This is a genomic window from Brevundimonas intermedia, from assembly GCF_027922165.1.
GTDB lineage: Bacteria > Pseudomonadota > Alphaproteobacteria > Caulobacterales > Caulobacteraceae > Brevundimonas > Brevundimonas intermedia.
On the sequence record NZ_BSFD01000001.1, the window covers coordinates 130396 to 188066 of the forward strand.

At 64.3% G+C, this 57671-nt stretch carries 47 protein-coding genes, 2 tRNA genes and 1 other RNA gene (2 of these 50 only partly in view); 20 read left to right on the forward strand and 30 right to left on the reverse strand.

The genetic code is table 11. The features are described 5' to 3' along the window. The 4 genes from ftsL to PKE72_RS00645 all read right to left on the reverse strand — a co-directional run. Positions 1-291, reverse strand: partial view of a cell division protein FtsL gene (gene ftsL / locus PKE72_RS00630; protein WP_271163543.1) — the 5' portion only. It extends 165 nt beyond the left edge of the window; 291 of the gene's 456 nt are visible here — the first part of the coding sequence; the start codon lies at positions 289-291; the stop codon falls past the left edge of the window. After that, on the reverse strand, positions 288-1268 hold the full coding sequence (gene rsmH / locus PKE72_RS00635; RefSeq protein WP_271163544.1) for a 16S rRNA (cytosine(1402)-N(4))-methyltransferase RsmH: 981 nt from the start codon (positions 1266-1268) through the stop codon (positions 288-290). Before rsmH ends, ftsL begins: the two co-directional genes overlap by 4 nt. Further along, positions 1265-1741 carry a division/cell wall cluster transcriptional repressor MraZ gene (locus PKE72_RS17550; RefSeq protein WP_271163545.1) on the reverse strand — a complete coding sequence of 159 codons (477 nt, stop codon included), beginning with the start codon at positions 1739-1741 and terminating at the stop codon, positions 1265-1267. Before PKE72_RS17550 ends, rsmH begins: the two co-directional genes overlap by 4 nt. Before the next feature lie 322 nt (positions 1742-2063). Then, a tRNA-Ile gene (locus PKE72_RS00645) sits at positions 2064-2139 on the reverse strand. A gap of 225 nt (positions 2140-2364) precedes the next feature. Between PKE72_RS00645 and PKE72_RS00650 the strand changes: the two genes are divergently transcribed. Next, entirely contained in the window at positions 2365-3111 is a 747-nt protein-coding gene (locus PKE72_RS00650) for an SIMPL domain-containing protein (RefSeq protein WP_271163546.1), read from the forward strand. Here PKE72_RS00650 and PKE72_RS00655 read toward each other — a convergent pair whose 3' ends face one another. Next, a complete protein-coding gene (locus tag PKE72_RS00655) occupies positions 3112-3867 on the reverse strand; it encodes an SIMPL domain-containing protein (RefSeq protein ID WP_271163547.1) in 756 nt (251 codons plus the stop codon). It abuts the gene before it with no gap. Positions 3868-3929: 62 nt separating this feature from the next. After that, the gene (gene panD / locus PKE72_RS00660) at positions 3930-4286 is read right to left on the reverse strand and encodes an aspartate 1-decarboxylase (RefSeq protein ID WP_267515709.1); all 357 of its coding nucleotides are present in this window, start codon (positions 4284-4286) and stop codon (positions 3930-3932) included. Positions 4287-4507: 221 nt separating this feature from the next. Between panD and sppA the strand changes: the two genes are divergently transcribed. From sppA to PKE72_RS00675, 3 genes are all read left to right on the forward strand, one after another. Beyond that, positions 4508-6286 (forward strand): signal peptide peptidase SppA, encoded by a 1779-nt coding sequence (sppA, locus tag PKE72_RS00665; protein ID WP_271163548.1) that lies wholly within the window; start codon positions 4508-4510, stop codon positions 6284-6286. Positions 6287-6402: 116 nt separating this feature from the next. Next, complete coding sequence (locus PKE72_RS00670; protein ID WP_271163549.1) at positions 6403-6726, forward strand: hypothetical protein; 324 nt, start codon at positions 6403-6405, stop codon at positions 6724-6726. A 25-nt stretch (positions 6727-6751) separates the two neighbouring features. Continuing rightward, entirely contained in the window at positions 6752-7513 is a 762-nt protein-coding gene (locus tag PKE72_RS00675) for a peptidoglycan recognition protein family protein (RefSeq protein ID WP_271163550.1), read from the forward strand. A gap of 95 nt (positions 7514-7608) precedes the next feature. Here the strand turns inward: PKE72_RS00675 and PKE72_RS00680 are convergent, their stop codons facing one another. Further along, positions 7609-8226 (reverse strand): methyltransferase domain-containing protein, encoded by a 618-nt coding sequence (locus PKE72_RS00680; protein WP_271163551.1) that lies wholly within the window; start codon positions 8224-8226, stop codon positions 7609-7611. A gap of 199 nt (positions 8227-8425) precedes the next feature. Between PKE72_RS00680 and rnpB the strand changes: the two genes are divergently transcribed. Then, an RNA gene (gene rnpB / locus PKE72_RS00685) (RNase P RNA component class A) lies at positions 8426-8804 on the forward strand. 298 nt (positions 8805-9102) lie between these two features. Next, on the forward strand, positions 9103-11820 hold the full coding sequence (locus PKE72_RS00690; protein WP_271163552.1) for a TonB-dependent receptor: 2718 nt from the start codon (positions 9103-9105) through the stop codon (positions 11818-11820). A 118-nt stretch (positions 11821-11938) separates the two neighbouring features. Here PKE72_RS00690 and PKE72_RS00695 read toward each other — a convergent pair whose 3' ends face one another. Further along, complete coding sequence (locus PKE72_RS00695; RefSeq protein ID WP_271163553.1) at positions 11939-14875, reverse strand: TonB-dependent receptor; 2937 nt, start codon at positions 14873-14875, stop codon at positions 11939-11941. Between the two features lie 239 nt (positions 14876-15114). Here PKE72_RS00695 and PKE72_RS00700 point away from each other — a divergent pair, with 239 nt between their 5' ends. Together PKE72_RS00700 and PKE72_RS00705 are read left to right on the forward strand one after the other, a co-directional pair. After that, a complete protein-coding gene (locus PKE72_RS00700) occupies positions 15115-15678 on the forward strand; it encodes an RNA polymerase sigma factor (protein WP_271163554.1) in 564 nt (187 codons plus the stop codon). Then, positions 15663-16598, forward strand: coding sequence for a FecR family protein (locus PKE72_RS00705; RefSeq protein ID WP_271163555.1), 936 nt, complete (start codon positions 15663-15665; stop codon positions 16596-16598). The genes PKE72_RS00700 and PKE72_RS00705 overlap by 16 nt, the downstream gene beginning before the upstream one ends. Positions 16599-16647: 49 nt before the next feature. On the opposite strand, the gene PKE72_RS00710 is transcribed toward PKE72_RS00705, so the two are convergent. From PKE72_RS00710 to PKE72_RS00745, 8 genes are all read right to left on the reverse strand, one after another. Then, positions 16648-18147, reverse strand: coding sequence for a tryptophan halogenase family protein (locus PKE72_RS00710; RefSeq protein ID WP_271163556.1), 1500 nt, complete (start codon positions 18145-18147; stop codon positions 16648-16650). Positions 18148-18166: 19 nt separating this feature from the next. Next, positions 18167-20122 (reverse strand): glycoside hydrolase family 3 protein, encoded by a 1956-nt coding sequence (locus PKE72_RS00715; RefSeq protein WP_271163557.1) that lies wholly within the window; start codon positions 20120-20122, stop codon positions 18167-18169. Positions 20123-20214: 92 nt separating this feature from the next. After that, positions 20215-23106, reverse strand: a complete 2892-nt coding sequence (locus tag PKE72_RS00720) for a TonB-dependent receptor (RefSeq protein ID WP_271163558.1) — start codon at positions 23104-23106, stop codon at positions 20215-20217. Positions 23107-23227: 121 nt separating this feature from the next. Next, entirely contained in the window at positions 23228-24643 is a 1416-nt protein-coding gene (locus tag PKE72_RS00725) for a glycoside hydrolase family 30 protein (protein ID WP_271163559.1), read from the reverse strand. 93 nt (positions 24644-24736) lie between these two features. Beyond that, on the reverse strand, positions 24737-25777 hold the full coding sequence (locus PKE72_RS00730; RefSeq protein ID WP_271163560.1) for a LacI family DNA-binding transcriptional regulator: 1041 nt from the start codon (positions 25775-25777) through the stop codon (positions 24737-24739). A 298-nt stretch (positions 25778-26075) separates the two neighbouring features. Continuing rightward, positions 26076-26705 (reverse strand): helix-turn-helix domain-containing protein, encoded by a 630-nt coding sequence (locus PKE72_RS00735; RefSeq protein ID WP_309298329.1) that lies wholly within the window; start codon positions 26703-26705, stop codon positions 26076-26078. 15 nt (positions 26706-26720) lie between these two features. Continuing rightward, the gene (locus PKE72_RS00740; protein WP_271163562.1) at positions 26721-27320 is read right to left on the reverse strand and encodes an NADPH-dependent F420 reductase; all 600 of its coding nucleotides are present in this window, start codon (positions 27318-27320) and stop codon (positions 26721-26723) included. A gap of 51 nt (positions 27321-27371) precedes the next feature. Next, complete coding sequence (locus PKE72_RS00745) at positions 27372-28106, reverse strand: SDR family NAD(P)-dependent oxidoreductase (RefSeq protein WP_271163563.1); 735 nt, start codon at positions 28104-28106, stop codon at positions 27372-27374. Positions 28107-28298: 192 nt separating this feature from the next. On the opposite strand from PKE72_RS00745, the gene PKE72_RS00750 reads away from it, so the two are divergent. The 3 genes from PKE72_RS00750 to PKE72_RS00760 all read left to right on the forward strand — a co-directional run bounded on the left by PKE72_RS00750 (position 28299) and on the right by PKE72_RS00760 (position 31836). Further along, complete coding sequence (locus PKE72_RS00750; protein WP_271163564.1) at positions 28299-29198, forward strand: LysR family transcriptional regulator; 900 nt, start codon at positions 28299-28301, stop codon at positions 29196-29198. A 689-nt stretch (positions 29199-29887) separates the two neighbouring features. Then, positions 29888-30628, forward strand: a complete 741-nt coding sequence (locus PKE72_RS00755) for a helix-turn-helix domain-containing protein (protein ID WP_271163565.1) — start codon at positions 29888-29890, stop codon at positions 30626-30628. Between the two features lie 110 nt (positions 30629-30738). After that, entirely contained in the window at positions 30739-31836 is a 1098-nt protein-coding gene (locus PKE72_RS00760) for a Fic family protein (protein ID WP_271163566.1), read from the forward strand. Positions 31837-32018: 182 nt separating this feature from the next. Here PKE72_RS00760 and PKE72_RS00765 read toward each other — a convergent pair whose 3' ends face one another. From PKE72_RS00765 to PKE72_RS00810, 10 genes are all read right to left on the reverse strand, one after another. Continuing rightward, entirely contained in the window at positions 32019-33197 is a 1179-nt protein-coding gene (locus PKE72_RS00765) for a restriction endonuclease (RefSeq protein WP_271163567.1), read from the reverse strand. Positions 33198-33258: 61 nt separating this feature from the next. Further along, positions 33259-35379: an AIPR family protein gene (locus PKE72_RS00770; protein WP_271163568.1), complete on the reverse strand. Its 2121-nt coding sequence runs from the start codon at positions 35377-35379 to the stop codon at positions 33259-33261. Beyond that, positions 35376-36359 carry a PD-(D/E)XK motif protein gene (locus PKE72_RS00775; RefSeq protein WP_271163569.1) on the reverse strand — a complete coding sequence of 328 codons (984 nt, stop codon included), beginning with the start codon at positions 36357-36359 and terminating at the stop codon, positions 35376-35378. Before PKE72_RS00775 ends, PKE72_RS00770 begins: the two co-directional genes overlap by 4 nt. A 1-nt stretch (position 36360) precedes the next feature. Further along, complete coding sequence (locus tag PKE72_RS00780) at positions 36361-39042, reverse strand: Z1 domain-containing protein (RefSeq protein WP_271163570.1); 2682 nt, start codon at positions 39040-39042, stop codon at positions 36361-36363. Continuing rightward, positions 39035-40504, reverse strand: a complete 1470-nt coding sequence (locus PKE72_RS00785) for an ATP-binding protein (protein ID WP_271163571.1) — start codon at positions 40502-40504, stop codon at positions 39035-39037. Before PKE72_RS00785 ends, PKE72_RS00780 begins: the two co-directional genes overlap by 8 nt. Before the next feature lie 121 nt (positions 40505-40625). Then, positions 40626-42116 carry a DNA cytosine methyltransferase gene (locus PKE72_RS00790; protein WP_271163572.1) on the reverse strand — a complete coding sequence of 497 codons (1491 nt, stop codon included), beginning with the start codon at positions 42114-42116 and terminating at the stop codon, positions 40626-40628. 11 nt (positions 42117-42127) lie between these two features. Next, positions 42128-42532 (reverse strand): very short patch repair endonuclease, encoded by a 405-nt coding sequence (locus PKE72_RS00795; protein WP_271163573.1) that lies wholly within the window; start codon positions 42530-42532, stop codon positions 42128-42130. An 86-nt stretch (positions 42533-42618) separates the two neighbouring features. Beyond that, the gene (locus PKE72_RS00800; protein WP_271163574.1) at positions 42619-43890 is read right to left on the reverse strand and encodes a reverse transcriptase family protein; all 1272 of its coding nucleotides are present in this window, start codon (positions 43888-43890) and stop codon (positions 42619-42621) included. 185 nt (positions 43891-44075) lie between these two features. Then, positions 44076-45302: a phosphoribosyltransferase-like protein gene (locus PKE72_RS00805; RefSeq protein WP_271163575.1), complete on the reverse strand. Its 1227-nt coding sequence runs from the start codon at positions 45300-45302 to the stop codon at positions 44076-44078. Between the two features lie 304 nt (positions 45303-45606). Continuing rightward, positions 45607-45822 carry a helix-turn-helix domain-containing protein gene (locus tag PKE72_RS00810; protein ID WP_271163576.1) on the reverse strand — a complete coding sequence of 72 codons (216 nt, stop codon included), beginning with the start codon at positions 45820-45822 and terminating at the stop codon, positions 45607-45609. 68 nt (positions 45823-45890) lie between these two features. Between PKE72_RS00810 and PKE72_RS00815 the strand changes: the two genes are divergently transcribed. Next, positions 45891-46712, forward strand: coding sequence for a hypothetical protein (locus tag PKE72_RS00815; protein WP_271163577.1), 822 nt, complete (start codon positions 45891-45893; stop codon positions 46710-46712). Between the two features lie 371 nt (positions 46713-47083). Here PKE72_RS00815 and PKE72_RS00820 read toward each other — a convergent pair whose 3' ends face one another. From PKE72_RS00820 to PKE72_RS00830, 3 genes are all read right to left on the reverse strand, one after another. Further along, complete coding sequence (locus PKE72_RS00820; protein WP_271163578.1) at positions 47084-47260, reverse strand: hypothetical protein; 177 nt, start codon at positions 47258-47260, stop codon at positions 47084-47086. Between the two features lie 346 nt (positions 47261-47606). Then, the gene (locus tag PKE72_RS00825) at positions 47607-48371 is read right to left on the reverse strand and encodes a hypothetical protein (protein WP_271163579.1); all 765 of its coding nucleotides are present in this window, start codon (positions 48369-48371) and stop codon (positions 47607-47609) included. Between the two features lie 2 nt (positions 48372-48373). After that, complete coding sequence (locus tag PKE72_RS00830; protein ID WP_271163580.1) at positions 48374-48913, reverse strand: hypothetical protein; 540 nt, start codon at positions 48911-48913, stop codon at positions 48374-48376. A gap of 93 nt (positions 48914-49006) precedes the next feature. Here PKE72_RS00830 and PKE72_RS00835 point away from each other — a divergent pair, with 93 nt between their 5' ends. Genes PKE72_RS00835 through PKE72_RS00845 form a run of 3 tightly spaced genes read left to right on the forward strand, consistent with a single transcriptional unit; the run spans position 49007 to position 50852 of the window. Further along, on the forward strand, positions 49007-49597 hold the full coding sequence (locus tag PKE72_RS00835) for a hypothetical protein (protein ID WP_271163581.1): 591 nt from the start codon (positions 49007-49009) through the stop codon (positions 49595-49597). Beyond that, positions 49594-49842 (forward strand): helix-turn-helix transcriptional regulator, encoded by a 249-nt coding sequence (locus PKE72_RS00840; RefSeq protein ID WP_271163582.1) that lies wholly within the window; start codon positions 49594-49596, stop codon positions 49840-49842. The genes PKE72_RS00835 and PKE72_RS00840 overlap by 4 nt, the downstream gene beginning before the upstream one ends. Then, on the forward strand, positions 49839-50852 hold the full coding sequence (locus tag PKE72_RS00845) for a tyrosine-type recombinase/integrase (protein ID WP_271163583.1): 1014 nt from the start codon (positions 49839-49841) through the stop codon (positions 50850-50852). The genes PKE72_RS00840 and PKE72_RS00845 overlap by 4 nt, the downstream gene beginning before the upstream one ends. Before the next feature lie 96 nt (positions 50853-50948). On the opposite strand, the gene PKE72_RS00850 is transcribed toward PKE72_RS00845, so the two are convergent. Further along, positions 50949-51038 (reverse strand) — tRNA-Ser (locus PKE72_RS00850). Positions 51039-51177: 139 nt separating this feature from the next. Here PKE72_RS00850 and msrA point away from each other — a divergent pair. The 5 genes from msrA to PKE72_RS00875 all read left to right on the forward strand — a co-directional run. Further along, positions 51178-51828, forward strand: coding sequence for a peptide-methionine (S)-S-oxide reductase MsrA (msrA, locus tag PKE72_RS00855; RefSeq protein WP_271163584.1), 651 nt, complete (start codon positions 51178-51180; stop codon positions 51826-51828). 94 nt (positions 51829-51922) lie between these two features. Next, a complete protein-coding gene (locus PKE72_RS00860; protein WP_271163585.1) occupies positions 51923-53245 on the forward strand; it encodes a VOC family protein in 1323 nt (440 codons plus the stop codon). 60 nt (positions 53246-53305) lie between these two features. Then, the gene (locus tag PKE72_RS00865) at positions 53306-55153 is read left to right on the forward strand and encodes an acyltransferase family protein (RefSeq protein WP_271163586.1); all 1848 of its coding nucleotides are present in this window, start codon (positions 53306-53308) and stop codon (positions 55151-55153) included. A 151-nt stretch (positions 55154-55304) separates the two neighbouring features. After that, entirely contained in the window at positions 55305-57269 is a 1965-nt protein-coding gene (gene mdoH / locus PKE72_RS00870) for a glucans biosynthesis glucosyltransferase MdoH (protein ID WP_271163587.1), read from the forward strand. Positions 57270-57387: 118 nt separating this feature from the next. Further along, positions 57388-57671: the 5' portion of a hypothetical protein gene (locus PKE72_RS00875; protein WP_271163588.1), read on the forward strand. 34 nt of this gene lie beyond the right edge of the window; the window shows 284 of its 318 coding nt (coding positions 1-284); the start codon lies at positions 57388-57390; its stop codon lies beyond the right edge, outside the window.

Sequence of the window (57671 nt, forward strand, 5' to 3'; positions counted from 1 at the left end):
GGCCAGGCCGATCTGACGCGACAGGTTCTCCAGTCGCGCCGGCTGCTCCAGACGGGCGACCTCGGCGCGCAGCAGGCGGACCCGCTGGCCGTTTTCGCGAATGTCCTGTTCCAGCTGGGCGATGCGGCTGCTTTCGCGCGCCGCCGCCGCCTTGGCCGCATAGACCGAGACGATCATCACCGCGACCAGGGCCACGCCGATGATCTCGATCCAGCGGACGCCGCGGACCTTCCAGTCGAACAACCGCTGCAGGGCGTTGCGCGAATAGTCGAAGAAGGGCGCCGTGGTCATGCCGCAGCCCTCCCCGACGTCGAGGCCCAGGCCGGCGCCTCGGTGCGGACCGCGGCGCGCAGCTTGGCCGAGCGCGCGCGCGGATTGATCGACCGTTCATCGTCGCCCGCCTCGCGCGCGCCCTTGAACTGAAGGGTGAAACTGGGCTTGCGCGGATCGATCGCGATCGGGGCGTGGCGCGATCCGGCCGGAGCGTTGCCGGTCCGCTCGGTTAGGAAGTTCTTGACGATCCGGTCTTCCAGCGAATGGAAGGTGACGACCGCCAGACGGCCGCCCGGCGCCAGGCTCGCTTCGGCCGCCTCCAGCCCGCGCTCCAGCTCGCCCAGCTCGTCGTTCACCGCGATGCGCAGGGCCTGAAACACGCGTGTCGCCGGATGGATGGGCGCGCCGCGACGCCCGCCCAGCGCCTTTTCGACCACCTCGGCCAGATCCAGGGTGCGGGTGAACGGCCGTTCGACCCGGCGGCGCAGGATGGCGGTGGCGACGCGGCCCGACTGGCGTTCTTCGCCGTACAGTTTGAAGATGTGGGCCAGGGGACCGTGGTCCCAGCCGTTGACGAGATCGGCGGCTGTGTCGCCTTCATCAGACATCCGCATGTCCAGCGGCCCGTCGCGCATGAAGGAAAAGCCGCGCTCGGCCTGATCCAGTTGCATCGACGAAACGCCGATGTCGAAGACGGCGCCGTCCAGCTTGGCCTTGCCGCTTTCGGCGAAGGCGCCCGCCAGACCCGAGAAGGGCGTGCGGATCAGTTGGAACTGACGAGGGAAGTCCTTGGCGACCGCATCGGCGTGCGGCTGAACCGTCGGATCGCGATCCAGGCCGATGACCTGGGCGCCGGTCGCGAGGATAGCGCGGGTGTAGCCGCCTGCGCCGAAGGTGGCGTCGATCACGACATCGCCGGGACCGGGGCTCAACGCCTCGATCACCTCGGCCAACAGGACGGGAGCGTGGGGTGCATTGTGGGGGGCGTCGGTCACGATCCGCCCCCCGCCAGCTTCATCTGCGCCGCCAGCTTCAGGGCGCCGATCTGGGCCATGCCGGCCTTGGCCAGGGCGCGTTGCTCGGCGCGACGGGCCGCCCATTTCTCGCGCGACCAGATCTGGAACCGGTCGTTCAGCCCGACGATGACGACCGTGTCTTCCAGCCCCGCCTCGGCGCACAGGCCTTCCGGCAGGGTGATGCGGCCGCCGGAATCATAGGCCAGGCGCACCTGCTCGCCCATCACCTGCCACTCCAGCGCCGAACGCTCTTCGGAACCGAACGGCAGGGACTCGATCATCTCGGCATAGACGGCGAACAGGCGGTCGCCGCCTGCTTCCAGACAGTCCGCTTCGATGGAGGGAAAGATGAACACGCCGCCGGCGGCGCCATTTTCGGCCGTGCGGAAATCGTTAGGGATCAGGAGACGGCGCTTGCCGTCCAATTGTTTCTCGTAGGTCGAGAGAAACACGCCCTGTCCATCGAGCCCTTCGGCCCGCCCCTAGATGCCCTGACGAACGCCCGACGCGCCCGCCTCTCAGCCCCAAATCATGGGAATGGGATAGCATGGGATGAAATGGGTCTCAATGGGATGGGTAACGATACTTAACCATGTCTTGACGTGTGACGGGCTAATCACGACCCGCACAGCAGAACATACATAGAACACAGCAAGTATTCACAGCCTGTGTGTGAACGTGGGTGGAAGATCTGGACAAGGGATTAACGGCCATCGCCGCTCAGGGCCGTAGAGAACGACGGAAGACGGGGATAAGCCGCAGCGTCGGCGGAAGTGGTAGGCCCGGAGGGACTCGAACCCCCAACCAGACCGTTATGAGCGGTCGGCTCTAACCATTGAGCTACAGGCCCCCAGGACGTGCGACCAAGGCGCGGCGCGGCGGGAGGAACCGCCTAGCAGGCGCGGATGCGGCTTGCCAAGAGGCGCGGTCTCAGACGGCATGTTTCAGCGAATTCACAAAGATGAACGGAAACCGACATGGAAGCGCGGGCGTTGGTTCAGGCATAAAAGGCCAAGGTTGCGGCCATGGATCGACGAACCCGTCGGTCGGGATCGTTCTACGGAGACTACCCCCCATGAAAAGCGCGTTCAAATCCCTGATGCTGGGCAGCGCCCTGACGGCGGCGGTCGCCCTGAGCGCGACGGCGCCGGCGATGGCCCAGACCGCCCAGCCGGTGCAGATGATGCAGCCCGCACCGTCGCTGAACCTGTCGGCTCATGGCGAGGTCAAGGCCGCGCCGGACATGGCCACCATCAGCTTCGGCGTCCAGACCGAGGCCCCCACGGCCCAGCAGGCCATGCGCGACAATGCGAGCCGGATGACCGAGGTCATGGCCGCCCTGCGCCGCGCCGGGATTGCCGAGCGCGACGTCCAGACCTCGGGCCTGAACCTGTCGGCGCAATATGACTATGTGCAGAACGAACCGCCCAAGCTGCGCGGCTATCAGGCCGTGAACCGGGTGACGGTGGTCATCAACGACCTGACCAAGGTCGGGACCACCGCCGACGCCGTGGTCGCCGCCGGGGTCAACCAGATCGACGGCATCAGCTTCGGCCTGAAGGATCCGACCGCAGCCGAGAACCAGGCGCGCCAGATGGCGGTGCGGGCTCTGCAGGCCAAGGCTCAGCTGTACGCCCAGGCGCTGAACGTTCAGCTCTCGGGCATCCGCAACCTGAGCGAAGGCGGCGGCTATTCGCCCGAGCCCCAACCGATCTTCGCCGTCCGCGCCATGGCGATGCGCGAGGACGCCAGCACACCGGTCGCCGCCGGTGAGCTGACGATCCGGATCGACATCACCGGCGTCTACGACATCGCCCGCTGATCACTCGATCTCGAAGGTGACGAGAACACGCGCCTCCGTCCGCACGGGCGGGGGCGCGACGTCGAGAGACACGGTCGGACGGACACGCGCGCCGGTGACCACGACCTCGTCCACCCTGTGCATGGCCAGAAGCTCTGCGGGCGGGTATTGCCCTGCGGAAGGATCCTGAAGCCGGACGAGCCGCACAATCCTCTGATCGGAAGCCGTAGCTAGCGCCTGAGCCTGACGCCGGGCGTCCTCGAAGGCGGCGCGCTGGGCGAGAATTTCCTGCTGCGAAACATCGGCGAGGGTGAAGGCCTGAACGCTGGCATTCCGAGCCCCTCGTTCCGAAATGAGGGACAAGGCGTCGCCCGCCCGTGCGATCGGAGATGCTTCCAACGTCAGCGACATGGACGCCACATAGCCGACTATGGGGCAATCGTCGGTATCACGATCATATCCGGACCCGCCGCAGGACGGGCTGAAGGTGGGCCTAAGCGCGGGCGAGCCGGTTGTGAAGGACACCTTGTCCAACCCTTCAAGCTTTGCGACGTCCGAGACCTTTGATTGGGCGTCGGCCAAGGCCCGCAGAGCAAGCACCTGGGATGCGCCGCGCCCCTCGATCTCGGCCGAGACCGTGAACCGGTCAGGCGGGGTCTCCGTATGACCCCGGCCGATTACCGTAATCGACGCCTGCACCGAACGCTCTTGCGCCAGCGCAGGTCCTGACGCGGCTAGCGCAAAAGCCGCGACGGCGGCGGTGCAATATCGGATCATGGTCGGCGTCCTCCCCTATTTCGATGAGGAAAGAACGCCGCCAAGGTTGCGTCAAGCGGAGATCAGGCCGCGCGCTTGATCTCGTTGTTGTCGTCCAGCAGCACGACGTTCGGCGTCCACTGGCGGGCTTCTTCTTGCGGCAGTTGGCCGTAGGTGACGACGATCACCTTGTCGTTCTTCTGGACCAGGCGGGCGGCGGCGCCGTTGACGCCGATGACCTTCGAGCCGCGCGGGGCCTCGATGGCGTAGGTGGTGAAACGGGCGCCGTTGGTGATGTTCAGCACATCGACCTGTTCGTGCGGAAAGATGCCCGCCGCGTCCAGCAGGTCCATGTCGATGGCGATCGACCCCTCGTAGTCGAGGTCGGCCTGGGTCACCGTGGCGCGGTGCAGCTTGGACTTCATCAGGGTGACCAGCATGGGCGCGGTCTCCGAAACATGACACGGGGCGATAGGCCCCCGCTCGCAGGCGGCTCATATAGGGATTTAAGAGGTCCGCATCAATCGTGTCGCGGCGCCGCAACATGCCGGAACCGAGGCGATGCGACGCGCGGGCGTTGCGGGACGTTCATTTGACGGTGACCGTTCCCGCTCTATGGTGAAGCCGAGCCATTTCGGCCCTTGCGAGCGCGCCTTCTCCCATGAAGCAATTCTTCTTGACGGTTCTGGGTGTCTTCACCGGACTGATCCTGTTCGTCGTCGTCATTCCGGTCGTGCTGCTGACCGTGGCCATCGCCGGCGCCTCCAAGCCCACGACGCCCGCGACAATGGTGCTGGAACTGGACCTGCGGGACGGCGTCACCGACCAACCGTCGAGCAATCCGTTCGCCGCCTTCAGCGGCTCGGGCCTGTCGGTGCTTCAGGTCGTGGACGGTCTGGCCCAGGCTGAGGCGGACAACAGCGTCAAGGCCGTGCTGATCCGCCTGCCGGAAAGCGGCATGACCCCGGCGACGGCCGACGAACTGCGCCAGGCGATCCGCCGCTTCCGCGCCTCGGGCAAGCCGGTCATTGCCCACAGCCAGGGCTTCGCCCCGGCCGGCGCGGTGATGTCGACCTATATGGTCGGGGCCTCCGCTTCTGAACTGTGGATGCAGAACACCGCCGGCTTCCAGGCCACCGGCTTCTCGGCCGACAGCCTGTTCCTGGGCCGGGCGTTCGAGAAGTACGGGGTGCGCGCCGATTTCGAGCAGCGTTACGAGTACAAGAACGCCGTCAACGAATACACCCAGAGCGACTATACCCCCGCGCACCGCGAGGCCATGACGGCCTGGATGACCTCGCTGTATGACAGCGCCCTGGCCAACGCCGCCCAGGACCGCAAGACCACCCCGGCTGCCCTGAAGACCGTGATCGAGGCCGGCCCCTATTCGGCCGATCAGGCCCTGTCGAACAAGCTGATCGACAAGATCGGCCAGGCCGAGGAGGCCGAGGCCGAAATCAAGCGTCGCGCCGGCAAGGGCGCCGAGATCGTCGAATTCTCCCAATATGTCTCCGACAAGGGCGAGCGCACCGGGTCGGGCCGCAACGCCATCGCCATCGTCGGCGGCGAAGGCGCGATCGTGACCGGACGCAGCGACGGCGGCGGCTTCGGCGGCGGCTCGTCGATCCACTCGGACGACACGGCCGAGGCCATCTATGACGCCATCGAGGACAAGGCCGTGAAGGCCATCGTCTTCCGCGTCTCTTCGCCGGGCGGATCGCCGGAAGCCTCGGAACAGATCCTGGCCGCCGTGCGCGCGGCCAAGGCCGCCGGCAAGCCAGTGGTGATCTCCATGGGGTCTTACGCCGCCTCGGGCGGCTACTGGATCAGTTCGGAGGCCGACTGGATCGTGGCCCAGCCCTCGACCCTGACCGGCTCCATCGGCGTGTTCGGCGGCAAGTTCGTGATCGCCGACGCCCTGGGCCGGTTCGGCGTGGACATGCGTGAACTGACCGTGGGCGGCCAGTACGCCGACGCCTTCTCGCCGACCCAGTCCTTCACCCCGGAACAGCGCGCCGCCTTCGCCGGCTCGATGGATCGGATCTACGACGACTTCATCACGCGCGTGGCGACGGGCCGCAAATTGGCGCCGGCGCGGGTGCGCGAGATCGCCAAGGGCCGCGTCTGGACCGGTGCCCAGGCCCTGCCCCTGGGCCTGGTCGACCAGTTGGGCGGCCTAACCGAGGCGGTGGCCAAGGCCAAGGCCTTGGCCAAGATCCCGGCCGGCGAGTCCGTCCGCTTCAAGCATTTCCCCAAGCAGAAGTCGCCGTGGGAAGCCCTGTCCGAGATGTTCGGGGTCCAGAGCGAGGCGGCCCAGGCCTTGGTCATGCTGGGCGGCGTCATGGCCGATCCGCAGGCCCAGGCGGTCATGCGCCGCATCGAGGGCGAGCGGATGCGCAGCGAGGGCGCGGTGGTCCTGGCCGACCAGCCGATGTTCTGAGGGCGGGCGTGACGATCCATCGCACACAGGCGTGAGGGGGCGATCCATTGACCGCAGGGCCCAATGGACCGACATTGAACCAAAGGCGTTCCTCGGGACGCCTGAAAGGATGACCCATGTTCCAGCCTGAACGTCTCGCCACACTGGGCTTCGCCGCCCGCCGCCGGCCCAACGGCCTGGTGGCCTCGGTGATGTGGATCGCCGGTCTGATCGCCGCCGTCGCCGCCCTGGCCGTCGGCGCGGTCCTGGCCGTCTTCACCGCCGCAGCGGTCGCGGTGATCGCCCTGTTCGCCGGGGTTCTGGTCTTTCTGGCCGGGCTGGCCATGCGGGCGCGTCGCAACCTGGCGCCGCGTCGTCGCGCCGGGGATCCCGACGTGATCGAGGCGCACAAGGTGGACGGCACCTGGGTCGCCTACGGCTGGGAGCGCCACGGCCGCTGAGGCCGAGCGCTCGACACCAGAAGTCATGAAAGACCTGATTGCGGCGCCTTCGCCGAATTTCAACGCGCGTCTTGCACCGCCCGACATGCTGGTGCTCCACTACACCGGCATGGAGACGGGCGAGGCCGCCCTTGCGCGGCTGCGCGACCCCGAGGCCAAGGTGTCGGCCCATTACCTGGTCGAGGAAGACGGCCGCATCTTCCAACTCGTGCCCGAGGAACGGCGGGCCTGGCATGCGGGCGCCGGCGTCTGGCAGGAAGAGACCGACTGCAACGCCGCCTCGATCGGGATCGAGATCGTCAATCCCGGCCATGAGTTCGGCTATCGCCCCTTCCCCGAGGCCCAGATCGCGGCGGTCATCGCCCTGATCGGCGATATCCGCGACCGCTGGACCATTCCCGACAACCGCATCATCGCCCATTCCGACCTGGCGCCCGAGCGCAAGACGGATCCCGGCGAGCTCTTCCCCTGGAAACGGCTGGCCGAGGTGGGACACGGCCTGTGGTTTGAACCCGCCGCCAAACGGATCAAGGCCCTGGGCGGCCTGCTGCAAAAGGGCGACCAGGGTATCGGGGTCGTGGTGCTGCGCGCAGGCCTGCATCGGCTGGGCTATGGGCTAACGCCCGGCGGCGACTATGACGCCGAGACCGAGACCACGGTTCGCGCCTTCCAGCGCCACTGGCGGCCTGAACGCATAGACGGCGTCGCTGACGGCGAGACGCGGGCGCGGCTGGTGGGATTGCTGCAACTGGCCAGCGTCGAAAGCGTCACGGGCATCTTAAACTGATATCGAGGGGTCAATACCCCTTAACAGCTATAGATTTATCATCGTTCTAAAATTGCAACAGCATTGCGAGTGACCATTTACTCTATTCCATGCCATCAGTATGGTTTTCGGGCGACAATGTGAACGTGGATGTAAGATGGATGATTCTCATTCCATTGGTCCACCATATAGTAATGAACAACGCGGTCTGGTGGAATAATTTTACACCGATCTTCGTATCCTGAGCTTAGAACTTCAAGACCAGCATCATTGAGTATTAGAGATAAACCCTTCTCAGAAAACCTGAAAAAATCATGAGGAAATCCATGTAAAGGAAATGACTGATGCGTTCTAATGTAGCAAAGTCCCCCTGGAGCTAAAAGACGTTCAATCTGCCTAGCTGCAATCCAAGGGCGATCAAGGTGCTCAAAAACTGATAGCGAAATAAACGCCTGATATTTGCTATTCCAATGGTCAGGGATGTTATGAATATCTGCAACTTCATCGACGTCTTCTCCCGAAAATATGTCCGACATGGTGTAATTTTCCCGCTCTATATGAGGAAACCACGCCATGTGATGTGTTGATTGTCCTGGAACCGATTGGTGGGTGCCAATTTCTAAAACGGGGCTCGGCTTTTCTTTTTCCACCAAGTCTAGGAAAAGCTCGCGCGGGTTTCTGGCCTCCATAGGGATGCACTCTTTTTCTGCTGTGACCGAGAAGCTACCGACCACGGTTTTATTCGAATGTCATCGTCGAATAGCACCGTGGGCAAAATTTGATGGATTGTCCGCGCCGTTTTGATCGCCTGCGGATATCTCTGTGAGAGAATGGTGAGCCGCCCATTCTTTTTGCCGACGATTGGCTTTGTTCTCTCGTCCGAAGCGCGAGTTGATGTTGACCTAGTTCTCGCATTCCCGCATCTAGCCCCCGCCAGACGGCTGGGCGGTCGCGGCGGACTTTGCGTCCGTCGAGGAAAGTCCGGGCTCCACGGTGAAAAGGCGGCGGATAACTTCCGCCCGGGGCGACCCGAGGGATAGCGCCACAGAAAGCAAACCTCCGGCCTTGCGAGGCCGGTAAGGGTGAAAGGGTGGGGTAAGAGCCCACCGCGTGCCTGGCAACAGGGACGGCATGGCAAGCCCCGCCTGGAGCAAGACCAAATAGGGACATCGCGCGGGGTTCGCCTCGCGGGGCTCACCGCCTCAGATGTCCGGGTAGGTCGCGAGAACCGTTCAGCAATGGACGGTCCAGAGGAATGATCGTCGCCGTTCTTTGAGCGGAACAAAACCCGGCTTACAGGCCGTCTGGCAAATTTTTCGGCCTGGAGTTTCACCTCCCGCCCCTTCCCATCCTCAGCGTCGTCCCAAGCTTTTCAGAGGATCGACGGCGGATCAGAACGCCCTTGAGAAGGGCCGACAATCTGCGGCTCCACCACCCGTCAGGCGATAATCTGGTCAGGTCTAACCTGAGAGATTGTGAAGCATTCATGTAGTTTCGGCGGGTCACGCGGCCGGCCGCGTCCTTGGACATGGGGGCATATCTCAGCTCCGGTTTAGGGACTGCGGTCGATGAAAAATCTTTCGTTCAAAGCCAGACTTCTAGCGTCTTCAATGGCGCTTCTTTCCGTACTGGGGGCGACCCAGGCGATCGCTCAAGATCAGTCGTCCGTTGAGGCGGACACGGCCGAAGTCGCCACGATCACCGTGGTCGGCACCCGCAACGACGCCATGCGCACACAGATGCGCAGCGACAACGCCGTCAGCGTCATGTCGGCCGAAGACCTGGAACATACGGCGGTACACAATGTCGCCGAGGCCTTGGCCCTGCTTCCGGGCATCAGTGTTCAGAATACCGGCAATTCCTTCTTCGGCGGCGTCGACGGCGCTTCGCGCGGCGAAGGCATGTTCGTCGGCGTCCGCGGCATGAACTCCGAATTCACCCTGGCCCTGATCAACGGCGTCAACGCCGCCCAGGGCATGCCCTATTCGCGCCAGGTGCAACTGTCGCTGCTGCCCCCGTCGGGCCTGAAGACCATCGTGGTCAACAAGAACTCGACCGCCGACATGGACGGCGACGCCATCGGCGGCACGATCGACTTCGTCACGCCTTCGGCCTTCAGCATGGCCGACGACTATGCGTCCCTGTCGGTCTCCGGCCGGGTCGAAAGCCGCGCCCGCGACTATGACGAGGACGGTCTGGGCGGCGGCGTCAGCGGCGAGATCGCGCGCCGCTTCGGCCAGAACGACCAGTTCGGCCTCTATGTCAGCGCCTTCTACGACAAGCGCAACTTCGCCAACTCCATGATCGCGGGTCTGATGGCGGCCCAGAACGACGGCGGTTGGGCCTATCTGCACTCGGCCACAAACTCGGCTGCGGGCGTCAATCCGGACGGCATGGACCAGGAGGCCAACCTGGCCCTGACGAGCCTGAACGTCGGCGTCTCGACCGGCTACACCGAGCGTTTCGGCGGCAACTTCTCGTTGGACTGGCGCGCGGACGACAGCCTGGACGTCTATCTGCGCGGCTCCTACGCCTTTGCGGAAACCCAGCAGAACTCGACGTTGAACCAGTTCATCCAGAACCGCGCCCGCGTCCTCAACGCCGCGACGGGTCTGTATGATCTGAACCTGACCAACTCCTCGGTACGGGTCTGGTACACGACCAATCCCGAGGACGCGGACCTGAGCACCCTGACCTTCGGGGCCGTGAAGCGGTACGGCGCCTGGACCCTGTCGCCGTCGCTCTTCTATTCCTACGGCGGCAACGACCGCCCGGACCATATCGAAGCCTCGATGCGCAACAACCAGTCGGACCGCTACAACAACGGCTCGACCCTGCCCTACAGCGGCCTGTTCGCCGGCTATGACACCGACGGCTATCCGATCCCGTTGCTGACCCCGGCGCAGCAGAATCTGGTCAACAACTCGGGCACAGCCCTTCTGGCTCGCCGCGCCGGACAGCGCACGGAGCAGTTCTCAAACCAGCAGAAGGTCGGCGCTCGCTTCGACGCCCAGTACGATTTCGACGGCGGCGCCCTGTCCTACGTCAAGACGGGCGTGAAATACGTTGAGAGCCATCGCCGCGTCAGCAGCCACGACTGGACCAACGATCACTTCGCCAACCTGCTGGGCCGCGCCGGCGTGACCTGGGATGAACTGGGTCTGGTCGAAGGCTATTTCGACTCGGCCTATCCGGGCCTCTATAATATCCGTGCGCCAAAGGTGAACCACGACCGTCTCGTCGAGCTGTTCAACCAGTATTTCGACGCCGCGGCCGCCGCGGCCGACCTGTGCTACCTGAACTGCAACACGCTGAAGGGCGACGAGAATGTCGCCGCGGCCTATGTGACCGGCAAGTGGGATATGGGCGCGGTCGAGGTCATTCCGGGCCTTCGCTACGAACATACGCAGATCGAGAACACCTACTGGAACAACGACGTCTCTGCGAAGCGGTTTGAGTCGAACTCGACCGAGTACAATGAGTGGCTGCCGAGCCTGTTCGTCAACTATCGTCCCACCAGCGACGCTGTGTACCGGGCCTCGATCACCCGCGCCTATATGCGTCCGGCCCTGGTTCAACTGGGCGGGTCGGAGACGACCGAGCGGGGCGACAACTCCATCACCGTCACGCGCGGCAACCCCGACCTGGAGACGCTGAAGTCCTGGAACTTCGACACCTCCGCCGAGTGGAGCAACGCCTTCGGCGGCTACGCCATGGTTGGCGGCTACTACAAGCAGTTGTCGGACTACATGTACGACAACGGCTCGACGACCGTGAACGGCGGCGCGAACGGCGGCGGCACCCAATACAACGGCGAGACCTTTGATCGCGTGACCATCGTCTCGCCGACCAACGGCGGCGACGGCTACGTCAAGGGTATCGAGATCCAGCTGTACCAGGCCTTCGACATGTTGCCGGGCTGGCTGTCGGGCTTCGGCGCCGGGGCCAACTACACCCGTCAATGGACCGAGGTGGACATCGGCGGCGGCGAGAAACACCGGATGCAGAACGCGCCGGACGAACTGGCCAACGTCAAGCTGAACTACGCCTGGCGCAACCTGACGCTCGATCTGAACTGGAACTACTCGGGCGAGACGATCACGGCCTACAACCGCGTCGCCGGCCTGGACTACTGGACCCGGCCGACCCGCCGGACCGACCTGCACGCCGGCTACGCCTTCGACAACGGGGTGATGCTGGACCTGTCGGTGTCCAACCTGTTCGAGGACTACAGCTACTGGGCTCACGTCGGGCGTAACAGCCTGGCGCTTTCGGACGTGGTCAATTCCGGCCGCACCACCCTGCTGACGCTGAAGTACGACTTCTGACGTCGGCTTGGGGGCCCGGCGCGTTTCCCCAGCGCGCCGGGCCCTCTTTCCTTGAGATTTTCATGATCCGCCCATTCACCGCCGCGCGGCTCACCGTCATGATCGGGACCACCGGCTTCTAGAAGATGGTGCGCAGACTAACCGCGACGCGCCGACCGGAATCGACCACGTCCGAAAGCGCCATGCTGTTGCGCCCCACGTGGGCCCAATAGCTGTACGCCCCCGTCAGATTGGTCACGATGATGTCCAGCCGCGTCTGTTGGTCGAAACGCCACCGGGCGCGCGCGTCCAGCCGGGTCAGGGAGCGAACCCACAGATTATCCCAGTCGCCCTCCGCTTCCAGGACATCATAGGCCGATAGATAGGCGCCGGTGTAGTTTAAGCTCAGATAGGCGGCGGCGCGTCCCTGGGCATAGGCTAGTTCCGCATTTCCCAACCATTCGGGGGCGTTCAACATGGGCTGGGACCGGCCGAGAATTTCGCCCAGATCGACACGGGACCACTGTCGGCTGAGATTTAGATCCAGGCTGGCCTGGCCGCCCAGATCGAACAGGTCGCCCAAGGGCTGGGACCACTCCAGTTCGAGGCCGCGCGTGTCGCCGCGTCCGCCGTTGCGGGGCATGACCACAGTGACGGCGGCCTCTTGCGGAACCACCCCGACGTCCAGGCTGGAGCCGCTTTCGTAGAGGTAGTGATCGATCCGTTTGGCATAGGCGGACAGGCTAAGCGCCCCGCCGCCCGGCAGCCAGGTCTGGTGCGCAAGATCCAGGTTCCAGGCGTCGGCGCTTTTCAGATCCGGATTGCCGCGCGTCACCGTCGTCACGCCATCCACGGTCTCCGTCGTGACGCCGCCGCCCAGTTGCATGAAGGCGGGGCGGCTATACGACCGCCAGGCCGCCGCCCGCCAGACGCTCCGGTCATCGGGGCGGTACGACAGGTTCAGACTGGGCAAGAGCTTGTCATACCCACTGCGGCTGGCGCCCCATTCGCCGGGCGTCTCTACATTGCTCGTATCGGGCATGACCCAGAACCGGTTGGCGATGCGCGTCCTTTCTTGACGCAGCCCGAACTGAGTCTCCCAGACTCCGACCGCATGGGTGGCCATGACATAGACGGCCTGAACGGTCTCATGGCCTGACTGGCTGTTGCAGTTGAGGTTGTTGACGTAGAGGACGCCGCAGGTGTTGAAGCTGGCAGCCGTGCGATTGGCCTCGAACAGGGCCTCAAGCCGGTCGTGATCGACCCGAGGGATCGACCAGTCGTAAAGACCAGGAAACACCTCGGCATAGGTCCCTTTGGCGATCCCCAGGGCTTCCCACGTCAGACCAGCCGTCTGATAGACGTCGCCGAAGAAGGCGTTGGTCCAGTTCCGGTCTGTCAGATCACGATCGCTCCGCCCGAGCTTTGCGCCCATCCGAAGGCTGCGCCAGGGCCCGCGCTTCGGCGTGAAGGTCAGACCGAAGCCGCCGCCGTATCGCATCTGCTCGCTGAACTGTTCGGTGCGCTGACCGGCGCGACGCGCCAGCAGCACTGTGCCCGCATGGTTCAGATCATCGAACACGCTCTGAGGCCACTGTGGAACCGGCAGACCGTCGCGATAGGTCACCGTCACACCACCGAAGGGGCGCGAGGTCCGCGCGGTATTATAGCCGTCTTTCTGGTTGACCCAGGCCGAGGCCTCAAGATGATCGGGGCGCCCGCTCTCGCCAAGACTGGCGAACAGATAGGGCGTCAGCCGCCATCTGTCGGAGACCGCGTCGGCCGTCAGACTAAGCGTCGACAGGGAAACATTGTCCGGATTTGTCTCGTACCAGACCCGCGTCGACAGATCCTGCACCGATAGACGATAGACGCCCGATCCGTCATCGATCCAGGACTGAGCGCCGCTGACGACCTGGCTGAAGGTGGAGTTCTGCTCGGTGCGCGCCTGAGCGTGGGTGGCGTTCAGACGGACGTCCAGGCCAGGAGCCGCGCGCCAATCCAGCGCCAGGGCGTAGTTCTGCAAACGGCTGCGCCCACTGGAGACGCCCACATTCAAACTCGTCTGAACCAACCCCTCTTGCGGACGGTCGGCGTCCGGCGCTCCGCCGGCCGCCGAACCTGAAACCGCATAGGCCCAGCCCCGGTCGTTCTGGGCGGCCATGACCCCGGCCAGTTCCGAGTTGACGAAGCTGCGGTCCTCGTGAGCGGCGGCTAAATAGAGACCGAACTGCCCCTGGGCGCCAAGGCGGCGGCCGTGCTCGATCCGGACCGCCTCGCCCAGGCTCGCCTCTCCGTAGTCCCGCGACCGCGTCTCGATCCGCCCCGCGACGGCCATGGCGGTCCAGGGCGATTGGGACGGGTCCGTCGGTCCCGGCGTCTGGAAATCCAGGGCGGCGCCGATGAAATCACCGTCAAGATCCGCGCGGCCGGTCTTGTGCACCACCACGGTCTGAAAGGCGTCCGGCGGAAGCAGGTTCAGTTGGACTCCCCGCGAGTAGGGCAGGCCCTGGGCCACAGACACGCCGTTGATCATGCTGAGATTGTACTCGGCGTTCAGGCCTCGATAGGCGGTGTAGAGGCCTTCACCGCGCGAGGCCGAGTCGATGCCGCCGATGAAGGACCGCCCGGTATTGATCACCGTCATGCCCGGCAGATCGCCGAGGGCTTCGGACAGGTTCTGCGCTGCGCCGCGTTCCATGTCTTCGCGGGAAAGACTGCGTACGGATGTGGGGGCGTCCAGATCCGTGGCCCCGCGACGGCTAATCTCGTCAATTTCCGCACGGCGCGCCACCACCTGTATCGGTTCCAAATCTGCGGGCGGCGCCTCGATGGGAGGCGGCGACGACGGCTGGGCCCGGGAGACGATGACGAAGGTTCGGCTATCCACCCGGCGCGCTGCGAAGCCGGCGTCGGCCAAAGCCAGGTCAAAGGCGCGCGTTGTCTCAAGCCGGCCGACGACGGCGCGGCTCCGCCGCCCCTCAAGCCGTTCCGCGGGAAACAGGACCTGGACGCGCCCTTGCCGCGCAAGGGCTCGCAAAGCAGACGGCAGCGGCTGGGCGGGGACGTCGAACAATGGAGCCTGCCCGGCGGCCGAAACAGACGCCGGCAGGATTGAGACGGCCAGGACCGCGCCGCCGACAGACCGTAGGAAAGCGTGACGTCCGCCGCAGCCCATGGTGGGACGATCCGTGATGACCCTCGACTGCGACGGCTTCTATGGAGCGGCTGCAATGGATTGATGACATGGCGGCTGCAGATTTGGCGGCTTGTCGACGGCGCTGCGTCTCTTGAGGTACAGACTAGCGAGTTCGGATGTTTGACGGCGTCGGCCCATCGATGACAGCTTCACGCAGCGCCGCCGATCCGGCGGTCGCCATCATGGCCGACTTGATGCGGCGGTTCGACGCCCGACTGCGCGCGTACCTGCGGCGCTTCCTTGCGCCTGCCGATGTCGACGACGCGTTACAGGACATCTATCTAAGGCTCACCCGGCTGGCGAGTGGCGTGCCGCCTCCCGAGTTCAACGCCACCTATGTCTTTAAGACCGCCGACAGCGTGGCCCGCGACCTGCGCCGTCGACGGCTGGGGCGCGCCGCCGACCGGCATGTCGAGGTGTCGGACGATCTGGCTCACGACGGTCCATCTCCTTTCGATGAGGTCCGCTGGCAGCAAAACGCCGACCTATTGCGCCGCGCTATCGCGTCGCTGACGCGTGATCAGCGAATGGTGCTGATGATGCATCGCGTAGAGGGGCTGACCCTGGTCGAGATCGCCGAACGCCAGCGCATCCCATTGCGTACGACCCAGCGCCTCCTGGCGGACGCCCTTGCCCGTTGCCGGCACAAGCTTAAGGATTGTGGATGGTTCGAACAGTAATTCCCTTCCGTCCTGCGCCGCGCGACGTCGAAGCCGATGCTTTTGTCGCCGATCGCCTGAAAGAAGAAGCGGGCGAGACCGGCGTCACCCATGCGGACCATGGCCAGGTCGCCGAGGTCTGGGACGCTCTGGGGCAGTTGGATTCCGCCGACTTCAAGCCGGGTGCAGCGCGGGCGGAGGCAGGCGCGCAGATGAACCGCCGCGCGTGGATGATCGGCGGGACGCTCGCGGCCGGCGTCGCGATCGGCGGAGTGTTCCTGTGGCGACAGCAGCCGGTGATCCATGAGACCGGCGTGGGCGAACGCCGCACGATCCGCCTGTCCGACGGAACCGAAGCCACCCTCAATACCGACAGCCGCATCGTCGCCCGGGTCAACGGCGATCGCCGTGAAGTCGTGGTGGAGCAGGGCGAGGTGTTCTTCGACGTCGCCCATTTGGACGGCGCCGCCTTCAATGTCTTCAGTCATGAGGCCCGCATCCACGTCACGGGGACGCGGTTCAACGTCCGTCGCCATTCGAGCTTTACCGACGTCGATCTGCTGGAAGGCAGCGTCGATATCGGCGCCAGGAGCGCGGTCGACGCCAAGGGCCTGTCGCTTGCCGCCGGTCAGGCGGTCCGCATCGACATCCACGGCCAGCCGACCGCCCCGCTGTCGCCGGCGCGTGCGGCCTATATCGAGGACTGGCGACAGGGCCGGATCAGCTTCGACCACACCCGCCTGTCCGAAGCGGTCGCCGAGATGAACCGCTACAGCCAGACCCCGCTCTTGCTCGACGACCAAGAGCTTGGAAATTTGCTCATAGACGGCGTGTTCGAGGCAGGCGATACCGCCGCCTTCGCCAGAGCTCTGCGGGATCTGCGAGGCGTCCAGATCCGACGAGAGGGACCATACTGGCGGCTGTCCTCCGGGACCGCCTGAGCGAGAGCGAACCTTGTAAGGTCGGTCGGGTTCGACGGACGCGGACATCTCACGCGGCCGGACACACCCTTTCGACATAGTCAGCGTGAGAGGGCATCAGGGCGACGCACTTGCCGATGACGGCTTCCACGTCCGCCAGGAACCGCTCGATGTCCGCCTCGGGCGTCACATCGACCAGCGGATCATAGCCGGCAGGGATCATCCCCTGCCCCAGCAGCACCTGGATCCAGCTTTCCTCGGCGAACAGTTCGTCGTCCTCGCGGAAGATCCGGCCGTTGGCGCGGAACAGGTCGATCTTCCGCTCCAGCGTCACAGGGACGTCCATGTCGCGGCAATAGCGCCAGAACGGCGTGTCGTCGCGTTCCGTGGCCTTGTAATGCAGGATGATGAAGTCCCGGATCCGCTCGTATTCGAAATCGGTCTGACGGTTGAACTCGGCGATGGTGGCGGGATCGAAACCGGCGTCCGGCATCATGCGCACCAGCCGGATCAGTACGGACTGGATCAGGTGCAGACTGGTCGATTCCAACGGCTCGAGAAAACCGGAGGCCAGGCCCGCCGCCACGCAGTTGCGGTTCCAGATCTGCCGACGCTTGCCGGCGAGGAAGCGAATGCGGTTCGGCTCGGCCATCTGGGCGCCGTCCAGGTTCGACAGCAGGATTCGCTCGGCCTCTTCATCGTCCATATGACGGCTGGAATAGACGTGCCCGTTGCCCGTGCGGTGCTGAAGCGGAATGCGCCACTGCCAGCCGGCCGGGCGGGCGGTCGAACGGGTGTAGGGCGTAAAGGGTTCGGTCCGCGCGCAGGGCACGGCCATGGCCCGATCGCACGGCAGCCAGTGCGACCAATCCTCGTACCCGGTCTTCATCGCCTGTTCGATGATCAGGCCGCGGAAGCCCGAGCAGTCGATGAACAAGTCGGCCGATACGACCGCTCCATCCTCAAGCGTGACGGACTCCACAAATCCGTCCTCGGGCTTGAGCTTCACCGATACGACCTTGCCCTCGCGACGTCGCACGCCCGCCGCCTCGGACATGCCGCGCAGATATCTGGCGTAGAGGCCGGCGTCGAAATGGAAGGCGTGGGCGATATGGCCCAGCGGCGAGGTCGGTCGTTTCGGGTCGGCGCGCATGAAGCGGTTCTGCAGCGCCGCCGCCGTATTGATCGAATAGGCGGCGAGGTCGGACGCCTTCCCCGCCGCCCGCATCTTCAGCCAGTACTGATGGCAGCGCAGCCATTCCAGGTCCCGGCCGATCACGCCGAAGCCGTGGATATAGCTTGATCCGATCCGGTCCCAGTCGACGAACTGGATGCCCAGTTTGAAGCTGGCCTGGGTGCGGCGCATGAAGTCGTTTTCGTCCAGACCGATCAAGTCGTTGAACGTCTTGATCGCCGGGATCGTCGCCTCGCCCACCCCGATCGTGCCGATGGCCTCGGACTCGATCAGGGCGATTTCATACAGCCCCTTGAACAGCTTGGAGAACAGGGCGGCGGCCATCCAGCCGGCGGATCCACCGCCGACGATCAGGATTGTCTTCAGCTGCCGCACATCCGCCCCCAAAACACAGTCAGTCGGCAGCGTCGCAGGCGCCGGGGGTGGTCGGCAAGGGCAGTTCGCCCGTCGTCGCGGGCCGGGCGTAGCTGAGGCCAAAGCCCCGCGCGAACTGCACCACGTCGCCCGCATGCTCGCCGGTGCTGCAGGCCGACCCCGGCCAGGCGAAGGACAGGCGTCCGGTGAAGTCATAGCGACCACCCGACAAGACATCGGCCAGGCCGGCCCCCTCGGTGCCGGGCAGGAAGGCCGCGACGAAGGCGTCCGACAGATTGATCAGGTCGTTGGCGTAGGCGGGACGGCCTGAATACAACACGGACACCACCGGCACGCCCTTGCCCGAGACCGCGTGCAGAAGCGCCAGGTCATTGGGACGAAGGTGGCTGTACTGGACCGGCGCGGGGAAGCGGACGTCGCCATGATATTCGGCATAGGGCGTCTCCCCCAGCACCACCACGACCTTGGCGAACTGCGTCAGGTCCACGCCGACGGCGTCCCTTGAATAGACGACATTCTCCGCCCCCAATTGCGCCTTCAGCGCCGCCAACAGGGTGCTGCCGGTCGCGAAGTCGGCGTTGACGTTCTCGGTCCCCTGCCAGGTCAGGGACCAGCCGCCGGTCTGGTTGGACAGGCTGTCGGCGCTGTCGCCCACGACCAGGATCTTCTCGCCCTGGACCAGCGGCAGGGCGCGGTCGTTGTTCTTCAGCAGGACGACCGACTTGCGCACCGCCTCACGCGCCAGATCGGTCGCGGCCACGGCCGAGGCCTGCCCGTTGTAGCGGCTTTCCGACGGCGCATGATCGAACAGGCCCGACCGCATCTTGACCCGCAGGATCCGCGTCACGGCGTCGTCGATGCGCGACATCGGGATGCGCCCAGCCTCCACATCGGCGATGGTATTGCCGATGAAGGCCTTCCAGTCCTCGGGGACCATGATCATGTCGATGCCGGCGTTGATCGCCTGGGCGCATTCGGCCTTGGTGCAACCGGGGACCTGCTCGATCCCGTTCCAATCGGATACGACCAGACCGTCGAAGCCCAGTCGGTCCTTCAGCACGTCGGTCAGCATTTCACGGCTGCCGTGCATCTTGCCGTAGTCGTGACCGGCGGCGACGTCGTTCCAACTGCTGTAGGAGGCCATTACGGTCTGCACCCCGGCCTCAATGGTCGAATAATAGCCGGCGCCGTGGCGATTGATCATCTCGCTGCGGCTCGCACGAGCCTCGCCCTGGTCCTGACCGTTGAAGGTGCCGCCGTCGCCCATATAGTGTTTGGCCGTGGCGACCACGTCGCCGTCGCCGGTCAGATCCCCTTGCAGCCCGCGCACCAGGGCTTCGCCGTATTCGGCCACCTGCTGCGGATCGCTGGAATAGCTCTCATAGGTGCGGCCCCAGCGGCGGTTCTCGCCCACCGCCAGGGTCGGGGCGAAGACCCAGGTTATGCCGGTGGCGCGCACCTGACGCGCCGTGGCCCGGCCGATCCGCTCGATCAGTTCGGGATCATGGGCGGCACCCAGGCCGATGTTGTGTGGGAAGAGCGTGGCGCCGGAAACGTTGTTGTGGCCATGGACCGCGTCCGTGCCCCAGATCAGCGGGATCTTCGCCGCCATGTCGGCGGCGAGAGCGGCGTCGTGATAGCGGTCGGACAGGGCGGCCCATTCGGCGACGGTCGCGTGCTTGTTCATGGCCGGCCAGGCGCCGCCGCCATTCAGGACCGAGCCGATATAATACTGCGTCACCTCCTCCGGCGTGATGTAGCGGACGTCCGGCTGGGTCATCTGGCCCACCTTCTGCGCCAGGGTCATGCCGGCGACGATCCGGGCGATCCGCGCCTCCATCGCGGCGTCTGGGGCGTAGGCCGCAGTCAGGGCCGGCCAATCCGTCCGCTCGTGCTGAGCGGCGGCGCTCATCGGCGCCAGGGCGCATCCGGCCAGCAGCAGCAGCGGGAGAAGCTTGGTCTTGCGGAAGGTCATGGCCGTCTCTCGGTTACAGGTATCGATCAAAAAAGAGGGCGAGACGGCATGGCCGCCTCGCCCTGGAGGCTAAGGGCTCGGAGAGGGACGCCCTAGAACCGGTAGTTGACGCCGAACAGGAACTGCCGGCCGTACTCTTCATAGGTTTCGGGCAGCGAACCGCCGTCCGCCGTCGTCGTGCCGCCGCTGTCCAGGCCCAGGCGGGTCCGGTAGGGCGAGTTGGTCAGGTTGTTGACCTGGAACAACACCCCCAGGCCTTCCAGCGGGCCCTGTTCGAAGGTGTAGCCCACCTGGGCGTCGATCTGTTCGTCGTCCAGGATCTCGGTGTAGCCGCGCGTGGCAAACAACTGCACGACCTCGCCCTTGAAGGCTTCGCGGAACCGCTTGCTGATCCGCGCCTGGAAGCCGCCGCGCTCGTAGTAGGCGGTCATATTGTAGACCGTGCCCGACAGGCCTGGGATACGCACATTCTGGCCGTCCGGCGCCGGGTTCAGATCCGACTCGGTAAAGGAGATGCTGCCCAGCACGCCCAGACCGTCCAGCGGCTCCCAGACGGTGCCGAAGTTCAGGGCGCCGCTGACCTCCAGCCCTTGCACCGTGCCGCCGTCGCCATTGGCCGGCAGGCTGATCTGGCCGATGGGACTGATGGTCACGTCGGACGGAATAGCGGACGCCGTCGTCGGCAAGGGAATGCCGCTGAAGTCGAAGGTGCCGTTCTGGGTGTAGATGTAGGTCTCCAGATCCTTGTAGAATCCGGCGATCGACAGGTAGGTCGTGGAGTCGACGTACCATTCGTAGGCAAGGTCGAAGGCGTTGGCGCGCCACGGCTCAAGTTCCGGATTGCCGCCGGACGCCGACCACGGATTGACGGTCGACCCCGGCGGACAGGGCTGACCCGAACAGACCAGCGAGTTGAAGCCCGGCGTCACATTGGCGCGCATCTCGTCCATCCGCGGTCGCGCCATGGTGCGAGAGGCCGCAAAACGAAGCCGATGGCCGCCGCCCAGGTCGTAGATCAGGTTAAGGCTGGGCAGAATGTCCAGATACTCGGCGCCCTTGGTCACCGAGATTGGATCGATGGGCGCGCCCGGCTCGGTGCCGTTGATGACGACGCCGGTCGATTCCTGGTTCTGAACCACCGCCTGCATGCCCACATTGCCGCGCCAGCGACCGCCTTCGAAGTCCAGCTTGACGAAAGCCGTGGTGACCTCCTCCTCGATGTCCCAGTTCTTGTCGAAATAGTTGGCGTCGAGGATCGGGGCGCGGTCGTAATAGACGTCGAGCGCCCGGCTCATGTCGACGGCGAGCACGTCGCCGAAGCCCGCCCAGGCCAAGGACACTGGCGTTTCCAGATACTGGGCGTCGACATAGACCTGCTGGCGCCCGTTCTTCAGGAAGAGATCATAGTCATCGACGCGCTTGGACTTCTCGCGCTTTGCGTAGTTCACGCCTGCGGTGAAGGTGGTGAAGAAGCCGTCCATGTCGCGCTGGATCTTCAGATCCGTCGAGGTGATGCTTTCCTCCACGTCCGGGAAGCGGATGGCGCCGTCATGCCCCCAGCCGCCCCAGGGCGCGCGATCGCCCAGCGTCACCTGTGACGCATCGGCGTAGTCCAGCCCTTCCGAATAGGAGGGATAGCCGTCGTCGTTGATCGTGAAGCCGATCACATCATAGGTGCGGCCGATATCGGGCGTGGCCGGCGTCACGCCGCCTACGCCCCGGCCATAGCCGGCGTAGGTCTCGAGAATGGTCTCGCGCCGCCGATTGTTCGAATAGGACAGGTCCGCGACGATCCGCGTCCGGTCGTTGATCTCATATTCGGTGTTGAGGCCGATCGAGAAGATTTCGTCCTCGCGGGTATTGTAGTCGTTGCGCAGGATCGGCACGGCGTTGTTGACCGTGCCGCTGCGCCCAAACAGCGAACCGCCCCGGTCCTCGGTCACGACGTCGGTGAAGTAGGCGCCGTCGGCATACGGGTTGGAGAACCACTGGGCGCCCCGCGTCGTCTCTTCCTGCTCGAACTTGGAATAATAGACATCGAGGGTCGAGTGCAGCCGATCGTTCGGACGCCATTCCACGATGCCGATGACAGCGTCCCGTTGGTTCAGGCGTGATGTGGCGAACACCTCCTGGCCGTTGAGCAGAAGCGCGGTGTCGGCGCTGTCGGGCTGGACCGAGTCCACGGTGCAGGTCGAGCCCGGCGCGCTCGGTTCGCACGCGCCGCCGAAAGCCTCATAGCCGTAGGCCTTGTAGTGCTTGTTCTGAGACGGCGAATCCAGATGCGCATAACCGAGGGCCAACCCCAGCGTGCCGTCAGCCAGTTGATCGATATAGCTGATCGAGAAACGGCCGCCGTAGTTGCGGACGTCGTCGTTCAACTTGTCGCCTTCGGTCATTTCGCCGCGCAGGTTCACGGCGAGGGCGCGCTGGCCGAACGCCAGCGGCCGAACGGTCTGCAGGTCGGCCGTACCCGACAGCCCCATGCCAGACACCTCGGCGTCGGGGGTTTTGTAGATGACCACGCCGGACAGGAGCTCGGACGGATACTGGTCGAATTCCACCGCCCGGTTGTCGCCTGAACTGGCTTGCTGACGACCGTTCAGCAAGGTGGTGGTGAAGTCCGGCGCCAGGCCGCGGATCGAGATGACCTGGGCTCGGCCGTTGACGCGCTGCGCCGCCAGACCCGGCAGGCGTGCGATGGACTCGGCGATCGACACGTCCGGCAGCTTGCCAATATCCTCGGCCGAGACCGCCTCGACGATGGAGGTCTCCCGGCGCTTGGTGGCGATGGAGTCCGCCAGGCCGCGCCGCAAGCCGGTGACGACGACCTCCTCGACCTCGGTCGCGCCATCCTCGGCCTGAGGCGCCGTCTGGGCGACGGCGACCGCCGGCAGCGCCACGGCCAGCGCCAGGGCCGAAGCCGTCAGGTGAAGCGCGCCTGCGCGCGGACGAATTGAATGAAACCCAGCAAATGCGCTGCGCATGTGATCTCCCCTCACGTTTCCCTTGGCGCGGGCCCTTTGAGCCGCGCGTCCATCTTCTTGACGCTATTTTGGAAGCGCTTCCAACACCATACCGCGTAATTGGTTTTTGGCAACACAGGCTTTAGCGGGGCCCGCTCCAGACGTAGGTCGCGGCGCTTGCCGGCGGCAAGGCGACCGCAGCCCTCAGCCGGTCTTCACCGATTTCGAACCGCGCCTCGGCGTCAGACGCGTTGAGAACCACCAGCACACGCCGGCCGTCGGGATTGACGAAGCCGACCGCCTCAAGCCCCTCCGGTTTCGAGATGGCGACGCGGCGCGCGCCCTGGCGTACGAACCGGCTGGCATGCCCGAAGGCATAGTATTCCTGGTTTCTCTCAACCGCGCCCGTGCGACTGTCGATCGTGACCACGCCACGGCAGTCGCCGCATCCACCGGCGTGAGGGCCATGATTCTCGTCCAGGGCGATGTTCCACATCAGCACGCCGCGCGCATGGTTTTCGACCGCGCCGATGATCAGGGTCTTCATCGTCCAGACGAAGCTGTCCTTAAAGCCGGGCGCCCAGTCGCCGCCCGAACACTCGGTGAAGAAAACATCCTTGTCGGGATGGGAATCGAATACCCGGGACTGGACGGCCACGTCGCCGGCGTAGCAATGCCAGGCCACGCCGGACACATAGGTCCGCGCAGTGGGGTCGTTCAGCACGCCCAGGGGCTGCTCCGGCTTGTCCCAGTTGTGATCCCAGTCGAGGATCTTCGTTTCCAGACCGTGCTGTTGCAGTCGGGGTCCCAGGTCGCGGCCGATAAAGCGCGCCCTGCCCTCGGCGCCCCAGCGCATGCCGGGATAGGAATCCGGCTCGAAGTCCGGCTCGTTCTGGATGCTGATATAGTCGGTGGGGACGCCCTCGGCTGCGGCTGCCGAGATATAGCGGGTCAGATAGTCGGCGTAGGTGGAATAGTATTCCGGCTTCAGTTCACCCTGGATCATCGACCCCGTGGTCTTCATCCAGCCCGGCGCGCTCCAGGGCGTGGCCATCACCTTGAGTTCGGGATTGATCGCCAGCGCCTGGCGCACCGTCGGAAAGACCTCGGCCGCCATCGGTGCAACCGAAAAGCCGGCCAGCGACAGATCTTCGGCGTCCGCCAGACTGTAATGGCTCAACGAGAAATCCGACGCCCCGATCGTCACCCGCGTGAAATCAAAGCCTAGGCCGCCGTTCTCCCGTCCGAACAGATCGCGGAGCAGGGCGTCGCGCTGCTGCCTCGTCATCCGGGCCTGGATCAGATGCGCCGTCGCATCCGTCACGGCAGCGCCGAATCCAACCATGGTTTGAAGCGGCGCATCCGGATCAAGCAGAACCGTCGGCGAAGCCGTGCCCGCGACCTCGGCTTTCATCACCAGCCGCTGGGGCGAAAGCAGTTGCGACTGGTCGCCCGACGTCACCCAGGCACGGTCCGGCGCCGACGCGCATCCGGCGGCGGCGAGCGTGGCCAAAGCCAGGACGCAAGCTTTCGCCCGCAGTCGATCCCGTCGTTTCATGCTTTCCTCCCTGCGGACGTCTCAGACGCGCCCTTAAAATTGGAAGCGCTTCCATAATGGCGCCGCGAGCGAGGTCGTCAAGCGTCTGCGTCGTTACACGTGCCAGGCGCCGGCGGATTCCCGCACGACAACAGCGTGTGGCAGGGTCCGGAACGTCCAGTCCCCGGCAGCCCCGGTGATTCGCTCCGACACCAGTCGCACAGCCTCACCACCCATGGCCTTCAGCGGCTGATGGACGGTGGTCAGTGGCGGCCAGACAATGGCGGACACGGGCGTGTCGTCGAAACCGGAGATCGACAGGTCGCCCGGCACCTGCAAGCCCCTGGCGTGAGCGACCGACAGCGCCCCTGCCGCCATGTCGTCATTGGCGCAGATCAGCGCCGTGGGACGGGGTGACAGCTCCAGCATGCGCGCGGCGATCAAACCGCCCGACCGGAAGGTGAAGTCCCCGTGCTCCACCCGAAGGGCGTCGTCGGCCAGTCCCATCTGCCGCATCGCCCGTCTGACCCCGTCCAGCCGGCTTTCAGCCGACAAGTGCCCAGGGATGCCGCCGAGATAGGCAAGATGGCGATGGCCGAGCCCCAGCAGATACTGCGCAATGTCGCACCCGCCAGCCTCGTCGTCGATGCCGACCGCATCGACCAGGCCCCGCCCGCCGCCGCCCGGCGAGATGGCGGCCAGATGCACGCCGCGGGCCCGCAGTTGCTGGATCAGGTCGGCGTTGTCCGAAAAGGGCGGCGTCAGGATCACCCCCTGACATCTCTGGTTCATCGCGATATCGATGACCTGCTGAACCGCCTCTGGGTGGTGCTGGGGCACATGACGCGTAATCAGCTGAAAACCCGACTGGAGACATTCGCGCACCGCCCCCAGCTCCAGCGCCGAAGCGTAAAAGGAGTTGGGCTCGGCATCCAGGTCGGACGCGAGAACCAGAGCCAACACCCGGCTGCCGCCTCCCGCCAGGGACCGCGCCTGCGGATTGACGCGATAGTCCAACGTCTGCACCGCCTCCAGCACCTTGCGCCGCACCGGCTCCCGGACATTCGGGCCGCCGTTAAGCACGCGCGAGACGGTCGTCCGACCCACGCCCGACAGACGCGCCACATCATCAATCGTGGGCTTTCTGGCCGACATGCCGTTCTCCGGTCTCCACATGATCTCTGGATGACCCATGGGGTCGGCGGCCGCAAGGACTAGCGGACTTCTGCTTTGCTAGTGTCCACTCCTCAGAACCGTGACGCTGAAGCAGATCCTGGCGATTGCCAGCTCCCTAAGCCACACGTTTCGAACACGCGACACCCCAAGGCTGACGCAGATCGTGCAGATCAGAACGAGCATTTCGGCCCGGCGACGCCAGACGAGATGTTGTCGGCGATCACCACAAAGTTGCCCACGAAGCGGCGGTCCGACGCGGTCCTGTGCATTGAGGATTTCATAGGCGCCGCTTCAGGCTGGCGTGCCTTGAGCGACGGATGGTCCGCCGGGCCCTGAGGTGATCCGCCGCTCCTTCCTCCGCACCCCCTCGGGTCTGGATGAACAGGCTGCGGTAGATGGTTTCGTGCGACACCTGATTGTGCGGCTCCCCGGGCCAGATGCGCTTGAGCCAGCCGGCGATCTGCTCGGGCGACCAGTTCCGCCGCAGCTTGGCCGATACTGTCCGCGCCAGGGCGGGTCGGCAAGCCAGCTTGCAGCGTTTCGGACGCAAGGCCCGGTCCCAGGCCGCCTGTTCAGAGCTTGTCGCGCGATAGCGTTCCGGTCCGCCGTTGCGCAGAACCTCGCGGCTGATCGTCGAGGGCGACCGTCCCAGCAATCGCGCGATGCCCCGCAGCGAGCAGCGGAGGCTGAGCCCTCGAGATATTTCCTCGCGCCCACCTAGACTGAGCGCCCGATCCGCCCGCTTCCGATCTGGCGGGCGGATGCCGCCGAGTAATAGATCCGCCGCCGCCGCTTCATGATCCACGCTCCATCTCCCAAGGAAAAGTAGCGTGTTGCGTTCACCCGTTGAGCCCACCACGCATCCGCGCCACGGCCCACAAAGCAGGCGGGAAGGGCGCGGAAACACCCTTCCCCAATTGGGTTACTGCTCCTTCTTGAACATGTTCTGGAAGATGAGCGGGCCCCAAGTGGGACCGCGGGCGTGGACGAGCGCGCCGCCCTCGTCGAACCGCCCCAGATTGACGGGGGCGAAGCCGAGCTGTTTGGCCAGGGCCGCCACGGGCGCGACAGCGTCTTCGTCGTCGCTCGCGAGGAAGACGACGCGATGTCCCCCCGGAACGACGGGATCCGCCGCAAGGGCGGAGGCGCCCAGGTGGTTGAACCCCTTCACGACCTTGGCTCCGGCATAGAGCTTGGCGACGAAGGCTGAAGACAGCAATCCGTCCATCTCCTCCAGTGGCGCCTGCGAGTTCGTAACGTCCACCAGGGTCTTGCCTTTCCAGCTCGGCAGAGCCTTGGCGACATCGCGATGAGACTCCGAACGCACCGCCAGGAAGATTGTGTCGGCCTTCAGCGCCTCTTGCAGGGAGGTGGCGACGATGGTCGGGCCGATCGCCCTTGCCTGCGGGGCGAGAACCTCAGGCGGGTTGCGGCTGGCGACCGCCACCTCGATGCTGTGGCGCGCGAAAGCGTGAGCGAGGGCCTGGCCGATCTTGCCGAACCCTATGATCGCGTAGCTCATGATGTGTCTCCTGAGATGATGGATCCGCTGCTCGGCCGATCCAGGACAAGGTCAGATGGCTGAGAAGCCGCCGTCGACGGCCAGCTCCACGCCGTTCACGAAGCTGGAATCGTCCGAGGCCAGAAACAGCGCGGCCGCGGCGATTTCCTCGGGACGTCCCATCGTTCCCCGCGGGATCAGGGACTCGAACATCTGCTTGGCCTCCGGGGTGAGGACCTGATCCTGCATTGGCGTGGCGATCGGCCCCGGGTGCAGCACGTTCACCCGGATGTTCCGGGCCTTCAACTCGTTAAGCCAGCCGCGGGCCAAGGCGTGGAGGGCCGCCTTGCTGGCCGCGTAGACGCTGTAGCCTGGGAACCCTTTGATCGAGGCCACAGACCCCGTCATGAATATGGAACCGCCGTCGTTGAACAGGGGCAAGGCCTTCTGCACGGTGAAGAGCGTGCCGCGCGCGTTCAGACCAAAGATCGTGTCGAAGTGCTGTTCGGTGATCTCACCAAGCGGCGCGGCTTCGCCCCAGCCGGCGCTTGCGTAGAGCACGTCGATCCTACCCTTCTCGCGCTTGACCGTTTCGAACAGGCGGTCGAGGTCGTCGAGATTGGCCGCGTCGCCGCGCACGCCCGTGACGTTCCGGCCGATCGCCTTCACCGCGTCGTCCAGCGCGTCCTGACGGCGGCCGGTGATGAAGACGTACGCCCCTTCCTCCACGAAGCGTTTGGCGCTGGCCAGCGCCATGCCGCTCGTCGCGCCCGTGACGACCGCCACCTTGCCTTCAAGCTTGCCCATGATCTTTCCTTTCGGGTTCCGTTTGGCCGCCAGGGGCGGTCCGACAGCCTCGAAGTAGGTCTGGCATAGGCCGGCGTTCAGTGCGGAGCGGCGCACATCGGTGGTGCGGAAACAATCCGGACGGCAAATGGATGACGCAGGAGGTGGCGACGCGAGCCTTGAAACTCGCGCGCTGAGGTGCAGGATCGCACCATGGCTTCAATCGACTGGGACGATGTTCGTTACTTTCTCGCCGTCGGGCGAGGCGGCTCGGTAAGAGCCGCCGCCGAACGCCTTGGCGTGAACCACGCCACTGTGCTCAGACGCATCGCCCAGATGGAGCAACGGCTTGGGGTGCAGGTGTTCGAAAAGCGGCCCTCGGGCTACCGCCTGACGGCGGCGGGGGAGGAGGTCGTCGAATTCGCCGAACAGATGGAAGCGTCGTCCCACCGACTGGAGGCGCGCGTCTTCGGCCGCGACCAGAGCGCGCGCGGTCTTCTGCGGATTACGGTGCCGCCATTCCTGGCCGATCTTCTAATGCCGGACCTGGCAGACTTCGCCCAACGGCATCCGGATATCGAGATCGAGATCCTGTCGACGGGCGAAGTCGCGAACCTGACCAACCGTGAAGCCGATGTGGCGATCCGCTTCGTCGTTGATCGCAAGACCCTGCCACTCAATTTGCATGGCCTGATGGGACCGCAGCTGGCCGGCGGCGTCTACGTGTCACGCGATCTGCTGGCCAGATGGCGCGTCGGCGCGACCGGGCCGATCAGGCCGATCGTCATCAATGATCGTGGCGTCCCGGACTGGGCCAGCGCGGGCGAGATAAAGGCGACGGGTGCGCCTTTCAGGGCTCCCGACGCGGAGGTACAGCTCGCGGCGGTCCGGCAAGGACTCGGGATGACAAGGCTGCCGTGCTTCGTCGGCGACGCCGACCCCATGCTGACGAGGGCGCCGGGCGTCGCGCCACGCCTGAATGGCGCGCTTTGGATTCTCACCCAAGGCGAGACGCGCAACACCAAGCGCGTCAGGCTCTTCATCGACTTCGTGTCCCAAAGGCTGGCCGGCCGCGCGCCGCTTCTCATGGGGTCGTCGGCGCCGGACGAGTGATGCGCGGCAAGATCTTACCACGCTGAATGTCTCGTTTCCCGGAGCGCAGCCAACTTCTACTGCTGGCGCTTACGCGACCTTCGCAGGGGACCGTCGATCCCGTTTCTGGTAAGCTCCCGGGCAGGCCGGAAATCGCTCGCGATTTCCGGCGCTGTGGCGACCCTACGGTGACACGGGGTTCTTCCGCTTCATGTTGGAGTAGAATTCACCAGTGATTAGGGGCTTATCGCAACGGATAATGCGTTCTCAGCTTCCTCGACTGGGAAGTCTGATATCCCCGACCGGCTGCTCAGACGTCTCCTTCAGCGCACCGCGTATGAACAAGCCTGAAACGTCCTGAACAGCCCTTAGAAGCAAAATGCAGGCGCAAAGCCGTTGGCGGGCGTGTTGGTGGGCAAACCCCTGCCGCTACCAAAAAACTGCTTAAAAACAATGTGGGTGGCGGACAGAGAGGAAGTCGTTTCCTCTCGTGAATTCAATGCCTTGCTTCGTCTAACGGGGTATAGGACGCATATTGAAATCCCTAGGGATTTTTCCCGTTTGGCTAACCCCTCGGGACGCATCTGGACCACGAAAAACCCCGCCAGCGTTGCAGCGCTCGGCGGGGTTCGAATGGGCTTGGCACAACACTCAAGGCCGCAGGCATCTTACCCCCTGCCCTACCCGGTCGCAACGTCGGAGGTTCGCTCATGAGCCGCCGCCTCGCCCCCGAGAACTTCGTCGCCGAAAAACTGGCCTGGCATCAGCGGATCGCCAGCGACCCCAAGATCAGCCTCCAGGCTAAGGCCGTCGCCGGCTTCATCCTTCACGACCTGAACCCCTGCGAGGGCGGCGCCTGGCGCGGCCAGGAGAGCATGGCGGCCAGCCTGGGCGTCAGCCCCCGCCAACTGCGCCGCCTGCTCGAAGAGCTTCAGGCCGCCGACTATTTGGAGGTCGAGGTCCGCCGAGGACGCGGCCGCACCAACATCTGCCGCGCAACCTTGCCCGGCGAAACGGCCGAGGCGCCGCAAAACCGGTCATCGGCGACCGATCAAACCCACGAAAAGCGGACGCAGGCGACCGCTCAAACGCCGGAAAACCGGACATCAGCGACACGAAAACCGGTCACCGGTGACCGACAATACCTTTATGAACCCATTAAAAGATTTCGCGCCGCCGAAAGCCGACGACTAGATGGCGGCACCGGGACGCGGGCGCGGCTCATCCCGTTCGCCCAGACCGAGATACGCAAGGCGGTTGTCCAGATCGCAGGGGAAGGCGCGGCGGTAAGCTATCTGGATCACGCCAGATGGGAGCCCGACGAACGACGCATCCTCTGCACGAGCCCTACAGCCTTTGCCCGATTGACGGATCTCGTCGGCCGTCCGCTCGCAATGAGGGGCGTGTCCATCGCATTGCAGCCCTGTGGACCCCGGCAGCTCGCGGCTTGATCGAGAGGCATGCGGCGAATAAACCCGACATTCACCGCACAACTTGCGTCAATTATGACTTGCCCTTGCGGCGAATAGCCTACACATTCACCGCAGAAAGCGCGGCAAATATGACCTACATTCACGAACTGGCCGATTGGCCCAGCCTGACCTGGAACGACAGCGCCCTCGCCCAACCGCTCGCCGCCGTCCGCCATCGCCAAGGCCGGCTGATCGGACGGATGGAGGCCTTGGGCTTTCCGCTGCGCGAAGAGGCCGTCCTCCGCACCCTGACCGAGGACGTGCTGAAATCCAGCGAGATCGAGGGCGAAGTCCTGGACCGAGACCAGGTCCGCTCCTCCATCGCCCGCCGCCTAGGCATGGACGTCGTCGGCCTAGTCCCTGCGGATCGCGATGTCGAAGGCGTCGTCGAGATGATGCTCGACGCCACCCAGAACTACGCTAAGCCGCTTACCGCCGACCGCCTGTTCGCTTGGCACGCCGCCCTCTTCCCGACCGGCCGCAGCGGCATGAGCCGGATCACCGTCGGAGCTTGGCGCACCCCGGACGGCGACCCGATGCAGGTCGTCTCAGGCCCGATCGGTCGCGAGCAGGTCCACTACGAGGCCCCGACCGCCGACCGACTGGGTGCCGAAATGACGGCCTTCCTGCATTGGTTCAAAACCGCCTCACCTGATCCGGTGTTGAAGGCCGGCGTCGCCCACCTGTGGTTCGTCACCAACCACCCGTTCGACGACGGAAACGGCCGCATCGCCCGCGCCATCGCCGACCTCGCCCTGGCACGCGCCGAGGGCACGCCCCAGCGCTTCTACAGCATGTCCGCCCAAATCCGCGCCGAACGGAAGGCCTACTACGAGATGCTGGAGGCGACCCAGAAGGGTGACATGGACATCACCGCCTGGCTGCTGTGGTTCATCGCCTGCCTCGACCGCGCCTTCGACGGCGCCGAGACCATCCTGGCCAGCGTCATGCGCAAGGCGCATTTCTGGGAGGCTTTGGCCGATCAGCCGCTAAACGAACGCCAGAGGAAGGTGCTGAACCGCCTTTTGGACGGCTTCGAGGGAAAGCTCTCCAATGCCAAATGGGCGGCACTTGCCAAAACGTCGCCGGACACCGCGCTGCGGGATATAAACGATTTGCTGCAGCGTGGGGTGCTGGAGCGGGACGCGGGTGGTGGGCGGAGTACGAGCTATTCCCTCACTCTCTGACCTCTCAGACGCGCAACCTGAATGCGGGGAGGTTCACCCAAGACAATGCTAAGGTTCAGGCTATTTCCGGACCAGAGGCAACTTCGCAAATCCGCCATTTGCTGACAGTGCCGACCAGCCGGAAAGCAGCGACTCATTCGGATGGCTTCAAAAGAGCCGCCACGCCAAAGTCACAACCCTCGCTATGAGTTGCTCGGAAAATCTTCGCACAACCATTTTCCGACCAACGCGGCCGTACCCCGACCATGACGGCGAAAAAGTTCGACAATGTCGGCGGCGGCGATGACCACTATCGGATGGCCGTCTTCTTTGATCTCTTTGTAGGCTTGGCGATCAAGACAGGTAGTCGTAACGAGGACACCGAACTGCCGGTGGCGCAGCCGAGAGATCAGGCGTGAGACGTCTCTGACCCCAACCGCACGGGTCCCGTAACATTTCGCTTCGAGGGCGAAGTCCACCAGAATTCCGCTCGCCCCCTGGCCGACCCGCATCTGACCGATCGCATCGCGACCGCCGTCCCGGGACGGTCGTGTCACATCGAGGGTCGTGATCTCGGGCATCATCAGCCGGGCGATGGCGACGGCGCAATGCTCAAAGGCGTGCGGCCGGTCCTTGAAGTGGTCATGAAGGGCGCTGATCATCGCTTGCCCCTCTCGGTCCTGAGGCAGCTGTTCGCGGCTGGTGCGCCACTCCAGCGACCGGGTGGCGAGAAGGGGATTTCGGCGGCCCGTGCTGATCCACTGCCTCCAGGTGTCCGGAGCCAGACGATCATCGCGTTCGCCCGCGACGATCGTGTCGATCCAGGCGCGGCTGATGACCGGTGCGTTCAGGACGGTGAACCGGGCCCTGTAGTTCTGGAAGCGGTCGCCGTCGGCGATCCGCCAAATCGCGACCAGGTCCTCAGATGCATCCAAGTCGGACGCTCCCGGGACGGCGAGACCGAGGAACTGGACATCGCGGCGGACTCCCGTCGAGGCAAAAAGGAATATGGGCGGCGTCTCCGCCCGGCCCGTTGCGCCGGAGCGCGCAGCGGCGAAGATCTTCCGAAGGATGAGGTTGCCATGGCGGCCGGTTTCGTGGAGTTCGCGCCCAGGCTTCTTGTTGTCGCCGAAGTAGGTGAACACGCCATGCTCGCGGTCGATGGCGTCCGGCCAGTCCGGGTCGTTCATGCTCGATGTCAGCACCAGCATGTGCAGCTGGCCGTGCACCTTTCCACGTTTCCGAAAGCCGCCGTGATTGTCGACGCTGAGTAAGGTCGGGAGCGGATCGTCGCCTGCATTGCCGTTCCGACGCCCGACATAATGGGCATCAACGTGAAGATCCGTCGTTCGAAGCTGATCGAAGGGAACAGATTTCAGCACGGTGCAGCTCCGGTTGCGGTCCGGTTTGTCCAACGCGTCTGCCCGGTGGCCGGCGGAGCCGTCATGGCTCCACAACCGAGCCGGAAGGTGACTGGGGGAACCCGGGCAGTTCGAAGCCAGCCTGAACCATCTTCTCGACCATGTACTTCAGCGCGTTCCGCTCGGACGGGGGAAGTCGGATGTCGCCACGCGTCAGACGCGACAGGGCGGCGTCCGACTTGGGGGTCAGCAGTCGACGGCTCCGGGCGAAGCTGAGGTAGGGTTGCGTGTCCGCCAGCATCGCCACCACGACGCGGTCGAAGTCGATGTCCTGATCGACCTTCCGCGAGGCGACGGCCGCCTTCCTGGCTCGCTCAGCCTGATCGTGATCGACGAGAAGCCCGTCGAGCCGACCTTTGAAGGCGTAGCGTGATCCCGATACGGCCGCCCAGCAAGCCTGTTGCTTGCAGTACTCACCCACGTTCTTCATCCCCGGCGGCGCATCTTTGATCGTCGCCGCGACCTGAGGCGCGATCTGGACGAGGGCTTCAACGATCTCGGCCGGAAGCTCCTGTCTCTGCCAGATCACCTCCAGATCGAGTTCACGGCCGCGCTCATGCAAATGATCGACGAGCCAAGCGATCGTGTAGGTGACGATCTGCGCCTTGTAGCCGCGATCATTCTGATACCAGTCAGATCGGCCGACCAGTCGATCGAGACTCCGGAAAACGATCGCCTCAGCCACCACGGAGCGGAACCACAGTTCGTTGAACCGCGCCTCCGAGGTTTCCCACAGCTTGCCGGCCTTCTCCGCGTAGTCGAGGAAGCACTTTTGTGCGCCACGGCTGACGATGTGCGGCCTGCACTCGAAGGTCACCTCGAACTTCGCCAAGTCGGTCTTGTCGATGAACTGGTCGCGCGGAAACTCGAGCTCGAACCGCTTGCGCTCGGCTTGGGTGCCATAGGCAAGTCGGTCGCGATACTGCCCTCGCGCGCGCTCGTAGAACCATTTGGATCCAGACAGCGCGCCCGGTTTCGCCGGTGCCGACTGGCTGCGCGACAGGCGTTCAAGCACCAGATGGATCGGATGGCTGGAGAAGAAGTCGGCTTCGCTGATTTTGTTCTGCGTGTTCGCGTAGCGTGAAATCAGCGGGACGACGTCCTCGAGGCGGTCCGGATTGACCACCGACAGCTTCATCTGGACGAATACCCGGCTGAGGTCGGCCCGACGATCCCGGCGTTGACTGTCGCTCGCATACAGGATCGAGGCGGTTGTCTGTCCGCCGTTGACGATCTGAAGGTTGTCGATGGAGGCGATGCCGAGCCCTCCACCGGGAAGGGGGGCAGTCGTGATCCCGGCGGCCGTCGCGGTCAGTCCGTTGTTATAGGCGAAGAACATCTCGGGCGCGGTCTCGAGAGTCCTGATGATGCCGGTGTTCACCTTGGTCCTGGCCTGAAGAAAGGTCCGGACGTTCTGCTCCAGCAGCTTGGCGCCGTAGAGGCCGTAAATCTCCGCCAGGAATGGTCCCGGCACGGCGACGAGGTAGGACGCGTGCTCCCCGTCGATGCTGTGCGCGGGCAGGCAGGGAAGCGGCGTCCCATTGATGCTCGTGACGTCGATCTCGATAGGCTCAACGCCGCTCTTCGCCTGCAGAATGCTGGAGTATCGCGCGAAATCCAGGACGCTGCAGACGAAGGGAACGCCCAGAACCTCGCCAGACATCTCCGGCTTGCGACGGGTCGAAAGCCGCGCATTTGAGAAGGCAACGACCCGGATACGTCGTATCAGGCTGCGTCCGTCGAAGATGGGCCAAGCCGCCTGGAACGAAGGGCTGGTCTCATCGACGCCGTTAAGGAAGGCGGGTTGCACCGCCAAATTGCAGAAGCGCCGGACCTTCTCGAAGAGCGCGTCGATCTGTGCGGCGTTGAGCGTTTCAAGGGTCCGCCCTGATCGGAAGTCGGAGATCGCGAGGTAGAGGTCGCCGCGGTCTCGCTCGAGCGCAAAGCCGTCGATCTGAAAGGCGTTTCTCCCATCGTTGCGAGCGGGCGCATAAGTCAGGTCAATGCAATCGCCGTTCTCTGCGGCGAGCTTAGCGTAGAGACGGAAGAAGGCGGCGGCCTGCGGGTCGGCTGAAGCCTCTGCCTCGAACAGGAGATCTTCCCAAAACCGATCGAAAGCCTCCTCCAGCACCGGTCCGGTCACCCGAGCGCCGTGGTCAGCGTGGGATCCAGATCGACAGCGAAAGGCTCGCACGCACTCAGGAGAATGGCGTATGATACCGACTGGACCCCGGGGGGCAGCATCGCCGGCGTCAGGCAAGGAAAGCCTGCCCGCACTTCGAACAGCCGACGGTCGATCAGCTGCCAGCGCGGTTCGTCATAGTCTTCGCGCCGAGCGTACCGGCATGCTTCGAGACCGTCCTCGAACTGCTCGAGGCTCTCCGGGTCGGTGTCGGAAAACGCCTGCGCAAGTTCGTCGACGATCGCGTTGAGCGAGACGGCGCCGGAGGAAGCGGGCGCCCGCGAAATCGTTTGATGGCAGAGCAGCAGTTGGCTACCGGCGGTATCGAGCTGTGCCTCGGACGAGATGAGCAGACGCCGGTCCGATGTGGAAAGTTGCGTCTTCACCTCAATCTGGCACGATCCGATTGCGAAGTCTTGCTCCTCCCTGTGCGCTCCCCTCCACGCCAGGACGGCACTGGCCGGACCGGCCCTTCGCAGGATCTCGTCCCGCAAAAGCAGGAGTTCGCCGACCAGGCCTATGACCTCCTCCGTTGTGAGGAGACCTTCCCTCCGCCGCCGCAGCATGTTGTGCCAGTCGGCAAGTCGCTGAAGGACGAGCCGAAGACCGGGCCCGTTCGCCCCGCGGGGATGATCCGTAGTCGCATCAAGCAGATGGCCGCAGAGCGCTCTGAAGATGTCGAACTGATCCCTGTCTTCGAGGGTGAGAACGAGCCGCGCACCATCAGCCGATCGACGCTCGAGGGCGACGTCGATGCCGTTGAGCCTCGGCGGCTTCGGCAGCTCACGGCAGCCGTCATCGGCCGCAAGCGAGAAGATGTACTGCCCCGCGTGATTTCGGCCCCGGAAGAAATCCAGCGGATGGGTCTGTGAGGCCCGGCGGACATTATCCGCGTGAGGATCCGTCGCGGGCGCGATGTCGCCCCATTCTCTCTCGCTCATCTCAGACGCTCTCCACCAGCATGGCTTCGTCATCTTCGGCCTCGGCGTTCACCTCTTCCTCAATCTGCCGTCGATAGACTGCGTTGACCTGATAGACTCGTTCGTCCGTAGGTGTGCCCGTGGACGGCATGCAGAAACTTAACGTCACGATTGGCCCCTTCAGCCGCATGCCCTCCATGTCTTCATCGGCATTGAACACATGGATCAGCATCAAAGGACGCGTGCGCTGAGCGCAGAACGCCTTGTCCCCCTTAAGGGTGCCGTCCGCCTTGGCCGCGTTCCCGGCCGCCAGCTGAGCCGCGTCCAGCCCGATCTCGGCGTCATCCGGATCGGCGACCCTGTTTCGCCCACCGGTGACGCGATAGGCGTTGTCCTTGATGTCTCCGGACACCCGGTTTCGCAGGGAGAACGAAAGACCTGGAGCGAGAAGGTCATCGGTTGGGGTCCCGCCTGCGGGATGCGGTACGGCTATGTCCCATTCCCGCATCTCGCCGCGAAGGCGATCTGAGAGATAGTCCATAAAGAGGCTGACATTTCCGCTGATCGGGCCGAGATCGAGATGCAGCGGAGAGAATCGAAAGGTCCTGAGAAGCGCCATGACGGCTTGGCCGGACGCGCCATCCCAGACCAGGGCCTTGTCGGTTGTCCGCGTCGACGGTGCCCCGAGCGCCCCGACGAAGCTCTGGACGGCCTTCAGATTTGCAGTGTTGACGTCCGGGTCGTTGATCAGCGCGTAGCCCTCCAGATGTCGCACCGAGTAGTCTTGTGCGATCTTGATCTGGGTCGCCGTGCGCATCTTGTTGGCCGCCGTGATGCGGATAGCCGTCGGGCTCTCCCGGACCTTCAGACCGAAATGCTCCGGCGTCATCCCGATGGCGTGCATGGCCTTCACCTCGCCACGCAGCTCCTCGATCGCACCGTTGATCTCCCGGTAATGGTCAAGCGCAAGCTTCGGAAGATAGACACGGCAGATGTCCTCATACCCGGGCCTGTAACCGAACCATCGGGCCATCTGCATCAGGGTGTCGGAAGCCGCCGTGTTGCGCAGGATATAGGACACGGTCAGACCTTCGAGGGTCAGCCCCCGCGACAGCGCCAGTCCGCCGATGGCGACGACGTGGAGTCCGTATTCACGGTGGGCGCGGTAGTCCAGAGAACCGCCCTTCATGTTGACAGTCAGCGGCTGAACCCTCGCCGCCTCCGCGAGGACCGAGCATATCGCCTCGAAGGTCTCGCCGCCGTTCGAGAACTCTTGGTCGAAGTCCTGCTTGAACGCTGCGATCGTGGGATCGCTCATTGCCTCAGGTCCCATTGCCAGAGCCGCAGCGTTTTGCAGCGTCTGGAGATAGACATAGACCTCGCCGTGCACCTTCTCCTGAATGGCGTTAAACCGGCTGACATTGATCATCATGCTGCAATGCTGCCGGCCCTGCCCCCGCAGGATTCGGATGGCCCGGGTCAGGATGAAGACCCGAAGAGCCGAGAGCAGAGATGGTGGAAGCGTCGCAACGTGGTCCGCTTTGTGGCTCAGGGGCAGGTGCGAGACGTAGTCCCGAACCACCCTGACCATAGGTCCGCGCAGATCGCCGTCATCGGCGAAGACCCTCGTGGCGCCGACATAGGTGTTAGGCGGGTCCAGCGCCTTGATGAAGTGTTTCGGGAAGAGATCGTCCTTGAGCATCTCGTCGTTGCTGTCGGGATCGATAAAGATGTTCGCGAACGGCGTCGCCGTGTACCCGATGTATGATCGGCGTTCGAAAAGCGCCAGAATCTCACGGATCACCGCGTTAATCGCAGTGGTCGCCTTTGGATCTTGCGCCGTGTTGATGGAGGCGTTGTCGGCCTCGTCGTCGATAAGGAGAAGCGGCGACGTGATGATGCCACCGTGCGCCTGCTCGATCAGCCAGTCCCTCAGCTTCGACAAAGGGGCCTTGTTCTTCTTGCATACGAAGATGATGGGTTCGTTGTGCGCGGCGAGGCTGAATACGACGCCGGCGCCGGGGTCTCGGGTGAAGTCCTTGTCTCGAGACGTCCCATACGCTGGAAACCGCTTCTTCATGGCGTAGGTCAGAATCGGCAGCGGCTCCGCCGCGAGGGCGTGGAAGATCGATTTTTTGCCAATGAAGGTCTCATCCAGCCGCTCCTGCGTCTGGGCCCTCAGGCTGTTAGTGATGCCCGCGAGAAGGATGATAGTCCGATACCCCGCGTCCGCCGCCTTGCAGATAAGGGCGGAGTAGTTCGTCGTCTTGCCGGACTGGACATGGCCGATGACCATGCCACGCCTGGAGCCGATGCCTGGCGTCAGGGGGTTGCCGGAGAAGTCCAGAAGTTCATCGGTGACGTTGTCGAGCGTCGCCACGACCGGCGCTGCGAGAGAACCGCCCTCGAGGTAGTACCGCTTCAGGCGGTTCCAGTAGTAGAAGTCGATGGAGCCTGCGGCTTCCTTCAGCCAGGGCGTGAAGTCGCTGTAGACTGAATAGCCGCGGCTCTGCGTCGTCGTAAAACTGGTCTCCAGCGCCCGCAGCACCTCCGCCTTCTCTTCGGGGTCGAACGTGAACGGCGAGGCGTCAACCTCGGCGGCAATGGCACCTGGAGGAAGCGGTCGACCATTGTTGACCTCTTCGGCGTACTTCCTACCGATGCTCAGCGTCAGAAACGCCAGTTCGGCGCTAAGATCACGCATCCACCCACCCCTTTTCCCTAAGCACCGTCTCGGTCGCGCCCCAGGCCTCGCACCATGGCTCGGTGATGCGCAGCAGCTTTCCCAGCGCCGTGAAATCCCCATCAACCTGCATGAGAAGAAGTGGCAGAGCCGCGATCAAATCGGCACGGAAGGCGACGGGGTCCGTCAGCGTCTGCTGAATGCCATCCCATTCCCGTACCGCGTCCTGACTGAAAGCGGCGACTGGAAAGGCCTGTTCGATGATCTTCAGCGCGGTGGAGACGGCGGTGCGCTGGTCGTCGTCCTCCACGTCGAGCAGGGCTTCGATCACGGGATGTTCTCGATTGATGGCATAACGGATTTCGCCACCCCGGGCGTATCGGCTCCAGACCGATGTGGTCCCCGCGCGGTCGAGCCGGCCTCCCCGCGATCGATAGACCCGCGATGAACGCCTTCGCAGCCCCTCCACCAGTTGGCGCAGCCGGTTCCGCAGGGCGGCCGGAAGCTGTGCGTCCGACTTGTCGATCGTGATCTTCCAAACGTGATCCAAAGCGTTAGGCAGATCTACGCGGACCCGGACAAGCTGTGACAGCTCCCCGTGTCGCAGGAGCCGGAACCATGTTCCGCTGATGATCAGGCGATGGTTGCGGTAGACGTAGAAGCCCTGGTTCCTGAGGAAACCCTCCTCGCCGCCGAGCTGGTCATACTGATTGGGCAGCAGTTTTGAGTAGTGCGGGAGAATGAAGGGCTGGATGTCGATCGTGCGGCCGCCGATCATCAGGGGTTCGGCCTCGAGCTGCTGGGTCGCCTCATGGTCGCGATAGAAGGGGTCGAGCGCCTCGATCTTTCGACCATTCAGCCGGATGGTGAGCCGCTTTCCCCGAACTTCGCCGCCGAGGTAGCGATGAAAGACCAGCGCCAGCCTGTTTTCCGCGTGGACGATTAGGGCGTTGAACTCGGACTGCGTGAGCGTCTGGCTTTCCGAGAGGCGATCGCAATCCGACCAGATTACCTCCACGCCATCCCTGGCGATCAGCTCCGCCGACGCGAGCGCAGAGATCTCGTCATCGTCGAGCACACCCATGCGCCATGCATCGACATCTGCCAGATCCCAAACGCATCCGGTCAGTTCCCCACCACGATGGCTTAGCACCGTCAGTCGAGCGCACTGCGAGAACGAAGCGGACTTCATGCCCCAACCGAACCGGCCGAGGTCGTCCGGTGAGCGCTCCGCCAGCGGATTGCTACTCGCGGGGCGCATCGCGTTCCGCAGTTCCTGGCCGGAAAGACCATGCCCGTCGTCGCGCACGCGGATCTCGGGATCGCCTTCTCTGTAGAGGCACGTCAGAGCGATTTCTCTGGCGCCGGCCTTAATGCTGTTGTCGATCAGGTCCGCCAGAGCCGCCGGCAGATCGTAGTTTCCGAAGCTGCGCGCCGACATCATCAGGGATGCTGCATCCGGCGGATTGGTCTCGTATTTCACGCCGTCGCACACCCTTCGCAGGCCAGCCGGTAGGCTCCGCAATTACCGACATCGATTCCCAGGGCACACGCTACAGTTACGCTCGAAGGTCGGCAACCGCGAACGGAGCCGACGATGTGGATCAGGCCGCCTCTGACTCTTCCGCCCGCTCCAGCTGGGAAACAGGCGTTCGTAGAAGATCCTGCTTCAATCGCCTGGCTACAGCCTCGGCAAGCAACGGCGGCACGGCGTTGCCGATCTGTCGGAACGCCGCGTTCATCGCTCCGGCGAACTGGAAGCTGTCAGGGAAGGACTGAAGCCGCGCGGCTTCACGGACCGACACCGTCCGCTTCTGCGTGCTGTCCCAATGGATGTGAGAATAGGTGTCCTTGCCCATATGAGCCGTCAACGTCCTGGACGGCATGGCCGGATTCAGCTTCCACCACTTGTTGGGAAACTTGGTCGGATCGTAAGGCGGAACATGCTTCGCGCGCAGCTGCTCCCAGTCAGGCGATCCCTCGACAGGTTGGACGGCGAGGGCTCCCAGCTGTTCGCTGAAGATCGTCTTCGCGACCGCCGTCGCGTGCGGATAGTCGCCGCCATGCTTCATGCGGCGGAAGATCTCGAAATCTCGCGGGGTGATCCTGACCATGTGGCCATCGCTGTCGGCGTGCGAAATCTGGCGGCCGGGCCACGCCCGCATCTTCCTCGCATAAGGCGAAAGGCCGGTGAAGCTTGTGTAGGGCAGACGATCGGTCAGCTTGCGCCGCCGCATCTCGGTCGGGGCCGAGAAATGCTCCGTAATGCGAGGAAGATCGCTCAGCGCCGCCTTGACCGAGACCGCGTTCGGCAGGCCCGGCCGGGCGCGCGGAATGGTCTCGAATCGTGACCCTTCCACCGGAACGTGCTTCAGCGCGACATTGCGCGCGCTGTCGTACCCGGAGGGAAGCTTCGCGGCATGGCTAGGCTCCGGAAATCCCGGAGCGAAGCCGAGGGAGCTGTCGATCGCAACGAGGAACAGGCGTTCCCGCATCTGCGGAACGCCGTAGTATGCGGCGTTCAGCAGTGTGTACCGCGCGCTGTATCCCAGCGTCTCAAGCGTCTGACATATCTCTTCCGGCACATTGTGGCCGCCGTGATTGAGAATGTCCGGCACGTTCTCGATCAGGATCGCGACGGGCTGAACCGCTTCGACGTACTGAAGAAAGCGTTGATAGAGCTTGGCTCGGGGATCATTCACGTAAGCGTCGTCATCGCCGGTCACGGATCGAAGCTTGGACCGGCCGATCCGGGCGAAGGCCTGACACGGCAGGCCGGCGGCAAGGACGTCGAAGTGGCCGACGACGTCGCCCTTCAGGCCGATCTCCGACGCCAGCGTCGCCGGATCGGAGGTCACCATGTTGCGGGCCTTGCTCCAGGCGGCCCTTCTGTCGGCTACCGGAGGCGCAAAGTTTAGCGCGTAGCTCGCCGCAGCGGTATCGTCGAACTCGACGTGACCCAGCAGATCGAAGCCGGCGGCCTGCATTCCCAGGGACATTCCTCCGCACCCGGAGCACAGCTCCAGCGCACGCGGGGCCTTGCCGCTGCGCAGGCGGTCCAGCTTCTTTTGCCGGGCTGCTGTGTTGATCGTCATGGTCCGTCAGATCATCCGAGATGTGCCGAAAGGCGTGATGCGACAAGGTCCGAATCTTTAACCTCGCACTCCCAGATTACCAAGGTTTTCCAGCCCTGATCAGTGAGATCGACCAGAACCCGTCGGTCGCGGGCCACGTTTACGGCGAACTTCCTGTTCCAGAACTCGACATTCGACTTGGGCTGATACGCCAACCGACAGCCCTGATGGCGATGCCAATAGCACCCGTGCACGAAGACCACCTTGCAGCGTCGAGGGAAGACCAGATCAGGACTGCCGGGGAGGTCCTTGCGGTGCAGACGAAATCTGTAGCCCAGACGATGCGCGATGCGTCGCACGGCCAACTCAGGCTTGGTATCCTTGCCTCGAATGCGCCCCATCAACTTGGAACGTTCGTGTTTGTCGACGATGTCCATAGTGCTGATGTGCGGAGTGACACGAGGTTCGCCAAGAGCGAACACGTATCGGTCACACCACGCATGCCCTTCTGGTCAGTGCCATATCAGAGGTTCCAGTCGACCGCCTTCAACTGGGCTTCGATACCGTTGGCGAACGTCGCCTCGACCCGCCGGGCGTGGACGATCTTGCCCTCGATATGCCGGCGCAGGCTCAGAACCGAGCGGAATTTCAAGGCCCTGGCATGCTGGCTCGGCGGCACGCCCTTGTCGGCGAGCATATAGGCGTGGAGCCTGAGCTTGTTGCGATACTCGCGGGTAAGCCGCGGCTGGACGCCGTCCACTATCAGCCCGAGGACGATCTTGCGGGCTCCAGGGGGGACGATCCGGGTCTTGGTCACATGAGGCTTCAGACCCTGCCGGTCGAGCTCGTACATAACCTTGCCGATCACCTCTGTGGCCTGATCACGGTCAAACGCCTTGCTCGCCGTCGACAGGGCGATGTCGTCCGCATAGCGGGTGTAGGTTAGGCCGTAGGTATCCGCGATGGTGGTGATCCTCTCGTCCAGGTCACGCACCGCAAGATTGGCCAGCATAGGGCTTGTCGGCGCGCCCTGCGGCAGGGAGCCCATCGGAAGGGCCGGCCGGGGATTGCCCCACTGCTGGACCTCGACCGATCGGTCGCTGGCGCGGTAGCCTCGGTTCCTGAAATAGGGATCGGGCTTCGGGTTCTCCTTCAGCCGTTCGTAAAAAGACGGCCCCCGACCGACCAGGTCGGAGGTCATGCCGGCACCGCCGTCGTTGGCTTGGTCAGGCCGGACACGCGTGCAGAGCCGGGTCAGCTCGAAGGCGAGCAGGCGCGGATAGCCAAGACCTCTGAAGACCCGATAGACGGCGGGCTCATAGATGGACTCGAAGAAGTTCTGAACATCGAGCTTAATGAGCCACCGGCATTGGCAATGTAAACGTGCGACCGCCACGATGTCGGCTTCGCGATGGAAGGCGACACTGGCCGGATGGCGCGGCGCCGTATGAAGGATACGCTGCAGGATCCATCGCTGCTGAGCCATTAGGCCCGGTGAAGGCACGGCGATCCGGCGCAGTTTGCGGGGAGCCGGCTTGGCCGTCCGACGGCCGTCCGTTTTTTTGGACAGGAAGAACTGGCGATAGGGCTCCGGGCCCCAACGGCCTGCCCAGTCGCGCAGCTTGAAATATGAGATCCCCCCTAACGCCGCGAGGTGTCCGAGGGTGAAGACCACCGCCCGCTCGGGGGCGTTGATAGTGATCCTGTGCGCGACCTTGAGCGCAGTCTGCAGGCCCGGCTCTGGCTTCTTCAGCGCCCTGCCGACCTTCAGATAGTGTTGCGAGGAAAAGGACATCGACTTTGACCCAATGGGGTGCGCCTGGGGGGACGTCGCCCGCCCGGCTCTCGGGCTAAGGCGAGGTTCTCCCAGCCGTGAGGCTAGGCGGTGGCTCGGCCGGAGGGTGTCGGCAATCCTAACCCCCGAACTCGGCCCGAAGGCTTGGTTCTCACTCTTGCGAGCGCCGAGCGTCTCTCGATGTCCTAACCCCGCAACGAGGACGGGAAGTACACGGAAACCCGGTCGTCTGGAATAGAGGATGTGTCACGCTTGACCCGGCCCACGGCTTTGAGTTCGTCCAGTCCTGCTGCGGTGATGACGTTGGCCTGGGTCGTCCAGCCAGCTCTGGCGAAAGCGTCCAGCAGCAGATCTACCCGCGGCAGGTCGATCCCCGTTCGACTGGCTAGCCGTTCCCGAAAGCGCAGCCCATGAGCAATCGCAGCAAGGAGAAGGATGGCCTCCCGGGCTTCGACGTCGAAGCGGGCGAACAGGGCGGGGTCGGCCAGATGAGGCCGGTTGACTCCGGTTAACCGGTCAGCGAACTCCGCAGCGGTCGCCCTTTCCATGGGGACGTCCACCTCTACGCCGGACCGGGCGGGAAAAAGCGGCGTCCAGCGCCGTCCCTTCGCCCAGAACATACGCGGTGTGGTGTTTGGACAGCCGTGCCCGAAAGCCAGCAGGGTGCCTGCATTGTCGTAGCCGTACGGTCCCGGATCTTCCTGTATGGGGCGCGGATCGTATTTGCGGCAAAGCGTCTTGATGGTCTCGGAGTCGTCGGCTTGGTCGTAGATCGTGGGGGCGACCTTCAGCGTGAGAACGTTCGGCTTCAACCGATGCTTCCTGACCCGCGCCAAGCCCTTCTCGGTGGCCGCGTAGCTGATCACAAGCACTTCGATCGGTATCTTCCTGTGCGCCCACCAGCTGCGGAAACTCTCGGTTCGCCACAGCGCGTCCAACGTGGTGACGATGCGGTTTCCAGATCCGATGATATCGGTGACGATCGCCAACCGATGTGTCGGTCCGCGCGTCTTCATCGGTCGAAGGCGATCCGGGCCAGGCGTTAAGAGAGCGTCGACGTCAGGCCGCCGGCACAATTCGCTCAGAAGCTGGGCGACGATGCCTTCGCTGCCGATGTAGATCGAGCCGCGTGGCGGCTTGATGAGGGCCGGCCCGACAGATCCTGTTGCGCGCCGGACATTGCCAGGAGCGAGCTTGTTGAAAAAGCGGCTGTATCTGGGGAATTCCCGTTCCCCGTAGAGGGCGAGCCTGCCTTTCGCCGCTTCCCGGATGATCTCGCCTGCGATCCAACGGCGAAACTCACTGGTCGAGACGAAGACGGTGTTGTCCAGGAGCCGGGTGGCCAGAGCCGTGTCCTCGTTATCGAACAGGCGAAGCCAAGCCTGACCCTGTTGTGTTTCCGAAAGTCGCATGGCTGCATCAGGCTCGCGATCGCGACGTCGGTCAACCGCCCGTCGCTGCAAGGTCACTGAGCCGTCCTCTAATGAACAGCGTGACCTCTCCTCATGGCGTTATGAAGATCATCCCCGCTGAACTCGATCTCGTATTTAATCCCTCGGGTGCCATCGGCCCCAAACTGGATCACTAGTCCGACGCGGACGTCCTCGTAATACTCATTGAAGATGCGAAACTTGCCATCGCGCATCTGCGCGCTCACTTAAAGGTGCGCGCCCAGGCACTCATTTTTTGCCGAGTGAGAGGATCGTTCCCATAAAATCACTTATCAAAGAAGTCGGATGCTGAACATTGCAGCCCGACGGCCAGCGCAAACACCGCCTTGATCCCGACGTTGCGTTCTCCGCGCTCAATCCCGCCGATGTAATTTCGGTGCAGGCCTGCTCGGTCGGCAAGCTCCTCCTGGCTTAGCCCCAGCGCAGTGCGACGGCGCCGCACGGCTTGGCCAAAACTCAAAAGATCAGGATCAACTTCCACCTGATGGACTTGCGGTGGACGCAGATCCTTCTCTACACACTATCAGTGTGATTTTGAGGATGACCCGAATGACCGGCTTTGCCGACATCTCCGAGATGAGCCCTCAGCTTCAGCTGATGATCGGGACTGGATCGCACCTCGATCCTGCCGAACTCGATCCGCTGATCATGCTCGCGTCGCTTACGGTCATTCAGAACGCAGCCCGTGCCGGCCTGGATGACGACGCCCTAACGACGCTTTCGCTGCTGCTGATGGTCTGGGCTCGTCAGCTGAGGGACAATCCCGACAATGGAGGGTTGGTGAAGACGACCGCCGAGGATTTGGCTGATCTCTCAGGCTGGCCTGTCGAGCGAGTGCTCACGTCCTTGCAGGCGCTGGCGCCGCATATCCTGATCGATGACCTCGCCCTGTTCGCCGAGGGGGATCTTGAGATTGGCTTGGCGCCCCTGCTGCATCAGGACGGCGCCGACTGCGGCGATCTGCTGATCCGGTATTGGACGGCTCACTATGTGATGAGAATGGGCCCCAAGCTCGAGGCTGCCGAGGAGACCGTCGCGGGTGGATTGACGCGAGCGAAGGACCTTGCCGGCGCCGGGGAGCGCGTGGCGAGGCTCCAAGTCCGTTGGGATGCCTATCGCGCCAAGCGAGAAGGTGTTGCTCACTACACGGTGTACGGCGCCGGCGCGGACCTAGCCGCCTTTGTGGATGATGTCTCGACCCTTGAGGCCTTGCACGACGCAGTGGTTGGACTGATCGACCCAGCCAGCCATGGGCCTAGGACCTTCGCTCAGGAATGCGGCCTCCTTCCTTGCACCAAGCTTCAGGCTCTCGCGATCAGTGCGGCTGAGCTGAAGCTGAACCCCGTCGAGGCGAAGGGTGTTCGGCACTGAAAGGCTGGGCATTCGGACGCGTGCACTTGTCGCCGTGTCGCACCGCAGCTTTGGTCACACGAGATGCTGCCTTATACGAGAACCACAGGGTTCGCTGGGAGGCGCCTTATGATGGATGTTCTGATATTCATGGCCGGTGGGGTCACCGCATTGATCATAGGCTGGTTAGTGAAGCCCATTATCGGAGGGCTCATCGAAGGTATGAACGGTGGGACCAGGCGGAATAAAGACACTTCGGATTAGCGGCGGGCTCCGCGTGTCGGTCGATATCGCGCCCGCGCGTTCTTTCGGCACGGCGGATGTGCACGCCTCGCGGCGGTAGCCCTGCGCTTCCTGAACCAGCGCAGCCGGATCGACGCGTGAGACTTAGGTCAAGACGGCGTGCTTGGCTCATCATAATCGCTCGCGCGATCTTTTCGATCACACAGCGCTCGCACCATTTTGGAGATCACCGTCTTGATGGCGAGGATCGCGACAATGGTGAACGAGAACACCAAAAGCATCTGTACAAAGTTCATCTGCAAGGCTTGCAGCTGGGCGTCGCTCACCGTCGTTCTCCTAGCTGGTTGGACAGCCAAATGTTGCGTCTCGAGCGCCATCCTAAACACAGCCTAGAGGGTATTGGACCCGTGTCAGGAGATAACGGACTCTGACATAGAAAATACCTGACCCCCAGTGGGGACCATTAGGAATATCATCCTGTGGAGGATGATGCACACACTACGCACACCTGCGGCCTACCTAAACATATGTTTTAAAAGGGAAAAACTCGGGCGCAGCCGACACCAAAGCGGCGCCAACACCGTCGCGTTTCCGTCATATTCCTAATACCTCAGTAAAGTCATGCACTTGGCCAGCGCCAACTTGGCGCCAACTTCGCTGCAGATCACTGCGTTAGAAGCGCGTAAAAAACGACGGCAGGTGGCCCAGCTCTGGCTTTGGCGCGACCTCTTTCGAGGCCGTTTCCGTCATCGGGGACGTCGGGTCCGCAGGCATACCCTCCCCCTCATGCTCCGAACGTTCCGGGACGGTTTGATTGGGCGCATCGTCCGTGTCGGTTTGGACGACCTCTGTCCTCGGCGAAGGGCACGGCGGCTCCGCAGCCGGCTCCAAAGGTCCAGTTGCTTCGACCAAGACCTCCGGCGGCAATGGAGCGGAACCCTGGCCCTTACCCTGGCGCCGCAGGACCTTTGATCGCGCCCCTACGACTGCGACCGACCCGAGACGCAACAAGCCGTTTACGGCGCCCGCAACACCCGCTTCGAATTGGTCGAGCGCGCGGTCGATGCGGACACGAAACTGCGGATCCGTCTCTGACCTTTGCCGCCCCAAATAGGCGAGCAACCCCAGCCAGATCAGGACCGACAGCCAAGCGCCCTGGACGAAGCAGAGACTGGCCCAGTCGAGGTGAGGCGCGATCCAATAGGCGGATCGCAGCTCCTCCGCAGTGAGCTCGACCACCCCTCCGTAGGGATGGCGAAGCGGAACGGTATGGATCGGCGCAGTGCTCAGGAGCGACTGAAGATCGGCCTCAAATGCGCGGAGGCTATAGCCGATCGCCGTCGCCCCCGTACGCCACGCCACGACGACCCAGACCACCACCAACCCTCCGCGCAGCCACCGTGTGGCCTGGCGCTTCGCGACGACGTAGGACCGCATGGTCAGCGACCGTTCAGGGAATTCAGGTGGTCTTCGCGCTTCAGGTGGTGTGCGACAAAGGCATTGTAGAGGCCCCAGAGACGTTCATCGCCATCGGGATAAAACCTTCTGAAAGGTGACGGCGGTTGTAGGCCAAACATTTCCGCTGCGCCCTTAGTGATGTCCTCCTTGATTTCCGTGAGCGGACGCGTCGGGGCCAATTCCGGCTCAAAGATCTTCGCAGCGATCAGCAGCGACAGGCTCGTGTTCACGAAGCCGAAATAGGCGGCGCTCTTGGTGAAGTAGTTCTCCTCCGTAGCGCGATATTCCCGGATGATGAGCTCGGCGAGCTCGCTGATCGTGCAGTGTGACTTCGCGGAATAGCGGCGAAGGAAGTCTGCACTCTCCTCCGACAGACGGAGGTTCAGGCGGTGCTTATGCAGCTTTCTAGACGGCTTGGGGTGTGATGGCATGGCCAGCTTTCTGGGTGAGGGGTGAATTCGCACAGAATAGGGGCCACGCCCAAAAAGCGAAACAGTAAGTTCGAATTCTATCTTGACCATGCCATGAGCCGCCCATACGGTTCCGCCATGAGCACATACTTCTCCCCATCTCATGTCTGGGAAACCTCCTTCACGGCATCAGAAGCTTGCCGGGTGACCGACATCAATCCGCCCGTGCAGCGCAACTGGCGGCGTCGCGGGCTTCTGCCAAAAGTCGAGGGCTGGGCCAGACTTTCCCCTCAGGACCTGCTTCACGTGTCGCTCAGAGAAGCGATGGGACAGTTAGGCATCCCTCACCTGGATCCCCTGATTTATTTGGATGACGCCGTGGTGGCCGCACAGGCTTGGGCGGTGACACACCCAGGCTCCTTAGGCTACCTGGACGGCCTGGAGCCTGAGCTTCATCCTCGCAGTTCCTTTTTCGACCCCCCAAGGTTCAGATACGCTTGGGCGAGAACGCCTTGGCGCGAAGGATTAAAGCTTGAGCTCGCTACCGATCTCTCAAGCCTGAATGAAGTGTTGGCGGAATACGACGAGGAGCCAGCCGCTGGCATTGCACTGATAGACCTCAAAGCCATCGGCCTAGGTTTGGCTGAGAGGGCCGGCGAACCGCTCTGGTACGTCAGCGCCGGACCTGGAATGCGGAACAAGGTCGACGCTCAGAATGCTGCGGCGAATGGCGACAAAGCCGCCCAGCAGGCTCTCGAAGCCATTGGGGTAGAATGGGACGCTAGCAAGCTATGAGCAGGCGCATTCCAACGCGCCCCACCATTCTGGAACCCCGCGGCCTGAACCGCGAGCAAGCCAGCCTCTACGTCGGCATCAGCGTTTCCAAATTCGATCAGCTCGTCCACGACGGCCGAATGCCGGCGCCCAAACGGATCGATGCTCGGAAGGTCTGGGATCGTCATGCTCTGGACAGCGCATTCTGGGCTCTTCCAGAGGATGGGCCTGACCGCAACGACAACCCCTGGGACGCACCGGCGTGAAGAAAAAGCCGAGTCACGTCAGCCACTATCGCGACGTGCGCGGCAAGCCCCGATGGCGATTTCGGCGCGTTGGCTTTCCCGAGTCACAAACGACTGAGCCGTTCGGATCGGAAGCGTGGTGGACGTGGTACGCCGCCGCATCCCTGGCTCAACCCAAGCCGGTTGCGGCAAGCCGAAGCACGCCCGGCTCCATCCATGCGCTGGGCGTCGCCTATTACGCGTCGGCCGATTACAACGGGCTCAGGCCGACCACCCAGCGCACCTACAAGGGCATCTTCGACCGCTATCGCGACAAGTACGGCGCCAAACCGGTCGCACTCCTCGAGCCTAGGCATATTCGCGGGCAGATGGACGCCATGGCGGCGACCCCAGCCGCAGCGAACAACATGCTGAAGGTGCTTCGGGCCGTGATGCGCTTTGCGGTGGATCGAGGAATTGTTCGTACCGACCCCACGAGCGGCGTCCGAATGCTTCGATACAGGAGCGAGGGCTTCCACACCTGGACGGAGCCTGAGGTCGCTGCTTTCGAAACTAAGTGGCCCATCGGCAGCAAGGAGCGGCTTGGGTTCGACCTGCTGCTCTACACGGCTCAACGCTCAGGTGACGTGCGTCAGATGACCGTCCACCAGGTTCGCGACGGTCGTGTCCTGGTGCACCAGGAAAAGACGGGACAGTTGGTCGATATACCGCTGCACCCACGGCTTCAAACCTCGCTGGCGGCGCACAAGATCGAGCACCTGGCGCTGTTGACGACCAAATACGGCAAGCCCTTCACAGAGAAGGGGTTCGGAAACTGGGTGAGCAAGGCGGCGGAACGCGCCGGCCTTCCGTCGCACTGCTCAGCCCACGGCCTGCGTAAAGCGGCGGCCCGCCGATTGGCGGAAGCCGGGTGCTCAGCCCATGAAATCATGGCCATCACCGGCCACCAAAGCCTGAAGGAGGTCGAGCGCTACACGCGCGAGGCCGGCCGACGCAATCTCGCCGATTCCGCCATGAAGCGGATCGGCTGAGCCAACGAAACAAGAACAGCTTTGTCTAACAACCCGCACAAGGGTTAGACATATTGGGAGCTATAGGATTGATTTTACTTCAAAAAATTAAGTGGGTGGCGGACAGAGAGGGATTCGAACCCTCGGTAGGCTTTCACCTACACACGCTTTCCAAGCGTGCGCGATCGACCACTCCGCCACCTGTCCGTTTCACGCCACGTCTTGCGCGCCGCCGGAGGTCGATCCGGCGGGAGGCGGGCCTGATAGAACACGTTCGCCCCCTCGGCAAGCGCCTCTGACATCCCCATATAGGCGCCGAAGTTATTTTTCGTCCCAGGAGCCCCCGATGTTGTTCAAGAAAAGCGCCGAACTGCCCACCGCAGAGACCGCCCTGCCCGGCCGCGCCGAGCCTCTGGCCACCGACGTCAACCACTATGTCAGCGGCAATCCGCTGAAGGGCCCTTATCCCGAGGGGTTCCAGACCGCGATCTTCGGCATGGGCTGTTTCTGGGGCGTGGAGCGGATCTTCTGGTCGCTGCCGGGCGTCTGGGTGACCTCGGCCGGCTATTCGGGCGGGATCACGCCCAATCCGACCTATGAGGAGACCTGCACCGGACGCACCGGCCATACCGAGGTGGTCAAGGTGGTGTTCGATCCCAAGGTCATCACCTACGCCGAACTGCTGAAGGCCTTCTGGGAGAACCATGACCCGACCCAGGGCATGCGCCAGGGCAATGACGTGGGCACCACCTATCGCTCGGCGATCTACACCCTGAACGACGAACAACAGCGCGAGGCGGAAGCGTCGCGCGACGCCTATCAGGCAGCCCTGACCACGGCGGGCCGTGGGACGATCACCACCGAGATCGAACCCGCCGGCGAGTATTTCTACGCCGAGGCCTATCACCAGGGGTATCTGGCCAAGAACCCCGCCGGTTATTGCGGCATCGGCGGCACCGGCGTGGTCTGCCCCATAGGGATCGGCGTCGACGCCTGATCACCCCGCATCGGGCGAAATGTCCTGCGGCCGCCGGCTAGGCGTCGGCGGCCGACAGGCGTAGGGAACGGCGAAAAGGTCCAGGGAGCCGCTCATGTCCGCCTTCGTCCACCCCGATGAGATTCGCAGCCGTTTCTCGGCCGCCCTGTCCGCCATGTACCGGGCGGAGGTGCCCCAGTACGGCGAGCTGCTGACTCTGGTGGCCAAGGTCAACGCCCAGGCGCTGAAGGCCGATCCGGATAGGGCGGACCGTCTGGCGGCCGCCGGCGAACTGGCGCGGCTGTCGGAAGAACGTCACGGCGCCATCCGCGTCGGCACGGCGGACGAACTGGCCACCATCGCCCGCGCCTTCGCCGTCATGGGCATGGCGCCGGTCAGCTATTACAACCTCGCCTCGGCGGGGGTTCCGGTCCACTCGACGGCCTTCCGCCCGGTCGATCCGGCGGCCCTGGCGCGCAATCCCTTCCGGGTCTTCTGCTCCCTGCTGCGGCTGGAGCTGATCGAGGACGAGGCCCTGCGTCAGGAGGCCGCCGCCGCCCTGGCCCGGCGCGACATCTTCACCCCCGGCGCCCGGGCGCTGATCGAGACGGGCGAGACAGCCGGCGGACTGGACGAGGACCAGGCCGACCGGTTCGTGTCCGAACTGCTGGAGACCTTCCGCTGGCACGCCGAGGCGACGGTCAGCGCCGCCGTCTATGAACGACTGGTGGCCGCCCACCGGCTGATCGCGGACGTGGTCAGTTTCAAGGGGCCGCACATCAACCACCTGACGCCGCGCACCCTGGATATCGACGCCGCCCAGGCGGCCATGCCCGAACGCGGCATCACGCCCAAGGAGACGATCGAGGGCCCGCCCGCCCGCGCCTGCCCCATCCTGCTGCGCCAGACCAGTTTCAAGGCCCTGCAGGAGGCCATCGCCTTCCCCGGCGCGGACGGCGCCGTCCAGGGCGTGCACACCGCCCGGTTCGGCGAGATCGAGCAGCGGGGTTGCGCCCTGACCTCCGCCGGTCGCGCCCTGTATGACGCGGCCCTGGCGAGCCAGGACTTCTCGGCCCTGCCCGACGACTGGACGGCGTTGCGACGGGGCGGCCTGGCCTGGTTCCGCTATCGCGCGACGCCGGAAGGCCTGGGCGGACGCGCAGAAACGGCCGACCTGGAGGCCCTGATCGCCCTGGGGCATGTCGTCGCGGAGCCGATCACCTATGAGGACTTCCTCCCCGTCAGCGCGGCCGGCATCTTCCAGTCCAACCTGGGCGCCGAAGTGCGCGAGGCCTATGCCGTAGACCCGGCCAAGGCCGATTTCGAACAGGCTCTGGGCCGTTCGGTGCTGGACGAAATGGCGCTGTATCAGGCGGAGCAGGAGGCCTCGATCAGGATGACGCTGAAGGCCTTGGGGCTGGCAGAGACCCTGGCCTGACTGCGGCCTCGACGATCAGCCGTATTGCCTGAACCGATCCGCCGGATCATAGACGCGGCCGTGCCCCCCTCCGCCCCCTCGTCCACGCGCCGTTATGATCTGGACTGGATCCGGGTCGGAGCCTTTGGCCTGCTGATCCTGTATCATGTCGGCCTGGTGTACGGGGTCTATGGCTGGCACGTGCACAGCGTCCACACCTTCGAGTGGATGCGCGAAGCCATACTGATCACCAATCCCTGGCGGCTGACCCTGCTGTTCCTGGTGTCCGGGGCGGCCTTACGGTTCATGACCTTCCGGCGCAGTCCGCGCGAGGTCGCGCGCGCCCGGTTCGAACGGTTGGTCCCGCCCCTGCTGTTCGGCGCGGTGATCCTGGTGCCGATCCAGTCGTGGATCGAGGCGATGGACAAGGCCGGCTGGCCCGGCGGGCTCGCCGGCTTCGCCGCCTGGATGGTTCATGAGTTCAGCTTCAGCGGTCTGGCCGACGGCGTTCCGGTCAACCACCTGTGGTTCATCGTCTATATCGCGGCCTACAGTATCGTCACCGTCCTGCTGTGGCGCCGGCCGGGCCTGATCGACCGGATCAGCGCGACCCTGGAAAAGCTATTGGCGGGGCCGCGCGTGCTGATCCTGCCGATTCTCTATCTGATCGCCATCCGCATCCTGCTGTTTCCGTGGTTCGGGGTGACGAACATCCTGCACTGGGACTGGTACAATCACGCTCTGTCGCTGGGGGCCTTCGTCTTCGGCTTCTGCATCGTGGGTCGCGAGACGATCTGGCGCGACATGGAGCGGTATCGCTGGGTCGCCCTGGGCCTGGCCGCCGTGGCCCTGCCCGTCATGATGGCCCAGGTCTGGCATCCGGGCGGGCGGGCCTTGTGGGGCGTGCCCAAGGCCATGGTCTACGGCCTGGACCAGTGGGCGGTGATCGTCGCCATCCTGGGCTTCGGCAGCCGGCATCTGCGGTCGCGCGGGGGGCCGGTGCTGACCTATCTGACCGAGGCCACCTTCCCCCTATATTTAGCGCACCAGACGATCCTGGTCGCGGCGGTCTGGATCATTCGGCCAGCCCGTCTGCCGGTGGGGCTGGAGGCCCTGTCGCTGTTGCTGATCACCTTCCTGGGCAGTTTCGCCGTCTATGAGTCGGTCAAACGCATTCCCGCCATCCGCCCGCTGTGGGGACTGAAGCCGCTGGACGGCCGGCCCTGGCCGCTCGACCTCCAGGCCCTGCGACGCCCGCCCGCCCGCTATCACCGCCGCCGTCGCCTGTTGGCCATCGGCGTAGCGGCGCCGCTGCTGGCCGTGACTGTGGTGGCCGCGGCCATAGCCGCCTATCCCGGTTTCGACAACGCCACCCAGTATCTGAGCGAACTGGGCGGGGCGACGGCCCAGGCGCCGATCATCTTCAACGGCGGAGTCTTCGTCGCCGGGGTGATGGCGGCCCTGGCCGGCGTCGGCTTCGGCCTGGCGGTCTACGCCCTGACGGAAAAGCGGGTCGCCGGAGCCGTAATCGCCGTGGTCTTCGTCCTAGCCGGCGCCGGCATGTCCGCCTCGACCCTCTATCCATGGCCGGACCCGCGCCACATGATCATCAACCTGGCCCTGGGCATCCAGCTGGCGCCGGTCCTGCTCCTCTGGGGTCTGGCGTCACGCCGGGATCTGCCGCGGCTGAAGCTCTTCCTGGCCGTCACCTTCGTGGTCATGGCGATCCTGACCGTTGTAACAAAACACCTGGTCTTCCCAGGCACGGTCAATGACGCCAATGTCGGCTGGTGGGAGCGCGCCTACGCCATTGTTCTGGTCTGCTGGGTGGGGATTGCAGCCTGGGTTCTGGACCGTAAACTGTTGCAGGACGCAGCGGATTCGCCTTCTGCGGGGCCTGTGGCCGACCCCGCGACCCGACCAGGGTAAAAATCCCCCATATTTTTTGGCTATATCAACATTGCGTGATTGAAAATCGCGCGAATGTGATCGACTATAGGGCTCGTGCTGCAATGCAGCGCGCCGCCCCCTTCCTGCCTTCGGAAGCCGGGTCGGTCAACACGGGGGCGTCCAGAGCGGCATGAACAAGCTGGCGATCCGGCCTGTCGAACAGGCTGAATTCGAGACGATGAACCCGGCTCCGCAAGGGCCGGCCTGGTCCTGGCTGCCCGACGAAGCGCCGCTGGCCATGCCGATTCAGTCGCTGGCCGCGCCCGACGCTGTCGCGGAGACGATCCCCGCCACCTCCCCGCGCACGGTCGCCCTGCGCCGCCTGATGCTGCTGGCCGGCACCGTCGTCCTGACCAGCCTGTCCGCCATCACCCCCTTCTACCTGTACGCCCGCAAGGGCTGGGACGGCACCGAGATCCTGGCCTTCGGCATCTTCATGCTGCTGATCACCGCCATCTCCTGCTGGTTCGTCAGCGGCCTGATGGGTCTGTTCGTCATGCTGCGCGGCAAGGACCAGGCCGACCTGGCCTTCGCCCCTCATCCGGCCCTGCCGCGCACCCGCACGGCCCTGCTGATGCCGTTGTACAACGAGGACGCCCGCGCCTCCTTCGCCCGTCTGGCGATGATCGACCAGTCGCTCACCCGCCTGGGCGCCGCTGCGGCCTTCGACATCTTCGTGCTGAGCGACTCGACCAAGGAAGACGCTGCCGCCTCCGAACGCTCGGTCTTCCAGGCCTTCCGCCTGACCGCCGGCTGCAAATCCTTCTATCGCCGCCGTTCGGACAATGCCGAGCGCAAGGCCGGCAACTTGGCCGAATGGGTCCGTCGTTTCGGCGGCGCCTATGAAAACATGATCGTCCTGGACGCCGACAGCACCATGGCTGGCGAGACCCTGCTGCGCATGGTCGACGCCATGGAGCGCAATCCAGGCGTCGGCCTGATCCAGACCGCCCCGGTCATCATCAAGGCCCGCACCATCTTCGCCCGCGTGTCGCAGTATTCGGTGCGCCTGTACGGCCGCGTCGCCGCGGCGGGCCTGGCCTACTGGACCGGTTCGGAATCCAGCTACTGGGGCCATAACGCCATCATCCGCACGCGCGCCTTCGCCGCCTGCTGCGGCCTGCCCCACCTGCCGGGCAGGAAACCCTTCGGCGGCCATATCATGAGCCACGACGTGGTCGAGGCCGCCCTGATGCGCCGCGCCGGCTGGGCCGTCCACGTCAGCGCCGCCCTGGACGGATCCTGGGAAGAGACGCCGCCCTCGATCACCGACTTCATCCGCCGCGACCACCGCTGGTTCCAGGGCAATCTGCAGCACCTGGGCCTGATCGGCGCCAAGGGCCTGTCGCCGATGAGCCGCCTGCAGCTGGCGATGGGCTGCATGGCCTATCTGTCCTCGCCCCTGTGGCTGGCGTCGCTGATGGTCGGCCTGTTCATCCAGATGTTCTATCCGGTCGACTGGACCAGCTTCTTCTACATCCTGAACCCCCAGTTCACCCCCTTCATGCTGGCCTCCTTCCTGTCGGGCGTGCTGCTGATCGGGCCCAAGTTCATGGGCGCGGCCCTGGTCCTCAGCCGTCCGGCCGAGTTGCGCGCCTTCGGCGGGCGTCGCGCCATCGCCAAGGGCATGGCCGCCGAGATCGCCCTGTCGGCCATCCTGGCCCCCATCCTGATGGTCGCCAACACCAAGGCCTTCATCCAGATTCTGTCCGGCCACGACACCGGCTGGTCGACCCAGCAGCGCGAGGCCGACGGCCTGGCCTGGTCCGACGCCTTCCGCGCCATGCGCTGGCAGATGATCGCCGGCGTCGGCTTCCTCGCGCCCCTGTGCGTTCGCCCCGACCTGGCGACCTGGTTCGCACCGATCGTCCTGCCCCTGCTGCTGGCCGCGCCGATCACCGTCTGGACCTCGCGCGTCCGCTCCGGCGACAAGCTGGCCGCCAAGGGCTTCCTGGTCACCCCGGCCCAGGACGGCGTCAGCGTCAATCCGGCCGTCCTGCACACGCCCCGCTCGCCGCTGCGCGCCGTCGCCGGCGGCGTCCTGGCCCCAGTTGCAGCCCCGGCCATGGTCCCGGCCCGCGCGCCTGAGCTGTAAAAACGGCACAAACCGATGCGCGGCGGCCACAGCGTGGCCATAACCGCTACGGTCAAGCTCGACGAACCGCGTAACCGAGACCACCTTCGATCCTCAGCCATCGCTGTGGACCGATTCCATGACCAAGAAGACCAGCACCGATTCCAAACCCGATCTGCGCCTCGTCGGCGCCGAGGCCGCCGTCTACGACCTGATGCGCGCGCCGGAGACCACGGCTGAGCGGGTTCAGCGCCTGCAACAGGAAGCTCACGCCCTGGCCCTGGAAGAGATCGAACTGCTCGAAAGACTGTTGATCCAGGCCGCAGAAAAGGCCCGCGCCATCGCTGACGGCGGTGAGGCCTATCCCGTCGGCGCCCGCGAAATCGCCTCGCGTCTGGCCGTCGATCTGCCCAGCCGCGCGGA

Coding starts and splice junctions, on each gene's coding strand:
- PKE72_RS00650 (WP_271163546.1), top strand. CDS start 2,365: ATGAAAAGCGCGTTCAAATCCCTGATGCTGGGCAGCGCCCTGACGGCG.
- PKE72_RS00655 (WP_271163547.1), bottom strand. CDS start 3,867: ATGATCCGATATTGCACCGCCGCCGTCGCGGCTTTTGCGCTAGCCGCG.
- panD (WP_267515709.1), bottom strand. CDS start 4,286: ATGCTGGTCACCCTGATGAAGTCCAAGCTGCACCGCGCCACGGTGACC.
- sppA (WP_271163548.1), top strand. CDS start 4,508: ATGAAGCAATTCTTCTTGACGGTTCTGGGTGTCTTCACCGGACTGATC.
- PKE72_RS00670 (WP_271163549.1), top strand. CDS start 6,403: ATGTTCCAGCCTGAACGTCTCGCCACACTGGGCTTCGCCGCCCGCCGC.
- PKE72_RS00675 (WP_271163550.1), top strand. CDS start 6,752: ATGAAAGACCTGATTGCGGCGCCTTCGCCGAATTTCAACGCGCGTCTT.
- PKE72_RS00690 (WP_271163552.1), top strand. CDS start 9,103: ATGGCGCTTCTTTCCGTACTGGGGGCGACCCAGGCGATCGCTCAAGAT.
- PKE72_RS00700 (WP_271163554.1), top strand. CDS start 15,115: ATGTTTGACGGCGTCGGCCCATCGATGACAGCTTCACGCAGCGCCGCC.
- PKE72_RS00705 (WP_271163555.1), top strand. CDS start 15,663: ATGGTTCGAACAGTAATTCCCTTCCGTCCTGCGCCGCGCGACGTCGAA.
- PKE72_RS00715 (WP_271163557.1), bottom strand. CDS start 20,122: ATGACCTTCCGCAAGACCAAGCTTCTCCCGCTGCTGCTGCTGGCCGGA.
- PKE72_RS00720 (WP_271163558.1), bottom strand. CDS start 23,106: ATGCGCAGCGCATTTGCTGGGTTTCATTCAATTCGTCCGCGCGCAGGC.
- PKE72_RS00725 (WP_271163559.1), bottom strand. CDS start 24,643: ATGAAACGACGGGATCGACTGCGGGCGAAAGCTTGCGTCCTGGCTTTG.
- PKE72_RS00730 (WP_271163560.1), bottom strand. CDS start 25,777: ATGTCGGCCAGAAAGCCCACGATTGATGATGTGGCGCGTCTGTCGGGC.
- PKE72_RS00740 (WP_271163562.1), bottom strand. CDS start 27,320: ATGAGCTACGCGATCATAGGGTTCGGCAAGATCGGCCAGGCCCTCGCT.
- PKE72_RS00745 (WP_271163563.1), bottom strand. CDS start 28,106: ATGGGCAAGCTTGAAGGCAAGGTGGCGGTCGTCACGGGCGCGACGAGC.
- PKE72_RS00750 (WP_271163564.1), top strand. CDS start 28,299: ATGGCTTCAATCGACTGGGACGATGTTCGTTACTTTCTCGCCGTCGGG.
- PKE72_RS00755 (WP_271163565.1), top strand. CDS start 29,888: ATGAGCCGCCGCCTCGCCCCCGAGAACTTCGTCGCCGAAAAACTGGCC.
- PKE72_RS00760 (WP_271163566.1), top strand. CDS start 30,739: ATGACCTACATTCACGAACTGGCCGATTGGCCCAGCCTGACCTGGAAC.
- PKE72_RS00775 (WP_271163569.1), bottom strand. CDS start 36,359: ATGAGCGAGAGAGAATGGGGCGACATCGCGCCCGCGACGGATCCTCAC.
- PKE72_RS00780 (WP_271163570.1), bottom strand. CDS start 39,042: ATGCGTGATCTTAGCGCCGAACTGGCGTTTCTGACGCTGAGCATCGGT.
- PKE72_RS00790 (WP_271163572.1), bottom strand. CDS start 42,116: ATGACGATCAACACAGCAGCCCGGCAAAAGAAGCTGGACCGCCTGCGC.
- PKE72_RS00795 (WP_271163573.1), bottom strand. CDS start 42,532: ATGGACATCGTCGACAAACACGAACGTTCCAAGTTGATGGGGCGCATT.
- PKE72_RS00800 (WP_271163574.1), bottom strand. CDS start 43,890: ATGTCCTTTTCCTCGCAACACTATCTGAAGGTCGGCAGGGCGCTGAAG.
- PKE72_RS00805 (WP_271163575.1), bottom strand. CDS start 45,302: ATGCGACTTTCGGAAACACAACAGGGTCAGGCTTGGCTTCGCCTGTTC.
- PKE72_RS00815 (WP_271163577.1), top strand. CDS start 45,891: ATGACCGGCTTTGCCGACATCTCCGAGATGAGCCCTCAGCTTCAGCTG.
- PKE72_RS00825 (WP_271163579.1), bottom strand. CDS start 48,371: ATGCGGTCCTACGTCGTCGCGAAGCGCCAGGCCACACGGTGGCTGCGC.
- PKE72_RS00830 (WP_271163580.1), bottom strand. CDS start 48,913: ATGGTCAAGATAGAATTCGAACTTACTGTTTCGCTTTTTGGGCGTGGC.
- PKE72_RS00840 (WP_271163582.1), top strand. CDS start 49,594: ATGAGCAGGCGCATTCCAACGCGCCCCACCATTCTGGAACCCCGCGGC.
- msrA (WP_271163584.1), top strand. CDS start 51,178: ATGTTGTTCAAGAAAAGCGCCGAACTGCCCACCGCAGAGACCGCCCTG.
- PKE72_RS00860 (WP_271163585.1), top strand. CDS start 51,923: ATGTCCGCCTTCGTCCACCCCGATGAGATTCGCAGCCGTTTCTCGGCC.
- mdoH (WP_271163587.1), top strand. CDS start 55,305: ATGAACAAGCTGGCGATCCGGCCTGTCGAACAGGCTGAATTCGAGACG.